The following is a 55684-nucleotide window of genomic DNA, read 5'->3' on the forward strand; positions in this document are numbered from 1 at the left end:
GCGGGCGGCACGGGAACGGGGCCGGTGGGGATCTCGGCGAGGGGCGGACGCGACATGCTCCGATCCTGCCAGGCCGCCCAGCATCGCCGACACGGGTGGTCCCGCACGAGACGGGTTCCCGCGCCACGGTCCGTACCACCCGCCTCGTACGGGACCACCCCTCTCGCGGTGCCGTCGCACGCGTCAGCCCGCCAGGCGCTCGCAGACCTCGAGCAGGCGCCCGCGCAGGACGGCCGAGCGCTCCGCGAACCCGCGCTGGAGCCGCACGTACTCGGCCTTGCCTGCGGGGGTCTCGATCGCGACGGGCGCCTCGCCGTACGACGACACGTCGTAGGGGCTGGCCCGCATGTCGACCCAGCGGATGTCGCGGGCGAGCTCGAACGCGTCGAGCACGAGCCCGCTCGGCACAGCGGGGGACAGCTTGGTCGCCCACTCGTAGAGATCCATGTTGGCGTTGCACACGCAGACACGCCGTTGGAGAGCCGCTCCAGGTCGTCTGACTGGTCGTCGGTGGCGGACGCACAACGATCCCTGAGGACGGTACGGGAGCATGGCGGGATGACGAGCGAGTACTTTCAGCGTGTTCGGTGGATCCACGGCAGCACCGACGACCCTGTGGTGCTGTGGGCGCACGTGGTCCGAGGGTGGGAGGTACGGAAGGTCGACGAGTTCGCCGACGGGAGTCTGACGTGGGCGGACGAGGACCACGAGTCCGAGAGCACCGGCCTCGGGCTGATACCTGTGCCGCTCCCCGCGGAGATCGCGGAGGATCCCCAGTTCGTGGTCACGCTCGTCGAGCAGTCGGAGTTCGAGACCGTCTGGAACTCAGCCCGCGAAGGCTCCGGTGGCAGTTGGATCGGGCCGGGCTGACCGTGAGGCGTGCAGGATCGGAAGCCTCGATCGGTACGCCGTCAGCGACGCCGACCCGTTCGATGCCGCCGAGCTCGCCGTCGAGCGCGTCGAGGGACGGCCTGTCGTGAGCCGATGACTGTCGCGTTCACGGGCGGCCAGGTCCCGGATCATGCGGTGCGGCCCTGCGCAAGGGGTTCTGCTCCAAGCGGCAGGAGGGCGTCACAGACCTCGATGAGACGGGCACGTAGCGAGTTGGAGCGTTCGGCAAAGCCTCGCTGCAACCGGACGTACTCGCGCTTGCCCTCCGGCGTCTCGATGGCGATCGGTTCGAGTCCGTACGTCGACACGTCATAGGGCGAAGCCTGCATGTCGGTGTACCGAATCTCGCGCGCCAGCTCGAACGTATCGAGGAGCAGATCGCCCGGCACAGCGGGGCCGAGCTTCATCGCCCATTTGTAGCAATCCATCGCTGCATGGAGGCAACCTGGCTGCTCGTAGAGCACCTGGGTCTCGCGCGTGAGCGGTTGTGCTTCATCGGTCGCGGTGCCTGCGAGCGGAACCAACACCTCCATGTTGGCGTGCAGGCAGCCCGGTTGTTCGAGCGCGGGCTGCGTCTCCCGGGTCGGTTGCAGCCGGTTGAGGCCCACGGCCTCGGGGGTGAAGAAGCGGAACGCGTCGAAGTGCGAGCAGCGCACGGGGTGCGAGGCCACGACGTCGTCGGTGCCCTGGGCCCCGAGCCGCAGCGGCAGGGGGTGGCGGTGGTCGCGGCCCTGGGCGTGGTCGCGGTAGACCATGGCCCACTCGTGCAGCCCGAAGCACCCGAGGCTCGCCGGCCGGGAGGCCGTGGCCGCGAGCAGGTCGCGGGCATAGCGCACGGTGTCGCCGCGGTCTGCGAGGAACGCGTCGACGTCGAGCGTCACGCCGCCGGTGGTGTCGGTCCGGTACCACCGCCAGGTGGCGCGCTCGGCGAGGAGGGGCGCGGCGCCGTCGGGCGTGCTGCTGTCACCGGAGAGCGTGACGCCCGCGCCCGGGTGCCAGCGCCGGAGCTGGGCGGGGCGGGTGGGGTAGTAGGTGAAGAGGAAGTCCTCGACGGCGTGCTTCTCGCCGCGCGCCTTGCGCTCGCGCCAGCCCGCGGTCAGGGCGTCGGCGCGCTCGGCGTGCGCCGTCGCGAGGGGGAGCCACGCGTCACCGGCGAGGACGTCCGGCCCGACGGCGTCGCGCGGCCCGGGAGGGGGCGTGCGGTGGGGAGCGGGAAGCGTGGGCATGGTTCCAGGGTAGATGTCGGTCGGTGGTGGCCCGTCGTGGCGGCAGGTGCGTGGTTCCGGTGGTTTTCACCCGAAAGTCCTCTCCATGGCATCTCCACACATGGAACACTTGTGCCGGTGTGCGCGCCCGAGCGCGCGCGCCTCCCTCCTCCGCACACTCCGGCGTCGCCGTGCCGTGCACGACAAGAAGACGAGCAGACGAATGACGTACCCCCCTCCCGGACCCGCAGAGCCGACCCCGCCGTCGCTCGGCTATCCCGGAGCACCGCAGCCCTCGCCGTACCAGCAGCCCGGCCAGCCCGCCCAGCCCGGCCAGCCCGGCGCGTGGGGGCCGGAGCAGGGCGGCTACCCGCCGCCCTACGGCGTCGTCCCGCCCAAGAAGTCCAACGTGCTCGCGGTCACGGGCCTCGTGCTCGCGATCGTCGCTCTCGTGCTCTGCCTGATCCCGATCATCAACCTCTTCGCGGCGGTCCTGGCGCTCGCAGGCCTCGTCCTGGGCATCATCGGGCTCGTCAAGGCAGGGGTGCTCGGGAGCGGCAAGGGCATGTCGATCGCCGCGATCGTCATCTCGGTCGTCGCCGGGATCGGTGCGGTGATCTCCCAGGTCGTGTTCGTCGCAGCCCTCGACGAGCTTTCCACGAGCCTCGGGTCGACGAGCATCTCGAGCTCGGCCCCCGAGGAGCCCGCGGGAGCAGAGACGCCCGCGGACACGACGGGCGAGGACGTTCCCGCTGACGGCGCGGCCGGCGACTCCTCGCCGGCCCTCGTCTTCGGTGACGCCGCCGTCTACGAGGACGGCCTCGAGGTCGGTGCCAGCGCCCCGGCCGCGTTCACGCCCAGCGACACGGCGGCGGGCGACGAAGGGTTCACGCAGTTCGTGCGCATCGACCTCACCCTGACGAACGGGACCGCGGAGACGTTCGACCCCACGTTCACGTACGTCACGCTCTCGTCGGGCGGTGTCGAGGGCTCCCAGGTCTTCGACGCGGCGAACCAGATCAGCAGCACCCCGAGCACGCCCCTGCTCCCGGGCCAGTCGCTGACGTTCCCCGTGGTCTTCGGGGTCACGGACCCCGCCGACGTGACCATGGAGGTCAACGTCGGGGCATGGGAGTACGACGCGGTCCTGTTCTCCACGACGAGCTGACGGGCGCAGGTGGCGGGGCCTACGTGCGCGTGGGCCCCGTCGCCGCGTCCTCGGCAGGCGTCGGGTCCGGCTCGGGGGCCTGCTGCCAGGGCCAGCGGCCCGTGATCTCGAGCTCGAGCGAGAAGCTGAGGAACGTCCGGATGAGGACGATCGCGGCGAGCACAGCGACGCTCTCGAGCGTCGGTGTGATCGCGACCGTACGGATGATGTCGGCGGCGACCAGGAGCTCGAGCCCGAGCAGGATCGAGCGACCGAGCCGCCGCCGGAAGAGGCGGTAGACGTTGCCCTCCCGGCGTCGGGTCAGGGACAGGAATGCTGCGTACAGGGCGCCGACCACGATCGCGGCGACCCCCGCCGCGTCGACCACCTTGCCGACGACCTCGATCACCTCGGCGAACGTCATGAGCCGAGCGTAGGACGGAACGGCCGAGCGGGCCGGGCGGGACGAGCGGCCGTCGAGTCAGGCGAGCAGACGCACGTGCCGTGCCGACCTCACGAGGGCCGTGGCAGCGTGAGGATCTCGGCCCCGTCGTGCGTGATCGCGATCGTGTGCTCGCTGTGCGCGGTCCGGCAGCCCGTCGCGCTGCGGAGAGTCCATCCGTCGGCATCGGTGACGAGCTCGGCGGTGTCCTGCATGACCCAGGGTTCCAGGGCGAGCAGCAGCCCTGGCCGCAGCCGGTATCCGCGTCCGGGGCGTCCGGTGTTCGAGACGTGGGGGTCCTGGTGCATGGTCGAGCCGATCCCGTGGCCTCCGAACTCGGTGTTGATCAGGTATCCCGCGTCGCCGAGGACCGTGCCGATGGCGTGGGAGAGGTCGCCGACGCGGGCGCCGGGTCGTGCGGCCGCGATGCCCGCCGCGAGGGCGCGCTCGGTCGCGTCGATCATGGCGACGCTCTCCGGGGGGCGTGTGTCCCCCACGACGAAGCTGAGAGCGGCGTCTGCCGCGACGCCCCCCAGGGAGACGGCGAGGTCGAGCGTCAGCAGGTCGCCGTCGGCGAGCGTGTAGTCGTGCGGACGTCCGTGCAGCACGGCGTCGTTGACGGCCGTGCAGATGTAGTGGCCGAAGGGCCCGCGCCCGAACGACGGGGCGTAGTCGACGTAGCAGGACAGCGCGCCGGCCTGGAGGATCAGCTCCTTCGCCCACCGGTCGATGTCCAGCAGGTTCGTCCCGACGGTGCTGCGGCCCTTGAGCGTGTGCAGGACGTGAGCGACCAGGGCTCCCGTCTCTCGTGCTCGGGACAGCTCGGTGGGGTTCAGTATCTCGATCATTGCGGCGTCTTCCTCGTGTTTCCAATAACTATACCGGCCATGTTATCCCGGTACTAGAATCGGGTCCATGGTCAGGTTGCCGCTCACCCCCGCCGAGGTCGAACGCGGGCAGCGCCTCGGTGCTCTGCTGCGTCGGGCCAGGGGGGAACGCTCGATGCTCGAGGTCGCGCTCGACGCGCGCGTCTCGCCCGAGACCCTCCGGAAGATCGAGACGGGCAGGGTCGCCACCCCTGCCTTCCCGACCGTCGCCGCGATCGCTGACGTCCTGGGCCTCTCCCTCGACGAGGTCTGGGCCGAGGTCACGCGGCCGGAGGGCGACCGTCCCGGGCAACGTGTCGGCCAGGGCGCGCGCGAGCGGCTGGCCTCCTAGGCGGCGAGGGCCCTACTCGGTCGCGTCGAGGAACGCCTGCGCAAGGCGCCGGGGCGCCCGCGCGAGCCATGCGTCCTCGAGGAGCTCCTCGAGCTCGGGGACGGCGACGCGGTCGAGGCGCGCAAGAACGATCGGATAGCCCGCGAAGTGGGCCGTCGTGAAGAAGGTGCTCGGCTCGTCGCCGACGAGCGCGAGCTTCTCGCCCTCGTCGGCGACGTAGAACCCGAGCGGCGCGGTGTCCGGCGCGGAGACGCCCAGCTCGTCCAGGTCCCGACGGCGCAGCGGACGTTCCCAGGCGAAGTTCCGTCCGTGCACGGCCCACTCGCGCGGGCGGTGCTCGGCCGTGTCCGGCAGCACCGCCGCGATCCGCCCGACGTCCTCCCACGTGGCCATGCTTCGACGCTACGCCTCGCGTGCCGTGACCGCTCGCGTCAGAGCGGTGCGGTGTCCACCGTCGTGTCCTTGCCCGTTGCCCCGGGCGCGTAGGTCTCGATGAGGACCGTGAGTGTCTGGTTGATCCGTTCGACCTCACGCAGGACCAGGTCGCGTGCGCGCGCGGGCTCCCCGGCCGTGTCGCCCTCGCTGCTGACGCCCAGGTCCTCCTGGACCGTTGTCGGCACCCGCCCGTCGAGCGCCTCCCGCAGTGCTGAGACGTTCGCGCTCGTGACCCGCCGGAGCGACGCCCAGTCCTCCGTCGACAGGTTGTCCCCGGCCGCGATCATGCGGGTCACGGCCCGAGCCAGGTGACGCGTGTAGTAGGTCAGGGACCACAGCGCCGTGAGCTGGCCCTCGATGCCGCCGACCTCGAAGGCGCCGGGAGTTCGACGCAGCGGAGCCGCCGTGGCGTTGATCTGGCGCACGTCCTGGTTGATCACGAGGAGTCGCTTCTCGACGGCCTTCCGCGAGATCTTGGTGCCGCCCTCGAGCTCCCGGAGGCTGGCGACCATCACGATCTCGATGTCGTGCAGGAGCTTCTTGATGTCCTTGTCGAGCTTGGCCCGGGTGTGCGTGGGGAAGACGAGCCAGGCGACGAGCAGCGCGACGGCCGCGCCGAAGAGGGTCTCCAGGACCCTGATCTCGAGAGCGAGCGTGGTCAGGCGTCCCAGGAACTCGTAGAGCAGGGCGAAGATCATGGTCGTCCAGAAGTTCGACACCGCGGGTGACACCGGGCGGTAGTACGTCGAGGCGAACACGGCGACGGCGAGCAGCGGCACGATCACCGACGGGTCCGAACCGGTGAGGATCGCGACGCCGAAGCCGACCGCCGCACCCACGACCGTTCCCGCGATGCGTTGCGCACCCTTGACGAAGGTCTCACCGTCGCTGCCGCCCAGCACCTGGTAGGCCGCGAGCGTGGCCCAGTACTGGTGGGTCGTGGACACCGCCTCGCCCAGCCCGAGCGCGGCTCCGGTCGCGACCCCGGCCTGGATCGCCCGCTTGGTCACGGGGGACATCGGCTTCCTGCCGTCCGACGGCGAGGCCGGGGCGGGGAGCAGCTCGTCGAGCTCGGCGTCGTCCATCTGGGAGTCGTCGGGGTCGACCGTCGCGAGCGGAGGAGCGTCCGGGTCGAGGCCCGCGACCTCTGCCGTCCGCAGGGCGTCGGCAGCCCGGTAGAGCTCGTTGGTCGACTTGTACAAGAGACGAGCAGCCCGCGGCCAGTCGGGAGGCGGAGGGTCGTTCTGCCACGGCGCGAGGTGGGGGGGCGTGGTGGTCGGTGCCGAGCCGTCGACCGGGCGTGCCGCGATCTCGGCGAGGTGCGCCTGCAGCAGCTCGATCCTCCCGGCCAGGCGGCCGCGCAGCTCGAGAGGGACTGCCGTGCCCGTCACGTTGCGTGCGGCGCTCATGAGGTTGACGGCGGCCAGCTCGGTGTCGAACAGGTGGAGCCGAAGCTCAGCGCTGCGTGCCGGATCGACCCCCGTCGCGTTCTCGTCTCCCGTCAGCTGTCCGGCGAGGAAGGCCGCTCCGCGATGGAGGTCGCGCATGTCGAGCGCTACGCGCTTGCGGATGTCCGGGTCCCACCGGGCCCACGAGACGGCGTCGATCAACGAGTCCATCGCGGTGACGAGGCGGCGCCCGAACCCGTCGACGCCGCTCTGCAGCACCTTGCGCGGGCGTTCGGGGAGCAGGACGTAGTTCAGGACGTAGGCCCACGCGATCCCGAGCAGCGCGGCCGCGATGTACAGCAGGACGTCGGTCAGGTGCAGGCGCAGGATGAGCGCGAAGTAGTAGGCCATGAAGGTGACCTGCCCCAGCGCGGCCCACCGCAGGCCGAACCGCCCGAGCCACACCCCCAGCACTGCGACGGCCACGACCATCACGGCCGTCCATACCGGGGAGTCCGACACGAGGGCACCCAGCGCGACGACCAGGGTGATCGGGAGGATCAGCAGGACGCTGGTGATCTTGCGGCCTCGGAGCGTCTTGTCCACGGAGATGCCCGTGGTGAGCATGGCCACGAACCCGCCGAACATCGCAGGCTGGAGCCCGTCGCGTCCGGTGGCCTCGAAGAGGAGGTACAACGAGAGGACGGCGGCCGCCGCGGCGAGCACGGCCCTCCCCGCCGACCGGAGCCGGGCATACCCGGGGTCGACGAGAGACACGTGCTGGTCGACGAACGTCTCCCAGCGCGCGAGCCGGCTGCGGGTCTCCTTCTCCGCGTGGCTGCCGGGCTCGACGAGCGGCCCCGGGACGTCCTGCTCGAGCGTCTGCAGGGCCAGCGCGTCGTCGCTGTGCAGGATCGAGACCGGCTTGTCGGTCACGATGATCGGCTGGTAGTCCAGGTCACGGCTCACGGCGAACGTGATCTGCTGGGCGCGGTACGCGAACGGCAGCCACTCGGTGTACCGGCGGTAGGCGTCGTCGAGATCGGCGAGCGGCTGGATCGCTGCGAGGTCGGCCATGTCGCGGTCGAGCTGGACGAAGCGCGCGACCCACTCGTCCTGCCGCCCGCGGTGGTGCCCGCTCCGGGCGAGGTCGGCGAACTCCTCGGCGCTCACGACCTCGGGGACCGCGTGGCTCGTCCAGCGCAGCCGCTTCTGCAGGTACTCGCCGAACTCGAGGAACTGGAAGGTCAGGGGGACGAGACCCGGTGTGGCCGTCGCCGGGTGACCGGTCGGCAGTCCCCACCGGAGCGCGCCGAGGGTCCCGCCGAGCATCCGGATCGCGTAGGGGAGGGCGAACTGGTCGCGGCCGCTCTGGAAGTAGTACGCCGCATGGTGCAGCCGCAGGCCGTCGGTGTACGACGAGAACGAGTCCGCGATGCCGTCGACGTGCCCGTCCAGCCCGCTCGGCTCGCCCTGGTGGAAGAAGGGAGCCAGGCTCGCGACCGGGGAACCTGCCCCGCGCTCCGCGCTGAAGAACTGCGCCGAGAGCGCGCGCAGGTCGCGGATCACGTCGTAGACGCCCAGGAGGAACGTCAGGATGAGTGACACGAGGACCACGCCCGTGAGCGTCTCGGCGATGCTCAGGAAGCGCAGCACGTCCGTCTCGGCCGTGAGCGAGGACCCGCCGACGGTCGAGAGCTGGGCCGCGCTGAAGTACATCGCGTTGAAGAAGTCCAGGCTCGCGCCCGTGCCGGACACCGAGAACGCGGTCTTGGTCATCTGGCCGTAGTAGATCAGCCCGAACCCGAGGATCACGCCGAACAGCCAGGCGACGACCGTGACCATGATCTGCAGGCCCGTGACCTGGCGCAGCGCGAGCGGGCGCCACCGCCTCGACATGCGTCGGGTGACGCGGCGCAGCAGACGCCACTGGCCCTCGGCGAGCGGCCCCGCGATGAAACCGGACTCGTCGTAGTTGAGTGCGGTGAGGAACACGTCGAGCAGGGTCAGGGCGAGAATGACGATTCCGAGGACGAGCCACACTGTTTCCACGCGCTCAGGCTATCTTCGGCTCCTCGATCCGGCCTGGTTAAAATGTCGGGCGAACCGGACGGTGGTTTATCTGGTGATTTGTCGTGACGTCCTGTTGCGACAATGTCGCAGGTTGTCGCCAGGAATGCGAGGCGGCGAGGCGCGTGAAAGCGCTGGCCGGAGGGTTGTCGGTGCTCCGGTTGCACTCCTGTGGCGCCCGCGTAGGGTCGAGACATCAGACGCGAGACCGGTTCGTTCCGGCTGCCGGTCGCACTGGCGAAAGGTCGTGCAGGCAATGAATCTCACCCCACGAGAAATGGACAAGCTGTATGTCTACCAGGTCGCGGACCTGGCACGCAGGCGTCGGGAAAGGGGCACCAAGCTCAATCTCAGCGAGGCCCAGGCGCTGATCTCGGAAGCAATTCTCGAAGGAGCCCGCGACGGGAAGTCGGTCGCCGAGTGCATGGAGCTCGGAAAGACGGTCGTGTCGGAGAAGGACTGTCTCCCGGGAGTCCGTGAGCGGCTCGCGCTGCTCCAGGTCGAGGCGACGTTCGTCGACGGCAGCAAGCTCGTCTCCTGTCACGACCCCGTGGCGGCCTGAGGCATGGCGTCGAGGGGGCCGTCGGGGGTGCCGGGACAGACGCGGCTCGTCCTGGTCGGCGGGCACGAGAGCCACGACGGGGCGGACGTGCGGTTCGTGGCGGACGCGCTCCCGGGCGTGACTGTGAGCCCGCCGGGCCGGCCGCTCCACAACACCGTGAGCGTGCTGCTCGCGACGGGCGACGGGCCCGTGGCGGTCCTGCCGATGACGTTCGGCCGGAATCCCACGATGGTCGCCGACACGGCCAAGACGCTCAAGTGGCTGAGCGTGGGGGCCGGGGCAGGGCGTGTCGTCCTGTGCGACGACTTCGGCACGATCGACCACCTGGTCGCCTGGCTGCGCAGGGCCGCGACCGAGACCGCCGAGCGGCGGCCGGGGGCGGCCCTGGTGATCACGGCGACGTCGTCGAACCCGTTCGACGACGCAGAGCTTCACCGGGTCGCGCACCTCGTCCGGACGCACGGCGCCGGGCTCCCGGTAGAGGTCGCGTGCGTCGAGGAGGACGCGGAGGTCGCCGAGGCGGTCCGTCGCGCACGGCTCCTGGGGTCCACCGAGGCCGTCGTCGTCCCCGCAGGCTTCGCACGGACGAGCGCCGCCCCCTGGGGGATCGGCGAGCTCACCCGGGCGACGTTCTACGGGCCGCTGATGTCGGAGCAGGCGATCCTCCAGGTCGTCCGGCAGCGGCTCGCCGCGGCCGAGCACAGCCTGAGCCACGGCCACGACGGGATCGAGACCGGTCTGCTCGCGGACCACGGCCACGGGTACGCCCACTCGCACGCCTTCGAGGAGAGCGGCGAGCACGGCGCGGCGGGTCACCCGCACCCGCACCCCCATCCGCACCCCCATCCGCACCCCCACGGTCACCCGCACGGCGGCGGGGCGCACACCCTCGACACCCACGACACCCACGACACCCACGACACGGTCGAGGCCGCGCCGCGGGACGCCGACCATCTCGAGCCGCCAGCAGTGCACGGCGTCTCCCACGACGAGGTCCTCGCCCGTCGTCACTGAGCGGTCGCCAGGCCGCCACCGATCCATCGAGAAGCACCACGACGCGAAGTCAGCAGCGGAGGGAAGAACGATGCTAGGTAGCCCCAAGTACCACCACACCGACGAGGACATCGAGATCAACGCGGACAGGGAGAAGGTCACCCTCAGGGTGAGCAACACCGGCGACCGCGCCGTGCAGATCGGGTCGCACTTCCACTTCTTCGAGGTGAACCGCGCGCTGCTCTTCGAACGGGAGAAGGCGTACGGGATGCACCTGGACATCCCTGCGGGCACCGGCGTTCGCATCGAGCCCGGGGATACCCGTGACGTCACGCTGACGGCCTACTCCGGTTCACGTCACCTCGTCGGCTTCAACAACCTGGTCGACGGCGGGCTCGACTCGCGTCAGACCCGGATCGACTCGCTCGCGCGCATGACCGAGGGACAGTTCAAGGACGGCAAGCCGACGGCGCGGACCACCGGAGCGGCGAAGAAGGGGAAGAAGTAATGGCCATCATCTCCCGCAAGCAGTACACGGACCTGTTCGGCCCGACCACCGGCGACAAGGTGCACCTCGCGGACTCGAACCTCGTGATCGAGATCGAGAGGGACTACAACGAGGGGCACTACGGCGACGAGGTCGTCTACGGCGGCGGGAAGACCGCACGTGACGGCATGGCAGCCGACCCCGAGGCCACCAGCGCCCAGGGTGCGCTCGACCTCGTCATCACCAACGCCATCATCCTCGACCCGATCCTCGGGGTCGTGAAAGGGGACATCGGCGTCAAGGACGGCAAGATCGCCGGCATCGGCAAGTCGGGCAACCCTCATCTGCAGAGCGGCGTCGACCCGCGGCTCGTGGTCGGTGCCACGACCGAGGTCCTCGCCGGGGAGCACTGCATCGCGACCGCGGGGGCCATTGACTCCCACGTGCACTACATCTCCCCCCAGCAGGCGCAGGCCGCACTGTCGAACGGCATCACGACGCTCTTCGGCGGCGGGACGGGCCCGACCGACGCGACGAACGGCGTCACCACGACGCCCGGGGCATGGCACCTGCACCGCATGATCCAGGCCGCGGAGGAGATGCCCGTCAACATGGGCTTCCACGGCAAGGGCAACGGGTCGTTGCCCGCCGCGCTCGTGGAGCAGATCGAGGCCGGTGCCTCGTCGCTCAAGGTCCACGAGGACTGGGGCGCGACCCCGGCGGTGATCCGGAACGCGCTGACCGTGGCCGACGAGTTCGACATCCAGGTCTCGATCCACACCGACAGCCTCAACGAGGCAGGGTTCGTCGAGGACACGCTCTCGGCGATCGACGGCCGGACGATCCACACGTACCACACCGAGGGGGCGGGAGGCGGGCACGCGCCGGACATCATGAAGGCCGCCGGGTTCCCGAACATCCTGCCCTCGTCGACCAACCCAACCCTGCCGTACACGGTCAACTCCGTCGACGAGCTGCTCGACATGGTCATGGTGTGCCACCACCTGTCCCACGACATCCCCGAGGACGTCGCCTTCGCCGACTCCCGTGTCCGCGCCGAGACGATCTCCGCGGAGACGGTGCTCCACGACGAGGGCGTGCTGTCCATGTTCTCGTCCGACTCCCAGGCCATGGGCCGTATCGGTGAGTCCGTGACGCGGGCCTTCCAGACCGCGCACCACAACAAGGCGGTGCGGGGCCCGTTGCCCGAGGAGACCGGGGACAACGACAACTTCCGCGTGCTGCGCTACCTGGCGAAGGTGACGATCAACCCGGCGATCACGCAGGGTGTCTCCGACTACATCGGGTCGCTCGAGCCCGGCAAGATGGCCGACATCGTGCTGTGGCCCGTCGACTCGTTCGCCGCGAAGCCCAAGGTCGTCGTCAAGGGCGGGCTCATCAACTGGGCCCTCATGGGCGACCCGAACGCGTCGCTGCCCACGCCCCAGCCCGTGTACTACCGGCCCATGTTCGGTGCGTTCGGGCAGGCGCTGCAGGCGACCCGGATCACGTTCATGTCCCAGGCCGCGATCGACAAGGGCGTCCCGGAGCAGCTCGGCCTCAAGAGCCAGGTCCTGCCGGTGCGCCGCTGTCGGGGCATCGGGAAGGAGCACATGGTCCGCAACGACCGCACGCCCGTCATCGAGGTCGATCCCGAGACGTACAAGGTGACGTTCGACGGCAAGCCCGCGCACATCGAGCCGGCCGAGTCCCTGCCCATGACCCAGCTCTTCTTCCTCGCCTGAGGGTGGTCATGCGGGACACGACCAGCGGCAGGGCCGACGTCGGGGCGCTCCTGGTGAGCCTCCAGCTCTCGGACTCCGCCTTCCCGAGCGGCTTCTACACGATGTCGCACGGGTTGGAGGGGTTCAGCCAGGCGCGCCTGGTCGACCGGGGCGACGTCGAGGGGCTGCTGACGGGTCTGCTGCGGCACTCGGTGGGTCCGGGCGACGCGACGGCTCTCGCCCGGGCCCACGACGCGGCGGTGGCCGCCGACTGGGACCAGGTCCAGGAGGTGGACCAGGTGCTGTTCGCCTCGAAGCTCAACGCCGAGATGCGCAAGGCCTCGGTGCGCAGCGGCCACCAGGTCACGGACCTCGCGCGCGAGGCGATCGGTGGCCCGGGGCTCGAGGAGTGGGGCAGGCGGATCACGGCCAAGGAGACCCCGGGGTGCCAGCCCGTCGCCACGGCCGTCGCGTACGCCACGACCGGCGTGGGTGTCGAGCAGGCGGTGGCGTCGGACCTGTTCGCGTTCGCGGTGAGCTTCGTGGGGGCGGCCCTGCGGCTGCGGCTCACGGACCACCGGCACGCGCAGGTGGTGCTCCACGCCGTCGGGCCCGTGATCGCCGACGTGACCGCCGACGCGGTGGCACGCGACCTGTCCGACCTGGGCGGGTGCGTGCCGCTCGCCGACGTGATGTCGGCGCAGCACGAGCGGGCCGAGGCGCGACTGTTCGCGAGCTGAGGGTCCTTGCACGACAGACGTAGCCAGAAGAAGCACGACGAGAGAGACGAGGCAGTCGAATGAGCGAGAACGTCCTGAGGATCGGCATCGGCGGACCGGTGGGTTCGGGCAAGACCGCGCTCACGGAGGCGCTGGTGCCCAAGCTGTTCGCGGCCGGGCGCCAGCCGGCCGTCATCACGAACGACATCTACACGCAGGAGGACGCGCAGCACGTGCGTCGCGAGCTCGCGGGCATCCTCGACCCCGAGCGGGTCGTGGGCGTCGAGACGGGAGCCTGCCCGCACACGGCGGTGCGCGACGACCCGACCATGAACCTCGCGGCGGGCGCGGAGATGCTCGAGAAGTTCCCCGAGGTCGACACGCTGATCTACGAGTCGGGGGGCGACAACCTGACGCTCACCTTCTCGCCGTCGCTCGCGGACGTGTTCATCTTCGTGCTCGACACCTCGGAGGGCGAGAAGATGCCGCGCAAACGAGGCCCGGGCATCACCGAGTCGGACATCCTGGTGATCAACAAGATCGACATCGCGCAGTACGTGCGGACGAACCTGGACACCATGGAGGCGGACGCGCGCCGCGTACGCGACGGCAAGCCCGTCGTGCTCACCAACTCGCTGACGGGCGAGGGGCTCGACGAACTGTACGAGCAGATCTTCGTGCTCTGGAACGGCCGTCGAGACGCTCTCGTCGGATGAGCGCGGAGCTCGTGACGGACGTGCCCGACGCCGCGCCGCTGCGCGTGGTGCCGGGTGAGCCCGAGGGCACGCCCGGCACCACGGAGACGCCTAGGACCGCTGTCGCGCCCGGCACCGACCGGCCGGCGGGCGTGTCGTGGCGGGGGAGCCCGGGCGGCTACGGCGGGTACCGCCTCCAGCCCGCGCACTACGAGCCGGAGCACGTCCCTCCGGAGGTGCTCCGGCACAGCAGCACGCCCGACACCCTGGCAGCGGGCAGCCCGGGCAAGGTCGGCCTCCTGGAGCTCGAGTTCGCCAGGAACGATCGCGGCACCGAGCTGGTCCACCACTACCAGAAGTCGCCGCTGCAGATCATGCGTCCGCTGTACTACGACCCGCTGCGGCCCGACATGCCGTACACGTACCTGATGTCGACGGGGGGCGGCATCCTGCAGGCGGACCGGCTCCGGACCGACCTGCTGTTCGGGCCCGGCAGCTCGGCCCACGTCACGACGTCGGCGCACAGCAAGGTCTACCGGATGGAGCACGACTACGCGGTGGCCCAGACGAACGTCGTCGTCGCTGAGGACGCCTACGTCGAGTACCTGCCCGAGCCCGTGATCCCGTTCGCCGACTCGCGGTTCTACCAGCGCACGTGCGTCACGCTGCACGAGTCGGGCACCCTCGTCGCAGGGGAGACGGTCTTCGCGGGTCGCCTGGCCCGCGACGAGAGGCACCGGTACGCGGTCTTCGCCTCGGACTTCGAGGTGCGCCGCCCGGACGGGCGGATCGTCGCGCTCGACCGCGTCCGCCTCGTCCCCGAGGACGGGCGGACCGGGGGGCTCGCGGTGCTGGGCGACCGGGACGTCCTGGCGATGCTCTACGTCCTCACCCCCCTCGTGCCCCCCACGCAGCTTGCCGACCTGCTGCACTCGGTGCTCGCCGAACGGTTCGAGGAGGACCTCTTCATCGGTGTCAGCGCCCTGCCGGGGGACGCCGGTGTCTGGGTGCGCATCGTGGGCGACGACACGGGCGCCGTCGCGAGCGCCAACACGGTGGCCTGGCGTGCGGTGCACCAGGTCCTCACGGGGATCGAAGCACCGCTGATCCGGAAGAGCTGAGACCCATGGGCGCTCGATCCTCCTACGCCTGGCAGCTGGTCAAGGTCTTCGTGCCGGTCCTGCTGCTCCACGTCGTGGGGTTCGGGGTGTTCTTCGCGTTCGTGGCGCCCGCGCACCTCCAGCTCGGTTCTGCGGTCTTCGGGGTCGGCATCGCCGTCACTGCCTACGTGCTGGGGGTCAAGCACGCGTTCGACGCCGACCACATCGCGGCGATCGACAACACGACCCGCAAGCTCGTCGACCTCAGGAAGCCCGCCGCGGGGGTCGGGCTCTTCTTCTCGCTGGGGCACTCGACGGTCGTCTTCCTCATGGCCGTCCTGCTCGCCGGGGGAGTGAGCTGGGCCGTGGGACTCACGTCCGACGGCAGCGGGGTACGGAACGCCCTGGGCGTCTTCGGCACCGCGATCTCCGGTGGATTCCTGATCCTCATCGGCCTGATCAACGCGGTGTCCTTCGTGGGGATCTGGCGGGTGTGGCGGCGGACCAAGGTCGCGCCGCTCGACGAGGCCGAGCTCGAGAGGCAGCTCGCGAGCCGCGGCCTCGTCAACCGGCTGGTCCAGCCGCTCGTGAGGTCGGTCGACCGTCCGCGCAAGATGTACCTCGTCGGCTTCCTCTTCGGCCTGGGGTTCGACACCGCGAGCGAGATCGCCCTCCTGGTCCTCGCAGGGACGGGTGCGGCGACGGGGCTGCCCTGGTACGCGGTGCTGTGCCTGCCGTTGATCTTCGCCGCGGGCATGAGCCTGTTCGACACCATGGACTCGGCCGTCATGGTCAAGGCCTACTCCTGGGCCACGGTGAACCCGGTCCGCAAGGTCTACTACAGCCTGACCGTCACGGGGATATCGGTCATGGTCGCGGTCGTGATCGGTGGGATCGAGCTCGTGGGCCTCCTCGACGAGAAGCTGGGGCTGCGCGACCCGGTCACCGACTGGGTCGCGGGCATCGAGCTCGAGAACGTCGGCTACGTCGTCGTGGGCACGCTCGTCGTGGCGTGGTTGGCCTCGACCGCCTACTGGAAGCTCGGCCGGGTCGAGGAACGCTGGGGGCGCCCCGCGGCAGCCCGCTCGGGCCCGGGCGGCGAGCACGGTGCGGCCCTGGCACCGGGGACCCCGCCCGCGCTCGGTCCCCCTCCGCTCAGCACCCTTCCGCTCGGCGCGCCGTCGCTCGACCTCTCGCCGCGGGGCGCCGCGCCGTCGGCCGCTCCCGAGGACCGCCTGGTCCTCGACCCCACCCGTCGGACCGATCCAGGAACAGCAAGGGAGATGACATGACAGCGACGAACGCCTCGGCGGCCGCGCCCTCGAGTGCCACGGCGGTGACAGGTGCCTCGCTCGCTCACGGCCTGTCCCAGATCTTCTTCCAGAAGAACGTCTGGACGGGCTTGCTGATCCTCGCGGCGTTCGTGGTCGCGGACTGGCGCATGGCCCTGCTCGTGGTCGTGGGGACGGTCGCCTCGACCGCCGCGGGCTACCTCATGAGGGTCGGTACGGACAACGTCGAGATGGGCATGCAGGGCTTCTGCGGGGCCCTGGTCGGGGCCGCGGTCTATGCGGCGATGGGCGGCGACCAGGCCTGGTCGTACGTGGTCGCCCTGGTCGGTGGCCTCCTGTGCGCACCGGTGACGTGGTTCTTCGTGTGGTTGTTCGGCACCGAGCCGCTCAAGCGTTTCGCGCTGCCCGCGACGACGGCCCCGTTCTGCACGGTCGCCGGGATCATGTACGTCACGACCACGAGCCTGCACGTGTCCTCGGCGGGCACGCACGTGGCCGACGACACCACGACGGCCTTCTTCCGCTCCCTGCTGACGAACGTGTCGGAGGTCGTGCTGGTCAACAGCGTGTGGGCCGGCGCGCTGATCCTGCTGGGCCTGTTCGTCGCGTCGTGGAAGGTGGGTCTCGCGGCGTCGATGGGCAGCGTGGTCGGGAGCCTGTGCGCGCTCGCGTTCGGCGAGAACCTGCAGAACACGGCCAACGGGCTCAACGGCTACTCGGGGGTCCTGACGGCGATCGCGCTCGCGGTCGTGTTCCTGCGCAGCACGACCGCGTCGTGGGTCTACGCGCTCGTCGGCACCATCGCGACGGCCGTGGTCACGATCATCATGCACGACCTGACGAGCGGCCCCGTCTACACCTGGCCGTACATCCTCACGACGTGGGTCTTCCTGATCATCGCGACCTTCGTCCCGGCGCTCAAGCGTCCCTGAGGGCCGAGCTGCCCGTTCGGGCCGGACGCCTCGTGACCTGCCGCGACGGCTCGGTGCGACACCCCGGGACGGCGGGGCGAGCGTTCGCTCATGGCGAACGCGCCCGTCTAGCAGTCTCCCAGGGAGAGTGCTAAGAATCTGTTTGTAGCCACCCGTCGCCGGTCCCCGGGGACGGGGTGTCGGACGGCCTCGAGGGGCGAGGCCGATCACTGAGGAGGTGGTGCCTGATGGCTACGCGTTGGGACCCGTTCCACGAGATGGACCGGCTGATGTCCTCCGTCCTGGCGAACACCCGCGATGCCGCGGTGATGCCGATGGACCTGCTGCGCGAGGACGACCATTATCTGCTCTCCGTGGATCTGCCAGGTGCGGACCCGGGGACAATCGACGTCTCGGTCGAGAACAACACGCTCACCATCCGCGCCGAGCGCACGTCGCGCTCGGGGGAGGCCGACTGGCTGGTCCGCGAGCGCCCGTCGGGCACGTTCGCACGTCAGCTCTCGCTGGGCAGCGGCCTGGCGCTCGACCGGATCGCGGCGAGCTATGCCGACGGCGTCCTCACCTTGACGATCCCGGTGAGTGAGCAGGCCAAGCCCCGGCGGATCGACGTGCAGCACTCGTCGAACCCAGCGCAGATCACGCAGGACTCGCCAACCACTGCGTGACGAGAGTCAGCGGCCGCAACAGAGGGCGGGGCAGTCGCGATCAGGCGAGAGCGGATCGCACACGACGCGCGGGACGCCTTGTGCGGGCGAGCCGCCCACCTGCCACGACCTGGAGCGGTGCGAGCGATCTGGGTTCGCGCGAGACCGCCAATGCCCGACGGCGGCGCTCCCGAGGAGGGGAGCGCCGCCGTCGGGCGTGGTCCGGGGGAGGGCCGACGGCGGCGCCCGCCCGGGGGAGCCCGGCCCACCCGGGGCCGGGTCAGAGCGAGGCGCCCCAACGGTAGCCCACGTAGGCCAGCGCCACGCACACCACGAGGATCCCGATCGAGTAGGCGAACGCCGTCCCGTAACGCTTCTGCCTGACGAGCTGGACGGCCTCGTAGCTCGCGGTGCTGAACGTCGTGTAGCCCCCGAGGAAGCCCGTCCCGATGACGGCGCTGACGTCGGTCGAGGCGATCTTGCTGATGACCAGGCCGGTCAGGACGCCCAGGACGAGCGAGCCCGACATGTTGATGATCGCGGTGGGCCAGGGGAAGGCCGTCTTGACCTTCGAGCGGATCAGTCCGTCGACCACGAAGCGCGTGCCCGCGCCCAGGCCGCCTGCGATCGCGAGGAGGAGGAAGATACCGAGGGTCATCGCGGTGCCCCCTCGCCCGTCGGCTGCTTCTGCGCGTTCACCTTGGTCGCCACCACGATGCCCGCGAACGTCGCGACCGCACCGACGAGCACGGTCGCCAGGACGTAGACGAGGGCGAGGTCGGCGCGGTCCTTGACGAGCAGGACGGCCGTGTCGGTGGCCAGCGAGCTGTAGGTCGTGAAGCCGCCGCAGAAGCCGGTACCGAGGAGCAGCTTGAGCCGGGGGCCACGCGGGTCGCCCGGCAGGCGGCGGGCCACGGCCTCGTAGAGGTAGCCCAGCAGGAACGCCCCGACGATGTTGACGATCGGGATCGCGATCGGCATCTGGTCGATGTCAGGGACCGCGAGCGAGACGCCCTCGCGCCCCGCGGCGCCGAACGCTCCGCCGATCATGACGAGACCGATGGAGGCCCAGCGCAGGTAGCTGGGCCTGGCCGCGGCGGCCATCAGCGCGTCACCCAGGGCAGCGGCGACTCGACGCCGGGGGCCCGTGCAGGGACGACGACCACGGGGCGGTTCTGCCGGTGCGCGAGGTGAACCGCGATCGAGCGGTTGAAGAACTCCTGGACACCGCCGCCGAACCCGCGCTCGTGCGTCCCGACCACGATCATCGCGGCGTCGACCGTCTCGGCGAGGTGGCCCAGGGCGTCGGCCGTGTCCCCGACCAGGAGTCGCGTGCTCCACCGCACCCCGCTCGGGTCGAGCACCGCCGCGAGCCGGGCCGCGAGCGCGGGGTCGAACTCGTCCTCGCGCTCGTCGTGGTAGTCCGGGTCGATCGGGGCCGACGTCACCGCCCCGGCAGAGTCCTCCGCGACCGCGAAGCGGCCCGCGTTCACGTGAGCGCAGATCAGCTCGGCGCCGAACTGTGCTGCGAAGCGGGCCGCGTCGTGGACGACGTGGTCGGGCTGCCCGGGGGACACGCCCAGGACGACGGGTTGCGGGTCGAGCCCTCTGTTCTCTCCCATACGTCGAGCGTAGGACGCAACCAGAGGCTGCGCCCGGCGGTCCGGGTCAGGCCAGGTCCAGGGCAGTCAGGTCAGAACGGGGCGACCTTGCGGGCCGGCGGGAAGATCTCGTCCAGGGCCGCGAGGTCCTCGGTGGTCGGCACCCAGGCCCCGGCCGCGGCGTTCTGGCGGATCTGCTCGGGCCTCGTGGCGCCCGCGATGACGCTCGACACCTGCGGCTGGGCGAGCAGCCACCCGAACGCGACCTCGACCTCGGTCACCCCGCGCTCGCGCGCGAACGTGTGGAGCGCCGTCAGCGCGTGCCAGGGTGCGGACTCGAGGAGGTGCGGCTTGGAGTGGACCAGGCGACCGTCGTCGGGGCCCTTCCCGTCCGCGTACTTGCCCGTGAGCAGGCCGTTCGCGAGCGGGAAGAAGGGCAGCACGCCCAGCCCGTAGGCCTTCGCCGCGGGCAGGACCTCGAGCTCGGCCTCGCGGTCGATCAGGTTGTACTGGTTCTGCGCCGACACGAAGCGGACGGTGCCGCTCAGGCGCGCCTGGTACTCGGCGTCGGCGATCTGCCAGCCCGCACGGTTCGAGTGCCCCACGTAGCGGACCTTGCCCGCGCGGACCAGGTCGTCGAGCGCGGACAGCGTCTCCTCGACCGGGGTGCGCCTGTCCGGGGTGTGGAACTGGTAGAGGTCGATCCAGTCGGTCCCGAGGCGACGCAGCGACGCCTCGACCGCCTTGACGACGTAGCGGCGCGAGCCGCGGGCACGGAAGTCCTCGCCGTTCGCGCCGTGCAGGGGCATGCCGAACTTCGTGGCGACCACGACGTCTTCGCGGCGCGAGCCCAGCGCCTTGCCGAGCAGCTCCTCGCTCAGGCCGGGCCGGGCGCCGTACACGTCCGCGACGTCGAAGAACGTGATGCCGGCGTCGAGCGCGGCGTCGATCAGCGCGCGGGTCCCGTCGAGAGACTCGGTCGCGGTGCGCGGGCGCCCCAGGTTGTTGCAGCCCAGGCCGATCGCGGACACCGCGAGGCCGGACGAACCCAGGCGACGGACCTCGGGGCGGACGGGGGCGGAGGGTGAAGAAGTCGTCATGCGCCCGACTGTACGTCCCCACCCGAGGCGGGTGGCGCCGTCGGGGCGGTGTCTCGCCTGGTGGGCGACGGGTCGTCCGGAGGTGTGGCGGACGGCGTGATCGACGCCGCACGACCCGCGACCCAGCCCACGAACCGTTCGAGCGGACCACGTCCGAACGACCACCGCCACACCGTCGCGAACACCAGGCTCGCCACGACGAGCAGCAGCAGCTCCCCGTTGCCCGTGCCCGTCATGAGCGGGTCCTCCCAGGCCCAGATCGCGACGATCTGCAGGCAGTAGACCGTCAGCGCCATGGACCCCACGGCCGCGAGCGGGGCCAGCACCCGCAGGACGGGGCGCCGAGCGCCCAGCAGTAGGCACAGCCCCAGGACCGCGAGCGCGAACCCGCCCGAGCCCAGTACCTCGAGCGTCGTGTCGGTGTGCGGCCCGGCGAGCCACAGGTAGTCCGACGTCGGCAGCGGAGCCGTCCACGGCAACGGCTCGAGCTGGTAGAGGCCCGACGCGTCCATGGCCCGCTCCTGGATCAGCGCGGCCCGACCGGACCCGGCGAGGACCTGGGTCAGCGTCGTGCCCGTGAACAGCGCGGAGAGCAGGTACGCGCCCAGGGCTAGCCCCGCGCCGAGCCCGAGGAGACGGCGCTGGAGACGCTGCGACGACAGGTCGAGCCGCCCCACCCCGAGCCCCACGAGCACGTACGCCATCCACACGAGCGCCGGGTAGTGGCCCGTGAGGAGGAAGTCCGTGAGGGCCCCCGAGCCGTCGAACGGGGTCGAGAGCTCGGCCCGCAGCAGGACCTCGGGCAACCAGTGCACCAGGACCGGCCCCACGACCGCGATCACGAGCGCCAGCCCGAACAGCCGCCGCGGCGCCCACCGCAGGAACGGCAGCGCGAGCACGAAGTACGCCGCGTAGAAGCCGAGGATCAGGGCCACGGGCGTGCCGAGCAGGTCGAGCAGACCCGCGAGCGCGAGCAGCAGCACGGCCCGCACCAGGATGCGCGTGCGCGCCTGGAGAGCCGGGACGCCCGTCAGGGGGGTGCGGCGCCCCGAGACGAGCGCGAGCGAGACGCCCGCGATCACCGCGAACAGGATCGAGGACCGCCCGTGCACGAGCGAGAGCCAGCCGTCCCCCGTCGAGAAGTCGTCCGACGTCACGCCGACGTGCGCGGCGAACATGCCCAGGATCGCGAGCCCCCGGGCCAGGTCGACGCCGGGCACACGGTCGCCCGCGGGCAGCAGCAGCGCGGCGTGCCGTCGCCAGAACCCACCCGACGACGTCGCAGGGGCAGGGCGGGCAGGGGCGGCCGGGGCGGTGGTCACGCAGCGATTGTCCCGGGTGCACGCGCACCCCGGCCGCACGGCGCGCGCGCCGGGACGAACCGCACCCCGACCCTTCCCCGCCCATGATGTGAGAACGGGGCTGTGGGAAGGGTGGAAGCGTTCTACCGTGCAAGCATGACCCACACCCCCACGCCGGACCAGGACGTCACCGCCGACGCCACGCCCGACGCCCATGCGCCCGACGCCCCCACCGGGGCCCTGGGCAGCACACCCAGCATGGAGTCCGAGTCGTACACCCACGGCCACCACGAGTCCGTCCTCCGCTCGCACCGGTGGCGCACCGCGGAGAACTCCGCAGGCTTCCTCCTGCCGCACCTCCGCAGCGACCACCAGGTCCTCGACGTCGGCTGCGGGCCCGCGACCCTCACGGTCGACCTGGCCCGCCACGTGCCCGGGGGCACAGTGATCGGGGTCGACGCCTCGGCCGCCGTGCTCGAGAGCGCGCGCGAGCTCGCCGCAGGCTCGGGCCTGAGCAACGTCTCGTTCCAGCAGGCCAACGCCTACGAGCTGCCCTTCGCCGACGACACGTTCGACGTCGTGTTCGCGCACCAGCTCCTCCAGCACCTGTCCGACCCCCTCGCCGCGCTGCGCGAGATGAAGCGCGTCGCCAAGCCCGGCGGCATCGTCGCCGTGCGCGACGCCGACTACGCCGCCATGACCTGGTACCCCGAGTCCGCGGGCCTCGCCGAGTGGAACGAGCTCTACCACGAGGTCACGCACGCCTACGGCTACCAGGCCGACGCCGGCCGACGCCTCCTCGCCTGGGTCCAGGAAGCAGGCTTCGACCCCGCCCAGATCGTGCCCTCGGCCGGGGTCTGGTGCTACTCGACCCCCGCCGACCGCGCCTGGTGGGGCGGGCTCTGGGCCGAGCGCTGCATCGCGTCCAACTTCGCCGTCCAGGCCAAGGAGTCGGCGCTCGCGGACGACGTCGCGCTCGAACAGCTCGCGCAGGAGTGGCTGCGCTGGGCCGAGGAGCCCGCCGGCTGGTTCGCCGTCCTCAACGGCGAGGTGCTCGCCCGGGCCTAGTGCCGCCGTCGGGCCGAACGTGAGCCCGGCGCTGCTCGAGACGAGGCCGCGGCCCCCTGCCCAGGGGGCCGCGGCCTCGCGCGTCGGTAGGCTGGTCCCGTGCGCATCGCCAGATTCACCACCGGAGAAGACCCCCGCTACGCCCTCGTGCAGGAGGAGGCGGGCAAGACCTATCTCGCCGTCCTCAACGGCGACCCCCTCTACATGCCCGTCCTGCCGACGGGCGAGCGGATCGAGCTCGGGGACGGCGTCCGCCTCCTCGCACCCGTGATCCCGCGTTCCAAGGTCGTCGCGGTCGGCCGCAACTACGCGGCCCACGCCGCGGAGATGGGCAACGACGTCCCGACGACGCCGCTCATCTTCTTCAAGCCCAACACCTCGGTCGTGGGCCCGGACGACCCCATCGTGCTGCCCGACTTCACCGAGGAGGTCAGCTACGAGGCCGAGCTCGCGGTCGTGATCGGGCGCATCGCCAAGGACGTGCGTCCCGAGGACGCGGCGTCCTACATCCTCGGGTACACCGTGGCCAACGACGTGACCGCCCGTGACGCCCAGCGCACCGACGGCCAGTGGGCCCGCGCCAAGGGCTTCGACTCCGCGTGCCCGCTGGGCCCGTGGATCGACACCGACCTCGACGTCGACGACCTCGCCGTGACCTCGCGCGTCAACGGCGAGACCCGCCAGGACGGGCGCACGCGCGACATGATCTTCGACGTCCCGTACCTGGTGTCCTACATCTCCGAGGCGTTCACGCTGCTGCCCGGCGACGTCATCCTCACGGGCACGCCTGCGGGCGTGGGACGCATCGACGCGGGCGACCGCGTCGAGTGCGAGGTCGAGGGCCTGGGCGTCTTGGCGAACCCGGTCGTCCGCCGGGGCTGACGCCGCCCGGGTCAGCCGCGTTGGGCGGCCTCCAGCAGACGGTCCTCGCACCAGCGCTGCGCGTTCTCGAACGTCGTGAACTCGTGGTCGACGCCCGCGATCAGTCGACGCTCGAACGGGTCGACCACGACCACGTGCACCCCCTGACCCCGCAGGCGTGACACCAGGCCACGCAGGAGCTGGGCCCCGAGCGTCACCACGCGCGACGTGCGGTGCAGGTCGAGGATCAGCCACCGCTCGCCGCTCGGCAGCGGCGAGGGAAGGTCGTCGACCGAGCGCAGGATCGTCTCCGCGGCCGCGAACTCGACCGTGCCCTGCACCGCGCGCACCGAGATCGCGGCGCCCAGCTCCCGCAGCCGCAGGAGCTGGGCGGGCGTCCGGTGCGCGAGGTGGCGCAGACGGTCGGCGCGCGTCGAGCGGTAGAGCGTGGGCACGTCGCGGTCGGGGCGGTGCATGAGGTGCAGGTCGAACTGTCGCGAGATCTCCTGCGCGGCCGCGACCGAGCGCACGCTGTTGCCGCGCGCGTCGAGCGGCGGGCTGAACAGGCCCAGGCCGAACTGGCCCACGCCCACCGAGACCAGGCCGCCCGAGACGCCGCTCTTCGCGGGCAGCCCCGCACGCAGGAGCCATTCGCCCGCGTAGTCGTACATGCCGCTCGTCGCCATGACCGCGAGCACCCACTCGGTCACGACCTCGTCGACCACGCGCTCGCCCGTGACGGGGTTGACGCCGCCGTTCGCGAGCGTCGCCGACATGCGCGCGAGGTCACGGGCCGTGACGAGGACCGAGCACTGGCGGAAGTACGTGTCGAGCGTGCCCTCGACGTCGGCGGTCAGGGCCCCCGTGCTGTGCATGAGGTGGGCGATCGCACGGTTGCGGTCCCCGGTCTCCGACTCGCTCTCGTAGACCCGGCCGTCGACCTCGAGCGGGCGCCCCGCGAACGCGCCGAGCAGGTGCAGGATGCGCGCGAACCGTTCCTCCTCGGAGTCCCCGCGCACGAGCGACGTCGTGACGATCGCGCCCGCGTTGACCATGGGGTTCGGTGGCCGCCCCGTGACGGGGTCGAGGCGGATCGAGCTGAAGCCCTCGCCGCTGGGCTCGGCGCCGACGCTCGCCAGCACCTCGGCGAGCCCCCGGTCCATGAGCGCCAGGGCGAACACGAACGGCTTCGACAAGGACTGGATGGTGAACGGGACGTCGGCGTCGCCCGCGGTGTAGATGCTGCCCGTGACGCCCGCGAGCGCGACGCCGAACAACGAGCGGTCGGCCGTCGCGAGCTCGGGGATGTAGGTCGCGACCGTGCCCTCGTCGAGGTCGCGGAACGCCGCGTGCACCGCGGCGAGGGCGTCCGCGATGAGCTCGCTCGCGCCGGTGCCGCCGATGGCTCGCGTGCTCTTGGTGCCGCCCGTGACTCCTGGGTCGCCGGGGGCCGTGGTCGGGGGCTGCGATAAACCTGCCATACACGCGATTGTGCGCCTCGCGCCGGTCCCGTGCCCGGCGGCCGTCCGGGCCGGCAGCAGGCGGGCAGCGGGCGGGCGCCGGGGGCGGCGCACGGCCCGCCCGACCGAGCGACGATAGGCTGTGGGACGTGATCCCTGCACCTGGTTCCTCGCCCGTCCGCGTCCGCTTCTGCCCCTCGCCCACGGGGACGCCGCACGTCGGCCTCATCCGCACGGCCCTGTTCAACTGGGCCTACGCCCGGCACGTGGGCGGGACGTTCGTCTTCCGCATCGAGGACACGGACGCCGCGCGCGACTCCGAGGAGAGCTACCAGCAGCTCCTCGAGGCGCTGCGCTGGCTCGGCATGGACTGGGACGAGGGCGTCGAGGTCGGTGGCCCGCACGAGCCCTACCGTCAGTCGCAGCGCGGGGACCTCTACCAGGACGTCATCCGCCGGCTCGTCGAGGGCGGGTACGCGTACGAGTCGTTCTCGACGCCCGAGGAGATCGAGGCGCGCAACGTCGCGGCCGGTCGTCCCAAGGCCATGGGCTACGACGGGTTCGACCGCACCCTGACGGACGAGCAGAAGGCCGCGTTCCGCGCCGAGGGCCGCGAGCCCGTGCTGCGCATGCGCATGCCCGACACCGACGTGTCGTTCACGGACCTGGTGCGCGGCGAGATCTCGTTCGGCGCGGGCTCGGTCCCGGACTACGTGATCGTGCGCGGCAACGGCCAGCCCCTGTACACGCTCGTCAACCCGGTCGACGACGCGCTCATGGGCATCACGCACGTGCTGCGCGGCGAGGACCTGCTGTCCTCGACGCCGCGCCAGGTCGTGCTGTACCGCGCGCTGCTTGAGCTGGGCGTCGCGCAGGTCATGCCCGAGTTCGGTCACCTGCCGTACGTCATGGGCGAGGGCAACAAGAAGCTCTCCAAGCGCGACCCCGAGTCCAACCTGTTCCTGCACAAGGAGCGGGGCTTCACGCCCGAGGGCCTGCTGAACTACCTCGCGCTGCTGGGCTGGAGCATCTCCGCGGACAACGACATCTTCACGGTCGAGGAGATGGTCGCGGCGTTCGACGTCGCCGACGTCAACCCGAACCCGGCCCGCTTCGACCTGAAGAAGGCCGAGGCGATCAACGCGACGCACCTGCGCATGCTGGCTCCGGAGGACTTCCGCGACCGCCTGGTCCCGTACCTGCACCAGGGCGGTTTCGTCCCGGCGGACTCGTTCGCGGACCTGTCGGCCGAGCACCAGGCGCTCGTCACGGCGGGTGCCCCGCTCGTGCAGGAGCGCATGGTCCTGCTCGGCGAGGCCAAGGGCATGCTGGGCTTCCTGTTCGTGGCCGACGACGCCGTGCCCGTCGAGGACGAGGCGCGCGCCGCGCTGCGCGAGGAGGCCCCGGCCGTGCTCGACGCCGCGATCCGCGTGCTCGACGCCCTGGACGACTTCTCGACCGACCCGGTCCAGGAGGCCCTCAAGGCTGTCCTGGTCGAGGAGATGGGCATCAAGCCGCGCTTCGCGTTCACGCCGCTGCGCGTGGCCGTGACGGGCCGTCGCGTGTCGCCGCCGCTGTTCGAGTCGATGGAGATCCTCGGCAAGGAGTCGACCCTCGCGCGCCTGCGTGCGCTGCGCGCGTCGCTGTGAGCACCCCTGAGCCCTTCCTGCCCGACGGCGCGGCTCACCCCGGCGGGGGAGCGGCGCCCGGCGGTGCCGTCGACGGCGTGCTGTTCGACGTCGACGACACGCTCGTCGACACGCGCGGCGCGTTCTCGCTCGCGATCGACGCGGTGTGCGCGGTGTACCTGCCGCACCTACCGGTCGAGCGGTACGGCGAGGTCCTGGCGCTGTGGCGCAGCGACCCGCACGGCTGGTACCGGGCGTACACGCGCGGCGAGCTGACGTTCGACGGGCAGCGCATGCTGCGCGCGAACGAGCTCCAGGAGACGTTCGGCGGTGCGGTCCTCGACGAGGACGGCTACGCGGGCTGGAGGTCGGTCTTCTGGTGCACGTTCGAGGAGGGCTGGCGCGCGCACGACGACGCCGCTCCGGTCCTCGAGCGGCTCGCTGCCGCGGGGGTACGGGTGGGCGCCCTGTCGAACGCGGCCGTCGCGCTCCAGACGGACAAGCTGTCCCGTTCGGGGCTGTCCGAGGTGCCCATGCTCGTGGGCGTCGACACCCTGGGCTTCGGCAAGCCGGACCCGCGGGTCTTCGTCGAGGCGTGCGCGCGTCTGGGCACCGACCCGGCCCGTACGGTCTACGTGGGCGACGAGCTCGACGTCGACGCCCGGGCCGCGGCCGCGGCAGGGTTGACGGGCGTGTGGATCGACCGGCCGGGGACCCGGCGCGGCGGTCCGGCCGAGGAGGACCCCGAGGCGGCTCGCGCGGCCGGGGTGCACGTCGTGGCGAGCCTCGACGAGGTCGGGGACCTGGTGCTCGACGGTCGCTGACCGCTCGGTGGTCGGCGAGGTAGAACGTGCCGCATCGAGGTAGTGCGCGGCGCGTCCTACCTCGCGCAGTCCGTTCTACCTCGCGGTCGCGACGGCCGCGATGCGCCGTGCCGCGGCGGGCAGGTCGGTGCCGTCCTTCCACACCATGCGCAGTCGCCGGGACAGGTCCAGGCCGGGGACGTCGACCTGCACGAGCGACCCTCGTGCGAGGTCGTCCGCCACGGTGAGCCGGGACAGCACCGCGACGGCCCCGCCGTACTGCACGGCGGTCTTGAGCGACGCGGTCGACCCCAGGTAGGGCAGGTGGTCGGGCAACCGGGCGCCTGCTGCCACCAGCGACTTCTCGAGCGTCTCGCGCGTGCCCGACCCGCGTTCGCGGACCACGAGGCCGCCGCCCAGGAGCTCGTCGACGGTCGCGGTGCGCCGCCTGCGGGACGCCCACGGGTGCGCGGGGGCGACGACGACGAGCAGCTCGTCGCGGGCGAGGGTGCGGCTGCGCAGCCCGCGCCGCAGGGTGGAGCTCTCGATGAACCCCAGGTCCGCCTCGTCCGCGAGCACGAGGTCCATGACGGTGCGCGAGTTGCGCACGAGCAGCTCGACGTCGGGGGGCGGCGTCCTGGTGCCGGCCCCGCCGGGGTTGCCTGGCGCGCCCGGTCGCCCCAGCGAGGCCGACGGGGCCGACGCCGCGAGCGTCGCGAGCCACCGGGGCGCGAGGTACTCGGCGATCGTGAGGCTGGCCGCGATCCGGATGCGGGCCGAGGGGGCCTCGCGCAGCGCCGCGGCCGAGGTCTCGAACCGGTCCGAGGCCTCGATGACCTCCCGGGCCCAGGTCGCGGTCGCGCGCCCCGTCTCGGTCAGGCGGGCCCCGCGGGTCGAGCGGGTCACGAGCTCGAGGTCCAGGTGCGTCTCGAGCCGCCGCATCCCCGCCGAGGCGCTGGGCTGCGACACCCCCAGCGCTCGTGCGGCCGCGCTGATGGACCCGTGCCGGTCGGTCGCGACGAGCAGCTCGAGCAGGGCCAGCGAGGTGCGTTCACGGCGCGGGGTCGGGGTGCTCGTGGAAGCGAGCCGGTTGGCCTCAGTCATAGCCTCATCCTATGGCTAGGTCGGGAAGTGGGCCTTCTGGCGCGGGGACGGCCGCGGCATGGTGGAAGCATGACCCCCACCAACGACCTCGCAGCCCCCACCCCGGGCGCGACGCGCGCCCCCGACCGACCCGGACCGGGCGCCCCTCCCACGCCGTGGATCCGGCGCGCCGCCCCCGGGCTCGCCTTCTGTGCCGTCGCGACCGTCGTCGCCTACCTGCTCGCGCAGGTGATCCCGCTCTCGCCGCTCGTGCTCTCCCTCCTGGTGGGGGCCGTCGTCGGCTCGCTGCTCGGGAGCCTGCGGCGCGCGGGCGGGGCGAGCGACGCCGTCGGGCAGGGGACGAGCGCCGCACGGTGGGCCACGGCGCTCACCTCTCGCACCCAGGAGGGCACGCGGTGGACCGCGACGCGCGTCCTGCGCGCCGGAGTCGTGCTGCTGGGGCTCCAGCTCTCGCTTCCCGAGGTCCTCGCGCTCGGGTGGCGCGGGCTCGCGGTCGTCGGGATCACGGTCGCCGTGACGTTCAGCGCGACGCTCGCGCTCGGACGTGCCCTGCGCGTGCCGCGCGTGACCTCGCTGCTCGTCGCGACCGGGTTCTCGATCTGCGGTGCCGCCGCCATCTCCGCGATGCAGGGAGTCGTCGGGAGCGGCGACGACGAGGAGTCGCGCCGCGAGGCCGACGACGCCGTGGCGACCGCGCTCGCCCTCGTGACGATCTTCGGGTCGCTCGCGATCTTCGTGCTGCCGTGGCTCGCCGGGCTGCTGGGGCTCGCCGACGACCGCGCCGGGCTGTGGGTCGGTGCGAGCGTCCAGGAGGTCGCGCAGGTCGTGACCGCGGGCGGCGCCGTCTCGGCCGTCGCGCTCGCGACCGCGACCGTGAGCAAGCTGGCCCGCGTCGTGCTCCTCGCCCCGCTCGTGGCCGGGGCCGGGGTGCTGAAGGCTCGGCGCGAGCGCGTGGCACGGCCCGCGGACGTCGAGGTCGCCGCCGGGGCCTCGGTGGCCCCGGCGACCCGTCGGACCCCGCCCGTGCCGCTGTTCGTCGTGGGCTTCCTCGTGGCCGTGCTGGTGCGCAGCACCGGGCTGCTGCCCGCATCCGTCGTCGAGGTGACGACCATGGTCACCACGCTGCTGTTCACCGCCGCGATGTTCGCGATGGGCCTCGGCGTCGACGCCGCGCACCTGGTCCGTACGGGGCGGCGCGCGCTCGTGCTCGGCACAGCGTCGGCCGCGGTCGTGACCGGGACCTCGCTCGTCGCGGTGCTGCTCCTGACGTGACCGTGCTCGTGGGCCCGCCGACGAGCGGGCTCACGAGCCGTGCGGCTACCGGACGCTCGCGTCCCAGCGCCACCGGGTCCGTCGCGGCAGCCCGGGCAGGTCGCTGCGGCCCGTCGCCCACACGAGGGCGTCGTCCGGGGGAAGGTCGAGCGCGACCGACGGCAGGTCGGGGAAGAGCCGGGCGAGCACCCGGGCGCTCAGGCCCTGGGGCAGCGTCGGAGACGTGCCCGTGAGCCCCTGGAAGACGTCCCGGCCGTGGACGAGGATCTCCACGACGCCCATGGCCGCGAACCCCTCGGGGTCCGAGAGCCCGTACGGGTGATAGGCGCGGGCCGTGGGCGGGCGGGCCGAGACCTGGGCGGCGAGCAGCTCGCCCCCCGCGACGATCACCTCGGCCAGGCCCGCCGGGCCCGCCTCGCGCTTGACGTGCGCGATCTCGTCCTCGCCCTTGGGGCCCGCCAGCGGCAGGTAGTCGAGCAGCGGGAGGCCTGCGACCTGGAGCGCGTAGGCCAGCAGGTCGTCGACGACGTGCTCGGCGGTCGCCCAGCACGACCACCGGACCGGGCCCGCCTGCGCGTCGAAGGCGGCGTCGGGGTGTCCGGCGACTCCGTCGGCGAGCCAACGGGAGGCCGTCCGGACGTCGTCGGGCGTGACGGGGCCCGGTGCCAGCGTGGTCGCGACGTCCTCCGGCTGGGCGCTCATGCGCCGACCGCGTCGAGGTCGGTGCCGCGGACGCGGTCCGCGCGCCAGCACTCGGCGCGGTACGGGAGGTCGATCTCGGAGCGGCCGGCGAGGGCAGGGTGCGTGGCCACGAGCCGGTCGACGGCGTCGAGAAGCTTGTCGCGCTCGGCCGGGGGCAGGGTCAGGAGGTGGCTGCGCGTGGACGCGAGCGTGCGGAGCGACGCGGCCGGCAGGCGGTCGTCCCACGAGAACGTCGCGTGCTCGAGCGGCGTGAAGGCTCCGTCGGCCCCGTCGACCACAGGGGTCCTGTGGACCGGCTCGAGCGAGTCGCCCCGATGGATGATCTCGGTGAAGCTCTCGACCCAGTAGACCCTGTGGTCCCGGACGTTCCACACGACCCCCAGGCGGCCTCCGGGGCGCAGGACGCGTGCGATCTCCGGGACCGCCGTCTCGACGTCGAACCAGTGCCACGCCTGCGCGACCAGGACCGCGTCGACGCTCCCGTCCTCGAGCGGGATGCGCTCGGCGGTACCGGGCAGGACATGGGCCCCCGGCACGGCGTCCTGGAGCTCTGCGCGCATGCCCGCGGAGGGCTCGACGGCGGTCACGTGGAGCCCACGCGCCACGAGCCGCTCGGTGAGCTTGCCCGTGCCCGCTGCGAGGTCGAGCACGTGTCGTGCACCTGCGGGGAGCATCCAGTCGATCGCCGCGTCCGGGTAGGACGGCCGGACGGCGCGGTACTCGCCCGCTCCGGCGCCGAACGAGGACGCGCGTTCGGCGTGCGAGGCGCGCAGGGTGTCGGGGGGCGAGGCGTCGTCGGTGCTCATCTCTCCGACGGTGCCACGTGCGGGCGGTGAGGTCCACACCTGGTGCGCGCCGTGTTCCTGGTCGGCGGGCGGCGGAGGCGATTTGGCCGGGCCGGAACTGTCCGGTAGTGTTTTCTCTCGGTGAGGCGCTCACCCGCGGCCCGGGAACGGGACGAGGGCGCGGCGTCGATACCTCCTTGGGGTATGGTGTAATTGGCAACACAACGGTTTCTGGTACCGTCATTCTAGGTTCGAGTCCTGGTACCCCAGCGCAGAGCATGCAGCGCATCGAGTCGGTCAAACCGATACGAAACGTGCAGTAGAGTTCTCAACGGCACGGCGCCCCTCGGGGTGACGAGCTTAGGCCCCCATCGTCTAGCGGCCTAGGACGCCGCCCTCTCACGGCGGTAACACGGGTTCAAATCCCGTTGGGGGTACGTACGAGGCCTGGCCATCGTCAGATGACCGGGCCTCGATGACGCTCTCTCGCTCTTCGGGGTGGGGGAGCGGTCCTGGCCCCCATCGTCTAGCGGCCTAGGACGCCGCCCTCTCACGGCGGTAACACGGGTTCAAATCCCGTTGGGGGTACCAACGCAGAGCTCGATCATCGGAAGATGATCGAGCTCTCGTCGTCTCCGGGGGAGTATCCGGTCAGCGACCCGTCCGACGAGCGTCGGACGAAGATGCTAGTTTCCTGCGATGCTCACCGACGAGACGTGCAGGGTCTGCGGCTGGTCCGACCCGGCCGGCACCGAGGAACACTGGCACGGGGGAGTCCCTCTCCGCGCCCTCTGCGACTGCTGCGGATCCGAGAGCGGCGTGGAGGACGTCTCCTGGCGCACCGCCCTGCGCGCACGCAAGGCCTGGGTCGACGCGGGCGCACGCTGGTTCGCCCCCGAGGCGCGCCCTGCGGACTGGGACCTCGTGGCGCAGCTCCAGCGCGTCAGGTCCCGCCGTCACCTGGACGTGGGCTGAGCCCCTCAGTCTCTCTCCGTGGCGGTCGTCGCCCCCTCGTCGAGGAGCCAGTCGAGCACGTCGCCGGCCGACCACGCGCCGTCGTGCCTCGCCGCGAGCCGTGCAGCCCCGGCGACGTCCGCCCCGAGCGTGACGAGCGGCAGCTCGACGTACCCGTCCGCGCGCGTCTGACCGAGCCCGACGTCGGCCGCGAGCGAGTTGCACAGGCAGAGCCGACCCTGCGTGTCGGCCTCCTGCCCGCCCTTGCGCTCGAACATGTGGGCGGGTTCCGCCGGGCAGCGATAGGTGACCTTGCCGTCGTCCTTCTCGACCGGCGTGCGGAGATAGCCCAGGTCGCACAACCGGGGCCGCGCCGCCGCGACGACCACGTCCGCGAGGGTGCCCGGAAGCTGGGCGACCTTGAACGGGAAGCCCGTCGGCGAGGTGAGCGCCTCGGTACGGACGTCGAGGGCCCCGGCGCGCAGCCGCGCCAGGACGTCCTCGCGCAGGGTCGGATCGAGCCCCGAGTCGGTCGAGAGCGCGAAGAGCGTGCCTACCTGCACGCCGGTCGCCCCGGCCTCGCGCGCGGCAGCCAGGGACTCGGGGGTGCCCTGCGCCCCCGCGAGCCAGAACGGCAGGCCGATCGCGGCGACCTTCGACACGTCGGCCTCGTCGCGCGGGCCGAACACCGGCTGTCCGGCGTCGTCGAGCGTCAGGCGCCCGCGGGGAGGGGCGTTGTGACCGCCCGCGGGCGGCCCTTCGACCACGAAGCCGTCGGGCCGCGTGCGGTCCTCGCGCACCAGGTGCTCCGCCAGGGCGTGCGCGGAGACGACGGCAAGGAACGTCGGCCGCGCGACGGGTGGCAGCGACTCGCCGAGGAGCGTGTCGGGGTCGAGATCGACCGTGTGGTCGCTGCCGCCCACCACCGTGACGGGGAACTGGACCGCCTCGTGCACGGCGAGCCGGTCCAGCAGGTGCGGGATGTCGCGCGGGATACCCGCCCCGGTCACGACGTAGTCGGCCCCGGCGAGCATCGACCCGTACGCGGCCGCGGGCGCAGCCATCTGGATCTTCTCGAGGAAGTTGATGCCCACCCGCCCCTCGTGGCCCTCCTTGGCGAGCCACACCTCGACGAAGCTGCCCAGGATCATGAGCTCTTGCGCGAGACGGGTCTGGCGCAGGCCGAGCCGCGGGACGGGAGCGTAGGGCTGGCCCTCGCCGCGCCCCTCGGGGCGGAAGTAGCGCGTGAGCACCCGGTGGGCGAAGCGGGGCACCGGGAAGGCGTCGAGCGCCCTGCGGACCGCGCCGTCGCGGTCGCCGTTCTGCAGCCTGCGCGCCAGCACCAGGTCCAGCGCGGTGCCGGAGACCAGGCCGAGCTGCCCGGTGCGGGCGACGGCCGAGGCGAGACGCCAGGACGAGACCGCCATCCCCATCCCGCCCTGGATGACACGAGGTAGAGGCGGGAACGACGAGGAGACGGGCAGGGACAGCGTGGTCACAGGTGGACCCTTCTCAGGCCTGGTGCGGGTGGTTACTGCACCGTAGGTTGGCGAGCGCGTCCGCGAACAGGGTCGAAGGGCCCGAAGATCACGGGGGCATGCCGGTTCCCGCGGCGTGGGGCTCACCCGGGTGCGGCTGGGCCGAACAGGGTGCGGCTGGGCCGAGCAGGTGCACCCGGGCCGAGCAGGGTGCGGCCAGGCGCGGCCCGCAGGTCGGCCGGGCGGCGTGTCAGCCCGGCGGCGGCGGGACGGGCGGACCTGCCGTCGACGAGCCCGCGGGGTCCTCGGGGCGCGACCACGGGTCCGTGGCCTGCCACCCGGTCTGCGGGTCCCACGGCGTGACGGGCACGAACCGGCCACGGTCGTCGTGGGAGATCTCCCAGGCCGGACCGTCGGACTCGCCCTCGGTCCCGTCGTCGAGACCGTTGTCGGGCCCACCCGGCCGCTCGCTGGCCTGCTCCTCGGGCCCGTCCGGCCCCGCGGGCCCGTCCGGCCCCGCGGGCCGGTCCGGGGGCGTGGACGTGGACGTGGAGGACGCGGGCGGCGGAGCCATGACCGGCCGGTCCGAACCCGCCAACCGGGGCGAGCTGCCGCGCGGTGCGACGAACAGGTGTCCCTGCCCGCCCGCCTGCACCGAGCGCACGGCGATGGGCTGCGTCGCGGCGGCCGACAGGTCGCCCTCCGGCCCGTCGGTCGTCGGTGCCCAGGCCAACCGGCCGGGGACGGGCGTGGGTGCCTGTGGTGCCATGAACTCGGCCTGGGCGGCGGGTGGGGGAGTCGCGCCACCCAGGGGTGCGCCGCCCTGCGGCTGCTGACCCCACGGCCCGCCGCGCCCGCCGGGGATGAAGATCGTGTCGCACAGCCTGCGGTACGTGACGTCCGGGTTGGCGACCCAGTTGATCCGGCTCATGGCCTGGTCCTGCCCGGCCGACTCGAGGATGAACTGGCCGTAGCCAAGGATCCGCCCGAGGATCGAGCGGTTGTAGCTCATGTCGGTGACCTTGCCGAGGGGCATCATCGCGACCTTGTGGGTCACGAGCCCGAACATCAGGAGCATGCGCTTGTCGGTCGCGACGAACCACTCGTTGCGCCAGTCGAGCACCTTCCACAGCAGGCGGAGCGCGACCAGCACCCACGCCCACCAGAGCAGCAGCGAGCCCTCGCCCACGGCCGGAGCCAGGACGCTGACGAGCCAGGCCGCGAGCAGGAAGGCGGCGAACGTCGTGGCGACGGGCTCGGCGAGCTTGCCCCAGTGGGCACGCGTGGCCAGCACCACGCGCTCGCCGGGCAGGATGTAGCGCCGCAGGTGGCGCGCGCTCAGGCGCGGCGCGGTCTCGTACGCCTGCGAGGGGAGGTCCTGCGCCACCGTGCGCCTACTTCATGAGCGACTGGACGAACTGCCCGAAGCTCTTGAAGGCGCCCAGGATGACGTCCCAGATCGCCTGGACGATGTCCGCTGCGCGGTCGGGGCTCTGGACGACCGCGTACAGCAGGAAGACGATGACGACCCACATCAGGATGGTCTTGGCCTTGCCGGGCATCGTGTGGTCCTCACGTCGTCGATCGGGGCGGTTCTCGGCTCTGCCCGCCATGGTGGAGCGAACAGGCGGAGCGCCGTCGGAGGCGCGCCGCGGCCGAGTCTAGCGTTTCGCCCGAATCGGTCGTGGGTCCCGTGTCCGGACATGGCGGGTCGGGCGCGGCGTCCCGCGAGGGCGACGGGGAGTGGTTGGACGCCGGACGCCGTGAGGGGCGGGCGCCGGATGGCGCCCGCCCCTCACGTCCCGGTGTCGATGGACGGCTACTCTCCCGCGCGGCGCAGGACCTCGGTCAGGCGGTTGGCTGCGGCGACGACCGAGCCCGAGTGCAGGCGGCCGGGCTGGCGCGTGAGGCGTTCGACCGGCCCGGAGATCGAGACGGCGGCGACGATGCGCCCCGACGGCCCGCGGACGGGTGCCGACACCGAGGCGACGCCGAGCTCGCGCTCCGAGACGGACTGGGCCCAGCCGCGCCGGCGGACACCCGAGAGGATGGTGGCCGTGAAGACGGCCTCGCGCAGGCCGCGGTGCAGGCGGTCCGGCTCCTCCCACGCGAGCAGCACCTGAGCGGCGGAGCCCGCACCCATGGTGAGCGTCGCGCCCACGGGGATCGAGTCTCGCAGGCCGACGGGACGCTCGGCCGCGGCGACGCAGATGCGATGATCCCCCTGGCGGCGGTAGAGCTGGGCGCTCTCGCCGGTGTGGTCGCGCAGCGCCGTGAGAACGGGGTTCGCCGCGGCGAGCAGGCGGTCCTCGCCGGCGGCCGTCGCGAGCTCGTTCAGGCGCGGCCCGAGGACGAAACGGCCCTGCATGTCGCGGGCCACCATGCGGTGGTGCTCGAGTGCGACCGCGAGGCGATGGGCCGTCGGACGGGCGAGTCCGGTGGCGGTGACGAGCTGGGCCAAAGTGGCTGGTCCGGACTCCAGAGCGCCCAGAACGGACGCCGCCTTGTCCAGCACGCCGACTCCGCTAGAATTGTCCATAGGTCGATATTGACGTCTCGCACAGTGAGATGCAAGTCAGCGGGTGTCGTGTCGACGAAGGACCAGGAGTTTCCGCCCGGTCCACGACCGAGATGTACCCCCCGATCGTCGCCCACGGCCCCCGCGTGAGCGACCACCGCAGGACACAGGTAGGAGAGAACCAACATGGCCGGCACGCTGGCGGAGAAGGTCTGGGACGCGCACCTGGTGCGACGAGGCACCGACGGGTCGCCCGACCTCCTCTACATCGATCTGCACCTCATCCACGAGGTCACCAGTCCGCAGGCCTTCGAGGGCCTGCGGCTCGCCGGCCGGCAGGTGCGCCGCACCGACCTGACGATCGCGACCGAGGACCACAACACCCCCACGCTCGACATCGACCTGCCGATCGCGGACCTCACGAGCCGCACGCAGATCGACACGCTGCGCAACAACGCCAAGGAGTTCGGCGTGCGCATCCACTCGCTCGGCGACGCCGACCAGGGCATCGTCCACCAGGTCGGGCCCCAGCTCGGTCTGACCATGCCCGGCCTCACGGTCGTGTGCGGCGACTCGCACACCTCCACGCACGGTGCGTTCGGGGCCCTCGCATTCGGCATCGGCACGTCCGAGGTCGAGCACGTGCTCGCGACCCAGACCCTCCCGCTCGCCCCCTTCAAGACCATGGCGATCACGGTCAACGGCGAGCTGCCCCCGGGCGCGACGAGCAAGGACATCATCCTCGCGATCATCGCGAAGATCGGCACGGGTGGCGGGCAGGGCTACGTCCTGGAGTACCGCGGCGAGGCCATCCGCAAGCTGACCATGGAAGCCCGCATGACGGTCTGCAACATGTCGATCGAGGCGGGTGCGCGCGCCGGCATGATCGCTCCCGACGAGACCACGTTCGAGTACCTCAAGGGCCGTCCGCACGCGCCCGAGGGTGCCGACTGGGACGCCGCGGTCGAGTACTGGAAGACGCTCAAGACCGACGACGACGCCACGTTCGACGAGGAGGTCGTCCTCGAGGCGGCCGACCTCGAGCCGTTCATCACCTGGGGCACCAACCCCGGCCAGGGCCTGCCCCTGTCCGCGAACGTCCCCGTCCCCGCGGAGATCGCCGACGAGAACGAGCGAGTCGCCGCCGAGCGCGCGATCGAGTACATGGGCCTGACCCCGGGCGCGCCGCTGCGCGACATCGCGATCGACACGGTCTTCATCGGCTCGTGCACCAACGGCCGCATCGAGGACCTGCGCTCGGTCGCCAAGGTCGTCCAGGGCAAGAAGAAGGCCGACTCGCTGCGCGTGCTCGTCGTGCCCGCCTCGGCGCGCGTCCGCCTCCAGGCCGAGGCCGAGGGGCTCGACCAGATCTTCCTCGACTTCGGAGCCGAGTGGCGCAACGCCGGCTGCTCCATGTGCCTGGGCATGAACCCCGACCAGCTCGCTCCGGGGGAGCGCAGCGCCTCGACGTCCAACCGCAACTTCGAGGGGCGCCAGGGCAAGGGCGGGCGCACCCACCTCGTGTCTCCGCTCGTCGCGGCCGCGACCGCCATCCGCGGGACCCTGTCCTCGCTGGCGGACCTGGACCTGCCCGCCGACGTCGACATCACGTCGTTCGACGGCACCCCGCTCGCGCCGCTCGACCCGCGCGTCCCGCTGCAGGTCTGACACCGGCCCCCTGACGACACTCATCGAGGAAGCAGAAGCATCATGGAGAAGTTCACCACCCACACCGGTGTCGGTGTCCCGCTGCGCCGCAGCAACGTCGACACGGACCAGATCATCCCCGCCGTCTACCTCAAGCGAGTGACGCGCACGGGCTTCGAGGACGCGCTGTTCGCGGCGTGGCGCGGGGACCCCGCGTTCGTCCTGAACCAGCCCGCGTACTCGTCCGGTTCCGTGCTGGTCGCGGGCCCCGACTTCGGTACCGGCTCGTCGCGCGAGCACGCCGTGTGGGCCCTCAAGGACTACGGCTTCAAGGTCGTCCTGGCCTCGCGCTTCGCGGACATCTTCCGCGGGAACTCGGGCAAGCAGGGCCTCGTCGCGGGCATCGTCGCGCAGGAGGACATCGAGCTGCTGTGGAAGGTCCTCGAGACCAAGCCCGGCACCGAGGTCACGGTCGACCTGGTCGAGCGCACCGCCACGGCCGACGACGTCGTGGTCCGCTTCCAGATCGACGACTACACGCGCTGGCGCCTCATGGAGGGCCTCGACGACATCGGCCTGACCCTTCAGCACGAGGCCGACATCACGGCGTTCGAGCAGACGCGCGCGTCGTGGCGGCCCAAGACGCTGCCGGCGAAGCACCTGCCGACGGTCGACATCGAGGCGGCGCGCCCGTCCGCGTGACGCCCGTCTGAGCCCGGCCCGACGGCGCCGCTCCCCTGGGGGGGGAGCGGCGCCGTCGGCGTCTACGGGCGTGGGCGACGTGCGCGCCGGGGCCTTGTCGGCTGTCTCAGGGGCGCGGAGGGCCCTGGCGGATCCTCGCGAGCTGCGACTCCGCCGTGACCTTCGTCGGGTCCCAGCCGGCCTCGATCCACCAGGTCGCACCTGCTGCCTCGAGGGCCCGCGCGTCCTCGGCGGCAGCGTCGAGGTCCGTCGCGAAGTCGCGCTGGACGACGAGCTCGAACGTCCCGGCGCCGGGGTCCCGGTGCTCGGCGACCCAGCCGGCGACCTCGCGCACGTCGTCCGGTGTGAGCGGGTCCAGGCCGCGGTCTCCGCGGAGCTGGACCGTCACGCCGTCCCAGCGCACCGCGCGGCTCATCGACCTCTCGCTCGGGAAGACGCCCACGGGCCACACGGGGATGCGCCCGTTGACGGGCTGGGGTGAGATCGTCATCTCGCCGGTCGAGATGTGCTTCCCGTCGAACGAGAACGTCTCACCGGACCAGGAACGCTCCAGGAAGGCGAGGACGTCGTCGAGCAGCTCGGCCCGCTCACGCAGCGACGTGAGCTGACCGGGGACGGCGCTGAAGCCGGCGTCGTCGAGCACCCCGACCCCTGCGGGCAGGACCAGCCGACCGCCCGACAGGTGGTCGACCGTCAGCGCCTGGCGCGCGAGCTCCCACGGGCGCCTGCGTGGCAGGGCGAACACGAGCGCACCCAGCGTCACCCGCTGCGTCTGGACTGCCGCCGCGGCGAGGATGCCCCACGGGTCGTAACCCTCCATGCCGGGCAGGCTGATGCCGTCCCACGTGAAGTAGCCGTCCCAGCCGTGCTCCTCGGCCTCGCGGGCCATCTGGACCAGCTCTGACGCGGAACCAAAGCTCCCGACGAACCCGAACTGCAAGCCCATGACATCCTCCTGCGACTCGTTGGCGGTCCTCCCACGGTAGGGGCGGCCACCCACACGCGCCGCGAGAACGAGGACGGGCGGGCTCCCGAAGACCGGGAACCCGCCCGCAGCGCCCTGCGAGGGCGTCGATCAGTGGTGCTTGTTCTTGCGCGGGATGAAGTGCACGACCGTCACGACGACCGCACCCACCACGACACCCACGATCGCCGACCCCAGGGTGTCGACGAGCCACACCAGGAACCCGCCGAGGGCCGGCACGCCGTGCACGGCGTCCTCGAGGACGTGCAGGAGGTCGTAGGGCGCGTGCCAGCCCAGGTCGTACGTGCCCTGCAGCAGGATGTGGCCACCGACCCACAGCATCGCGACCGTGCCCACGATCGAGATGACCCCCATGACGCGCGGCATCGCCTTGACCAGGCCGTGGCCGAACGACTTGACCCAACCGGTCTCGCGCCCCGCCAGGTGCAGGCCGATGTCGTCCATCTTCACGATGAGCCCGACGATCCCGTAGACGACCGCCGTGATGAGCAGCGCGACGACGACCAGGATGATCGCGCGGGCCCAGAAGCCCTCCGTCGCGACCTCGTTGAGCGCGATGACCATGATCTCGGCGCTGAGGATGAAGTCGGTGCGCACCGCGCTCGACACGACGCTGTCCTCGTCGACGGCCTTCTTCGCCGCAGCGTCGTCGACGGCCTTGCCGTGCTTGCCCGAGACCATCTCCCAGAGCTTCTCGGCGCCCTCGAACGCGAGATACGTCCCGCCCACCATGAGCAACGGGGTGAGCAGCACGGGGAGGAACTCGCTCAGCAGCAGTGCCGCGGGGAGGATGAACAGGAGCTTGTTGCGCAGCGAGCCCATCGCGATGCGCTTGATCACGGGCAGCTCGCGCTTCGCGGCCAGCCCGGCGACGTACTGGGGAGTGACCGCGGTGTCGTCGATCACGACACCGGTCGCCTTGACGCTCGCCCGCCCCGCAGCGGCGCCGATGTCGTCGACGGACGCGGCCGCCAGCTTGGCGAACGCTGCGATGTCGTCCAGGAGGGCTACGAGTCCAACGGCCATGAGGTCTCCACGAGGCCCGTGTCGCCGCCCACGAGCCCTGAGGTCGGGAATCGACGCGGCTGTAGCGCATCGTAACGACTCCGGCGCCTCGCCGTCGCGGCCCGTCCGCCCGCGGAGGGCGACGTACCCGCTGCCCGACGGCGTCGCCCGGGCGGTACTGGACGTCACCCTCGGCGCTCCTCCGGCGACCTGTGACGCGATCGGTCGCACCGCCGTCGGGCAGACGTCCTAGGCTGGTCCCCATGGCTAACCACTACGACGTCGTCGTCCTCGGCGCGGGCCCCGGCGGCTACGTCGCCGCCATCCGCGCGGCCCAGCTCGGCCAGTCCGTCGCGATCATCGAGGAGAAGTACTGGGGCGGTGTGTGCCTCAACGTCGGGTGCATCCCCTCCAAGGCGCTCCTGCGCAACGCGGAGCTCGCCCACCTGTTCACGCACCAGGCCGACTTCTTCGGCATGTCGGGGGACGTGTCGTTCGACTTCGGCAAGGCGTTCGACCGCAGCCGCGACGTCGCCGACGGCCGCGTCAAGGGCGTGCACTTCCTCATGAAGAAGAACAAGATCACCGAGTACGACGGGCGCGGCACGTTCCGCGACGCGAACACGATCGACGTCGCGCTGTCCTCGGGCCAGACCGAGACCGTGACGTTCGCGAACGTCATCATCGCGACCGGCTCGAAGGTCCGCCTGCTGCCGGGCGTCGAGCTGAGCGACAACGTCGTCACGTACGAGAAGCAGATCCTGACGCGCGAGCTGCCGCGCTCGATCGCGATCGTCGGCGCGGGCGCGATCGGCATGGAGTTCGCCTACGTGCTGAAGAACTACGGCGTCGACGTGACGATCATCGAGTTCCTCGACCGCGCGCTGCCCAACGAGGACATCGAGGTCTCCAAGGAGATCGCCAAGCAGTACAAGAAGCTCGGCGTGAACATCCTGACGTCGACCGCGGTGCAGACCGTCGTTGATGGCGGCTCGTCCGTGACGGTTTCCTACAAGGGCGTCAAGGACGACAAGCCCGGCTCGATCGAGGTCGACAAGGTCCTCATGGCCGTGGGCTTCGCGCCCAACGTCGAGGGCTTCGGGCTCGAGAACACGGGCGTCGCGCTGACCGACCGCGGCGCCATCGCGATCGACGACGTCATGCGCACCAACGTGCCCCACATCTACGCGATCGGTGACGTCACCGCGAAGCTCATGCTCGCGCACGTCGCGGAGGCGCAGGGAGTCGTCGCGTCCGAGACCATCGGCGGCGCCGAGACCATGACGCTCGGCGACTACCGCATGATGCCGCGCGCCACGTTCTGCCAGCCGCAGATCGCGAGCTTCGGCCTCACCGAGCAGCAGGCCCGCGACGAGGGCTACGACGTCAAGGTCTCCAAGTTCCCCTTCACCGCCAACGGCAAGGCGCACGGCCTGGGCGAGCCCACTGGCTTCGTCAAGCTCGTCGCCGACGCCCGCTACGGCGAGCTCCTCGGTGGCCACCTGATCGGCCCCGACGCGTCCGAGCTGCTGCCCGAGCTCACGCTCGCGCAGAAGTGGGACCTCACGGCGTCCGAGCTGGGGCGCAACGTGCACACGCACCCGACGCTGTCGGAGGCCGTGCAGGAGGCTATTCATGGGCTCGCGGGGCACATGATCAACTTCTAACGGCAGGGACAAAGAGGTAGGATCGACCGTCCCGCTCGGAGGCCTTGATCTGCGGTATCGCCGCAGGTCAAGGCCTCTTTCGCTGCCTCAATCATGGCGGACAACCGAGGTTGGCCAGGGACAGAAATGTTCACCCTGGGGGGCGCGGAGGGGGCGCGACGGCGCGTATCGTCGTGATCTCCTTCCGGGGCCGCACGAAGGGCTCGGGGGAGGGGGCTCATGGCGGAGGCGACGACGGCCCAGCGGACGACGGCGGGTCGCCGCGAGGCGTGGGACCGGCTATGCAAGCTCCCGTCGAAGTGGTGGCAGGCGAGGTGCCCGGCTCCCGACGGAAAGCTCCTCTCGGCGCGGACCGAAGGCGACCGCCCGCTGACGTTTCTGACGAAGAGCGACGCGCACGCCTGGCCCAACCGGGTCCACGACTCGATCGCCCGCGGCGTTCGACTCCGGTGAGGAGTTGGTCATCCACGCCATGAAGGCGCGACCGCAGTATCTGGACCTGCTGCCTTGACTCTGGCGCACGACGAGCGTCGAGGCGGGCGGAAGGTCGAGCGCGAGTCGATCAACGATGACGTCGAGTTCGATCGAACTTATCAAGCACGAAAGAAGCCGACAGTGATCAAGAAGCTCTCGGGGTTCGTCGGCCGTTTCCGCGACCTGCTCTGACCGCGTACATGGTCCCCGTCGGCCGGGCTATGAACCGCCGGGGAACGTGAGAATCCCGTCCGCTGGAACCGAGTTCTGGAACTCAGAGCGGAGATCGCGCAGACGCCTACCATCGGCCACCGCCCAGAAGTACCACCCGTTCGTCGCCTTCTGGCGCAAAGCATGCCCGGCGGCCGAGGGCGTCATGAAGCGACGGCCATCGAGCTCGATCGCTCCGTCCGGGGTCAGCGTGGCTTCGCGCCCCTTGAAATCACGGTGGGTGGCGATGAGGTTGTCGCCAGCGCTCAGAAGTCCGGCCTGGAGCAGGTGCTTGAGCTCGACCCAGTCGCCCGCTTTCGTCTGCGGGTCGATGACCTTGCCGTGATGTCCCTCGGGAACCGGCCATACGTGAAGGAACGCGTCGATGAGTTCGGCCGTGCGGGCGTCGATGAGCTCTTCGTCCCAGGGGTGATCCGCAGTTTTGCTGACGACTCGCCCGGTCAGGGTGATCGTGTTGTGGTTCAGCAGTGCTGCGCGCTTTGCCGACCATGGACCGTTGGAAACCTTGGAGTTGAGCGACGTGGTGAGCAGTGTCAGGTTGCCGAGCCGGTGCACGCGCGCCTGACGCGCCTCGTCCTCATCCGGCGTCTCGACGGGCCACGTAGCTCTCCAGGTCCGAGGCAACAGGTGTTCGATGGGATACCCCTTGCGCTCGACTTGGGGCTGGCCGGTCTCGGCGCGGTAGTGGTCCTCGGCCGCTTCGAGGAACATGCGGAGGCGGGATCGGGGAAAGCGGCGATAGACGGCCTCCGTGGTGAGGGTCTGTCGCACCTCTTCGTCGCCGGGCCAGTAGGTACTCGTGGCGTTCAGTCGGGCAAGGTGTCCTGTGACGCGCTCGACGAGATCATCGGCAGGAGTGCCAGCATTCGACGCGATAATGTCGGCGACGATTCGACCGAGATCGCTTCCGGCGAGGCGGAGGAACTGCCGACGAACAACCCAGCTCTCCGTGGCGCGGATGACCCGGTCGATCGTGGTCTGGGTCAGGGGGCGGCCTGGTTCGTGGAGCCAGATAAGTAGAGGTTTGAGGAGTTCGACGCCGGAAGCCTGCATCCGGTAGGTCGCCATCGACGCCGCGTCGAGGCTCCCGCCAGCTTGGGTGGCCGCGTGAGTCCATACCTCGTATTGGTGCGCCTGCTGCTTGATGATCGGTAGCAGGTCGGCCATCTTGTGACCCGATTCCAGTTCGACATACGACTTGAACCGGTTGAACGTGGACTGGGGGCTGACATCCTCGCCGGTGCGCGAGACGAGCCACTGGTTGAGGAACAGCGAACTTCGGCTGACCAGCGTGCGCCCGACGCTCACTTCCTTCATCCAGAACTTCGTCTCGAAAGGCCAGTCCTCGCGGTAGGCGCGCAGGGTGTCACCGCCTTCGGCTTCCAGGCGCTGAAACACGAAGTTCCGGACGAGGTCAGCGGCCGTGAGCGGCGTGCCGCGGGCGTTGAGGGTCTCGAAGATCTCCTGTGAGTTCTCAGTCGCATCCAACTCGATCGACACAAGCTGGAGGCCGTCCAAGAGGACGTCGGTGAGTTCCTTGGCCTTCGGCTCGAAGTCGTTGGACTCTCGGGCCCCGAGCCACCGCTCGATGACTGTCGTGAAGTACCCGTGCGCTGCGGCGATCTGAGATTCGGAGTGCTTCAGATTGACGTGGTCGATCGGAGGCTCGGAGGTCATCACCTCGTCGAACGCCGGTCGATCATTGTTGAGGTGGCGGACCTTGAGCCGCGCCTCATCATCGTCGACGTAGATCTCGTCGTTGTGGGTCAATCGTTCGAGCTGGCCGGAGAGTCGGGGGAGGTCGGCCTGTGCGAGGAGCGCCCCGGCCGCGTCTGCGAGGAGTTGCAACGTCGTCAGGCGTTGCTGCCCGTCGATGACATTCCACGTCGTCAGTCGCTTGCTGTTGGTCGGATGAGCCTGAAGAACGACAGCCCCGAGGAAGTGGGAGGCATTGAGGTGGGGCTCAGCGATCCGCAGTTCGGCGACCCGGCGGATGTCCTTCCAGAGTGGTTCCCACTGATCCTCTTCCTTCCAGACGTAGGGACGCTGGAACAGCGGAATCACGAAGTGCTGCGGCAGGTTGAACAGTTGCAGCGGCGTGCGCTTGAAGGTCTCCACGCGCACATCCTGCCGCATCCGCCGATCCGCATTGGTCATCCAGGATCGGGGAAGGTGCTAGGCGCGCCGTTCCGTGGTGTGCGCACCGAGCCATTCGCTCATCTCTTCGAGCGGCAGGTGGGTGTCGGCGACCTCGATCACGAAGTCCGCCATCTCGATCTGGTCGCCCACGAGCCGGCGCCCGTTCATGGCGCAGAAGACATGCACAAGGATCAGCGAGAGTCGCTTGTTCCCGTCATGCAGCGGATGGAGCCGGTTGGCCGAGTCCATGATCGTGGCGGCCTTGAGGTCGAGGCCCTCGTAGAGCTCGACGTCGTACATGCGCGCCCGGGGCCGCTGACACACCGAGTCCAGCAGCCCGAGGTCTCGCACGTGCCAGGCGTTACGGTCCACGACGGCGATGGCTTCCGTGAGGGTGACGTACCGCGTCACGCGAGCCGTTCCAGGGCCCCGCTCCACGAATCCATGGCGTCGGTGATGTACGCCTGGATGTTCTCGTCAGCGGACTCGTCGAGGAGTCTTTCGAGGGCTTCGCCCTGGGTGACGTGCAACGCCTCGGCGCGCGCCCTGAGCCGGTCCCGCACGGTGACCGGGACTTTGATCGTGGTCATCTCCACGTGTGTCATACCGCGAGTATACCCGCGAGGCGGGTGCAGGGGGAGGGGGCGGGCGCCGCCGTCGGGCACCTGTGGCGGCCGCACCCGGCGGGCGCCCCGGCGTCACCCGATCCCGAACTCCCGCCGCAGCATCTCCCCGACCATCCCGGGCACGTCGACCGCCCCGGGGTGGAGCGCGTCGTAGACCTGGAGCCCTTCCCAGGTGGAGATGACGAGCGCGGCGCGTTCCTCCGGCGAGGCCCCGGCGTCGTCCAGCACGCCACGTGAACGCTGCGTCCGGATCATCCCGCCGATGACCCCGACGAGGACGCGATGCCGCTCCTGCAGCACCGGCCGCGCGGGATGACCAGGCGTCCCGGCCTCGGCCGAGAGGGTCGAGAGGAGCTGCACCAGCCCGGGCGCCTCCCGGTTGCGTTGGGCGGTGCTGACGAACCCGTCGACGAGGTCCTCGGGGCTGAACTCCGAGGGCATCTCGGGCGGCGCGTGCTGCGCGTCGTGCCACTCGATGACGGCCAGGAGCAGCGCGGTCTTGTTGCCGAAGTGGTGCAGGAGGGTCGAGTGGTCGACCCCGGCCTCGCGCGCGATGCCGCGCAGGGAGGCCCCGTAGAACCCCTTCTGGGCGAACGCCTCGGCTGCGCGGGCGACGATCGACTGCTTGGTCGCCCGGCCGGTGGCGTACCCGTCGGGTCGCCCGGTCGTGGCTGCTTGCTGCGTGGTCACGGTGCATCCCCTCCGAGGTCAGAGGCTACCCCTTCTCGTAATTCCACCAACTGGTGGAGGTTGGGCTAGCATGTGGCCGTGCTCACTCCTGACGCCCGACGACGTGCCCGTAGCGAGATGACCCTCACCGAGAAGGCCTCGCTCACCTCAGGCGCGAACTTCTGGAACACCAAGCCGGTCGACCGGCTCGGCGTTCCCTCGATCATGCTCACCGACGGACCGCACGGGCTGCGCAAGCAGGGCGGGGCGGCGGACCACCTCGGTCTCAACGCCAGCCTGCCCGCGACGTGCTTCCCGACCGCGGCCACGCTCGCCAACAGCTGGGACCCGGGCCTCGTGGAGCGGGTGGGCGAGGCGCTCGGCGCCGAGGCCGCCGCCGAGAACGTCAGCGTCCTGCTCGGACCCGGCCTCAACATCAAGCGCAATCCGCTCGCGGGCCGTAACTTCGAGTACTTCTCCGAGGACCCGCTGCTCGCGGGCCGGCTCGCCGCGGCGCAGATCCGCGGCATCCAGTCCCGCGGCGTCGCCGCGAGCGCCAAGCACTTCGCGGTGAACAGCCAGGAGACGCACCGCATGACGATGGACGAGGTCGTCGACGAGCGCGCGCTCCACGAGACCTACCTCGAGGCGTTCCGCATCGCGGTCACCGAGGGCCGGCCCTGGACCGTCATGAGCTCGTACAACAAGGTCAACGGGACCTACGCGAACGAGCACCGCGAGCTCCTGGAGGAGATCCTGCGGGGGCGGTGGGGCTTCGACGGCCTCGTCGTGACCGACTGGGGCGGCAACAACGACCGCGTCGCGGGCCTCGTCGCGGGCAACGCGCTCGAGATGCCGTCGACCGACGGGGCGACCGACGCCGAGGTCGTGAGCGCGGTCGAGGAGGGGCGCCTCGACGAGGCGGTCCTCGACGCCCGCGTCGACGAGCTGCTCACGCTGATCGCGCGCACGGAGCGCACCCGCACGGCCGCGCCCACGCCCGACGGCGCCGCGCTCAGCGGGTCTGCGAGCACGCCCGACGGCGCCGCACCCGTCGACCTCGACGCGCACCACGAGCTCGCGGTCGAGGCCGCACGGCGCTCGGTGGTCCTGCTGCGCAACGCGCGCGGGACGCTGCCGCTCGGGCGCCACTCGGGCCGCGTCGCCGTGATCGGCGACTTCGCGGCCGACCCCCGGTACCAGGGCGCGGGCAGCTCGCTGGTCAACCCGACCCGGGTGGACGTCCCGCTCGACGCGCTGCGCGACAGCGGCCTGGAGATCGTCGGGTACGAGCAGGGCTTCGCCCGCCGCGACGGGGGCCGGGGCGCGTGGGACTCAGCCCCGTCGGTCCGCCGCCGCCGTCGCGCGGTCCGGCTCGCGGAGCGTGCCGACATCGTGCTGCTGTTCCTCGGCCTGGACGAGTCCGCCGAGGCCGAGGGCGTCGACCGGACGCACATGCGGCTCGCCCGCAACCAGCTCGCCCTCACGCGCGAGCTGACGGCGCTCGGGGTCCCGATCGTGGTCGTGCTGGCCGGCGGCGCACCTGTCGAGCTGCCGTTCGCCGAGCACGTCGACGCGATCGTGCACGGTTACCTCGGTGGTCAGGGCGGTGGGAAGGCGATCACCGACGTGCTGACCGGGAAGGTCGACCCGGCCGGACGCCTCGCCGAGACGTACCCGCTGCGCTACACGGACGTGCCGTCGTCGGCGACGTTCGGGCGGACCGAGGCGACGTCCGAGCACCGCGAGAGCATCTACGTCGGCTACCGCTACGCCGATAAAGTCGGCCTGCCGGTCCGCTACCCGTTCGGGCACGGCCTGAGCTACACGACATTCGAGCACAGCGACCTCGTCGCGGACCGCACGAGCGTCCAGGTCACGGTCGCCAACACCGGCGACCGGTCCGGGACCGAGACCGTGCAGGTCTACGTCGAGGCGCCGGACGCCGCCGAGGGCGAGTTCCGCGCGCGGCGCGAGCTCGCCGGGTTCGCGCAGGTCACCCTGGCGCCGGGCGAGAGCGCAAGCGTGAGCGTCGACCTCGCCGAGCACGCGTTCGCCGCCTACGACACGTGCAGCCACGAGTGGCGCACCGTGCCCGGCACCTACACCGTGCGGGTCGGCGCGTCGTCGCGCGACCTGCGGCTGTCCGCCCCCGTCGTGGTGGACGGCGAGCCCTGGCCGCTCTCCACCGGCAGCGCCGACGGCCTGCCGCACTACGTCAGCGGCCAGGTGGACCGCGTCCCTGCCGACGAGTTCGCCGCGCTCCTGGGACGCACGCCCCCGGCGCAGGACTGGCCCGCGGGTCGGCCGCTCACGCGCGCCGACATCATCGCGCAGGCGCGGGGTCGGGGCGGGTTCGGGGGCCTGCTGGTCCGGCTCATCGACGCGAGCGGCCGCCTGCTCATGGCGCTGGGGCGTCCCCACGCGGCGAACAACACCCGTTTCGTCCTCGACCTGCCCTTCCGGTCGGTGTCGCGGATGAGCGCCGGCACGGTCGACGAGGCGATGCTCGACGGCCTGCTGCTGATGGTCAACGGCCGGTTCTGGCGCGGCGTACGCCGCCTGGTCCCGGCATGGCGTGCCCACGCGATGGCCGCGCGGGCTCGGACGAAGGACTGAGAAGGAATGGCGACACGCACAGAGATCAAGCGGGACGCCGTCGCGCGCGCACAGGAGCTGCGCGCGACCAGGCGGGCCCGACGCGCCGAGCTGAAGGCGATGGCGCCGCAGGAGCGCAGGGCGGCCAAGGCTGCCGACAAGCGTGCGGCCCGTCAGGCGCGCAAGGCCGCCACGGCGGAGCGCAAGGAGGCGCGCGCCGGGATGACCCGGGCCGAGCGCCGCGAGGACAAGCGCCGGGCACGCATCGACCGCAAGGTCGAGCACCGTCCGCGCCGCGCGGTCGGCTGGGGAATCACGGCCGTGGCCGTGATCGCGATCGGGGGACTGGTCGCACCGTTCGTGAGCGCGTTCGGTCGCCTCATGACGATCGAGTACGACTCGTCGACGGAGGCGGGCGTGGCCGCCCGCGAGAACGCCGCCCAGGTCTCGGAGGACATCTCCGACGAGGGGATCGTCCTGCTGAAGAACCAGGACGACCTCCTGCCGCTGGCGGACGCCAACCTCAACGTGTTCAGCTTCGCGTCCTTCAACCTCATCCTCGGGGGCGGCGGGTCGGGCGGCAGCAACCAGTCGCAGTCCGTGACGTTCTACGACGCCCTCGCCGAGCAGGGGATCACGGTCAACCCCGAGCTCAAGGCGACCATGGAGGAGGCCGGCGCCAAGACCAGCACGGGCAACAGCAACGGGCTCCTGCAGATCGCGAGCTCGATGCTCAAGCCGACCGAGGGCGAGCCCGCCCCGGACTACCTCACCGACGACGTCATGGCCCAGGCCGCACAGTTCTCCGGCACCGCGCTCGTGGTCATCGGGAACGACGGCGTCGAGGGGTCGGACATGACCCCCGAGCAGCTGCGCCTGACCGACGAGCAGCGCGAGCTGTTCGACCGTGTCACGGCCTCGTTCGACGACGTCGTGGTGGTCGTGAACTCGGGCAACCAGATGGAGCTCGGCTTCCTCGACGAGTACCCGCAGATCAGGTCCGCGGTGTGGATCGGCACGCCGGGTCCGCTCGGCGCCGTCTCGCTCGCCAAGGTCCTGACGGGGGACGTGAACCCGTCCGGCCGCCTGACCGACACCTACGCCTACGACGTGACGAGCGCCCCGGCCGTCGCCAACGTCGGCGACTTCGACTACGCCAACGCCAAGCGTGCCTACCTCGACTACGAGGAGAGCATCTACGTCGGCTACCGCTACTACGAGACCCGCTACGCGGGGGACGAGGCGGGCTACGCGCAGGCCGTGCAGTTCCCGTTCGGCCACGGACTGAGCTACACCACGTTCGCGCACGAGGCCACGGCGCCGCGCGTCGAGGGCGACACGATCAGCGTCGACGTCACGGTGACCAACTCGGGCGAGGTGGCGGGCAAGGACGTCGTGCAGGTGTACTTCTCGGCCCCCTGGACGCCGGGCGGCGTCGAGAAGTCGGCGATCGAGCTCGCGGGCTACGACAAGACCGCGATGCTCCAGCCGGGGGAGTCCGAGACCGTGACCGTCACGTTCGACGTGCGCGACATGGCCTCCTGGGACACCGAGGGCCACGGCGCGTACCTGCTCGAGGCCGGGACCTACCAGGTCTCCGTGCGCACCGACGTCCACACCCCGGTCGCGCAGTTCGACCACGTGGTGGCCGAGGACGTCGTCTACGCCACGGACACCGACACGGGGGCCGAGCTCACCAACCGCTTCGATTACGTCGAGGGCGACCTGACGTACCTCTCGCGCACCGACTGGGAGGGCACGTACCCGCAGGCGCCCGAGGCCGGGGCCATGGCCTCTGACGATCTGCTCGCGCGCATGGACCCGGAGATCGAGCCCGCCGAGGGCCAGACGCCGACGTACGGCGCCGACAACGGTCTCGTCCTGGCCGACCTCGTGGGTCTCGACCACGACGACCCGCAGTGGGAGGAGTTCCTCGACCAGCTCACGCTCGACGAGCAGATCGACCTCTTCGCCAAGGGCGCGTACCGCACGCATGCCGTCGACCGCCTGGGCATCCCTGCCATGGACCTGCTCGACGGGCCCGCCGGGCTGAACTCCCTGTTCAGCTCGCTCGAGGCGGCCGCCTATCCGACCCAGATCGTCGTGGCCTCGACCTGGAACGACGACCTCGCCCGCGCGCTGGGCGAGTCCGTCGGGACCGAGGCGAACGCCTACGGCATCGAGGGCTGGTACGCCCCGGGCATGAACCTGCACCGCACGGCCCTGGGTGGGCGCGACTTCGAGTACTTCTCGGAGGACCCGTACCTGTCGGGCAAGATGTCGGCCGCGATGGTCTCGGGCGCCGAGAGCAAGGGCGTGCTGACCTTCATGAAGCACTTCGCGCTCAACGAGCAGGAGGTCAACGCCCGCACGGGTGTGAACGTCTTCGTCGACGAGCAGGCGCTGCGCGAGCTGTACCTCAAGCCCTTCGAGATCACGGTCAAGGAGGCCGACCCGACCGGCGCCATGAGCTCGTTCATCAACATGGGCGGCGTGTGGGCCGGTGCCAACGAGCAGCTCCTGCAGGACGTGCTCCGCGGCGAGTGGGGCTTCGAGGGCGTCGTCTCGACCGACGCGGTGCTCGGGGCCTGGATGGACCCCGGCCTCGCGGCCCGCTACGGCAACGACCTCATGCTCGCGATGCTCCCGGGCTCCGACAAGGCGACGAAGGCCGCGGTCGACGAGGACCCGGTGGGGGTCGGGAACGCGCTGCGTGACCGCGTCCACACGGTCCTGTACACCACCTTGCAGACGAACCTGTTCGACTGATCCCGGCAGCCCCCTTCAGCGCCCGACGCCGGAGCGCACCTTCCCCGTGAAGGCGCGCTCCGGCGTCGGGCGTCCGTGGTGCGCCACCCGGGACACGGACAATTCCCTCGCCCTGGCCGGGGCGCGGCCGCTAGCCTCCGGGCCATGACGCTCACCGCTCGCCGAGGCCCTCGCCCCACCACGTCGGACGAGGGGCCGCACCGGCAGGTCGACCAGCTCTCTCCCGCCGCGCTCTGGGGCGAGCTCGTGCTCGCAGCGACCGCGATCGACGGGGTCCGGGAGGGCCACAGCTCGGTGTCCCCGGCATCGTCCAGGGCGCTGTTCCTCGACGGCCTCGACCGCACGCCGCACCCCGAGACGTCGCTCGCGACGCCCGACCAGCGTCTCGAACCGGTCCACCTGCACGGCGTGAGGGACACGAGCCTGCACCTGTGCCTGCCGCGCGCGCGGGCCGAGGAGGTCTGCGCGACCGGCTGGGGCGAGCCGCACCAGTACGCGGACCACGCGACCGAGATCATGGTCTACGGACCACGCGACGCCGACGAGCTCGCGGTCGTCCTGGGCCTGGTGCGCGAGAGCCTGGACGTCGCACGGGCCCTCGCGTCGAGGTAGAGGGGCACCCCACCGCCTCGCGGCGCGGTCAGGCGCCGGAGAGCACCGTGACGGACACGAGCGCCACGTCGTCCTCGCGGTGGTGCGGCACGAGCCTGGCGAGCAGGGCGTCGAGGAGGTCGTCGGGGGAGGACCGGACGACGTCCTCGACCACGCCCGGCAGCCGCTCGAGCCCCTCCCGGAGCGGGACGTCGCGCCTCTCGACCAGACCGTCGGTGAAGAGGAGAAGGGTGTCTCCCGGGTGGACGGTGACCGTGTGGTCGGTGCGTCCCGTCCCTGAGCCGACCCCGAGGAGGCGGTCGTTCCTCCGCCGGAGCAGGTCGGTCGAGCCGCCGGCGGTGATCAGTGCGGGAGGCGGATGCCCGGCGGAGGCCCACGTGAGCGTGCGGACGCCGCTGGGCTCTGGGAGCGAGATCCGTGCGGCGGCGACCGTCGCGACGGCCGCGACACCCAGTCCCGCGACCGTGCGCTCGGTCCGGTCGAGGATCTCGGCGGGGGACTCGCCCGTGTCGTAGGCGATGCCGCGCATGACCCCGCGGAGCTGCCCCATGGTCGCGGCGGCCGAGATGTCGTGTCCCACGACGTCCCCGACCACGACGAAAGCGCACCCGCACGACTGCTCGAACGCGTCGTACCAGTCGCCGCCGACGTGCATCTCGCGGGACGCGGGCCGGTACCGGACGTCGACGCGCAGGCCGTCGGGCTGCGCGGGCGCGGTGAGGATCGAGTCCTGGAGCTCGAGCGCGGCGCGGCGTTCGCGGTCGAAGCTCTCCTGGAAGCGCCCGACCGAGGACCCCAGGTGCATCGCGTGGTCGACCACGGCGGCGTCGAGCCCGACCTGCCGGTCCGTCGCCGCCCGCCGGGAGGTCTGCACGATGTCGGTGACGTCCTCCGCGCGGTGCACGAGGGCGGCCACGCGTCCGCTGACGTCGAAGACCGGGATGTTGGTCATGAGCCAGTGACGCTCGACCCATTCGCCGGGCCGTGCCCCCGTGACGTCGATCCGGAGCGGTTCGAGCAGCTCGATCCGTCCGGTGCGCAGGACACGCCGCAACGACGCGACGACGCGGTCGACGCGGTCCTGGTCGGCGGGGGAGAACTCGAAGCCGTCGTTGAGCGGGCGTCCGACGAGGGCCGACGCGGGCAACCCCAGCATGTCGAGGTAGGCGTCGTTGACGTCGAGCACGGTCAGGTCCGGTGCCAGCAGGATCTTCGGGGCAGAGAGCGCCGCGAAGACCGCCCGGTAGTCGGGCGAGGTGCCTGGTGGTCCGTCCGGGTGCCCGTCCGGCGACGCGCTCGCCACCCGTCGTGCGTCGTCCGCCATCGGAAGCCTCTTCCCCTGCGTGTCTCCTCAGCATGGCCGAGTCGTCGAGGTTCCGCAGGAGGGCACCGCGGCGTCAGCTCACGTTGTCGGTGTACTCCACGTCCCTGGTCTCCTTGCTCACGAGCAGCGCCACGAGCGTCAGGACCGACATGGCCGACAGGTAGACTCCGACCAGCACGGGCGAGCCGTCCGCCTGCTCCCACAGCGCGACCGCGATGAACGGCGCGACGGCCGCCCCCAGGATCGACGACAGGTTGTAGGCGATCGCTGAGCCGGTGTACCGGACGTTGGCGGGGAAGAGCTCGGGCAGGATCGCGGCCATGGGGCCGAACGTCAGGCCCATGAGCGTGAAGCCCACGACCAGGAGCGTCATGACGCCCACGGTCCCGCCCGTGAACAGCGGCACGAACAGGGCGCCGAACGCGATGATCGCGACGGTCGTCCAGATCAGGTGCTTGCGGCGCCCGAACCTCTCGGCCATCGGCCCGGAGACGAGCGTGAAGATCCCGAAGAACACGACCCCGACGATGAGCATCACGAGGAAGTCGGTGCGCTCGTAGCCGAGCCCCGGTGCGCCGCCGCTCCCCGCGGGGACCTCGGCGGGCGCGGTGCCGAACGTCAGCGTGAACGTCGTCATGAGGTAGAAGAGCACGTAGGTCGCGAGCATGATGAACGTGCCGAGCACGATCTGGCGCCACGAGGAGCGGAACACCTGCGCCACGGGCAGCTTGGCGACCGCGCCGGTCTCGACGACCTTCTGGAACGAGGGGCTCTCGACCAGGCGCAGCCGGACCCACAGGCCCACGATCACGAGGAGCGCGCTGGCCAGGAACGGCACGCGCCAGCCCCATGCGGAGAACTGCTCGTCGGTCAGCGTCTCGGCCAGGACCAGGAACGTGGTGTTGGCGAGGATGAACCCGATCGGGGCGCCCAGTTGGGGGAACGTGCCCCAGATCGCGCGCTTGCCCGCGGGGGCGTTCTCGGTCGCGAGCAGCGCCGCGCCGCTCCACTCGCCGCCCAGCCCCAGTCCCTGGCAGAAGCGCATCAGGACGAGCAGCGCGGGCGCGAGCACGGACCAGCCGGGGGTCGACGACGGCGGCAGCAGGCCGATGAGGAACGTCGCGACGCCCATGGTCAGGAGCGAGGCGACGAGCGTGCCCTTGCGGCCGATCCGGTCGCCGTAGTGGCCGAACACGATCGACCCGAGGGGCCGCGCGACGAACGCGACGCCGAACACCGCGAACGACGCGAGGAGCTGGGACGTGCTGCCGTCCAGGGCCGAGAAGAACACGGCCGGGAAGACGAGGACCGCGGCGGTCGCGTACGCGTAGAAGTCGTAGAACTCGATCGAGGTGCCGATGAGGCTCGCGAAGATCACGCGCCCCTTGCTGTTGGCGGGGGCGTCCGGGGTGCCGGGCGCCCCGGCAGAGCCGGCATGACCGGCGGCGCCGGAGGGGTCGGCGGTCGAGTGTGCTGCCGTCGTGGTCACGGGAGTGCTCCTGCAGGGTTCGGGGAAGCGTCGAGGAGGTCCCTGGGTATCGAGGGGACCGTACTACCCGGTAACTTCGCGCCCCACGGTAAGGAGGCCGACCGCAGGGCGAGCAGGCCGTCTCGCGATGTGGTCACGTGTCCCGAGGTCGGCTCGGGCCGCCCAGGA

General features: G+C 71.3%; 54 protein-coding genes, 3 tRNA genes and 1 pseudogene (1 of these 58 cut by a window edge). 30 read left to right on the forward strand and 28 right to left on the reverse strand.

The genetic code is table 11. The annotated features are described in order from the left end of the window. Window positions 1-56, reverse strand: partial view of a phosphotransferase gene (locus tag ACZDYF_RS04490; protein ID WP_475053960.1) — the beginning only. It extends 754 nt beyond the left edge of the window; 56 of the gene's 810 nt are visible here — the first part of the coding sequence; the start codon lies at window positions 54-56; the stop codon falls past the left edge of the window. 127 nt (window positions 57-183) lie between these two features. Continuing rightward, window positions 184-456, reverse strand: a pseudogene (locus tag ACZDYF_RS04495) (3-methyladenine DNA glycosylase); the annotation flags it as partial. Window positions 457-558: 102 nt separating this feature from the next. Here ACZDYF_RS04495 and ACZDYF_RS04500 point away from each other — a divergent pair. Beyond that, a complete protein-coding gene (locus ACZDYF_RS04500) occupies window positions 559-870 on the forward strand; it encodes a DUF6881 domain-containing protein (protein ID WP_475053962.1) in 312 nt (103 codons plus the stop codon). Window positions 871-1019: 149 nt separating this feature from the next. Here ACZDYF_RS04500 and ACZDYF_RS04505 read toward each other — a convergent pair whose 3' ends face one another. Continuing rightward, window positions 1020-2117, reverse strand: coding sequence for a 3-methyladenine DNA glycosylase (locus ACZDYF_RS04505; protein WP_475053964.1), 1098 nt, complete (start codon window positions 2115-2117; stop codon window positions 1020-1022). A 202-nt stretch (window positions 2118-2319) separates the two neighbouring features. Here ACZDYF_RS04505 and ACZDYF_RS04510 point away from each other — a divergent pair, with 202 nt between their 5' ends. Beyond that, window positions 2320-3264 (forward strand): DUF4190 domain-containing protein, encoded by a 945-nt coding sequence (locus ACZDYF_RS04510; RefSeq protein ID WP_475053967.1) that lies wholly within the window; start codon window positions 2320-2322, stop codon window positions 3262-3264. Between the two features lie 19 nt (window positions 3265-3283). On the opposite strand, the gene ACZDYF_RS04515 is transcribed toward ACZDYF_RS04510, so the two are convergent. Both ACZDYF_RS04515 and map read right to left on the reverse strand, forming a co-directional pair. Then, window positions 3284-3667 carry a DUF1622 domain-containing protein gene (locus ACZDYF_RS04515; RefSeq protein WP_475053969.1) on the reverse strand — a complete coding sequence of 128 codons (384 nt, stop codon included), beginning with the start codon at window positions 3665-3667 and terminating at the stop codon, window positions 3284-3286. An 89-nt stretch (window positions 3668-3756) separates the two neighbouring features. Then, window positions 3757-4533, reverse strand: a complete 777-nt coding sequence (map, locus tag ACZDYF_RS04520; protein WP_475053970.1) for a type I methionyl aminopeptidase — start codon at window positions 4531-4533, stop codon at window positions 3757-3759. A gap of 67 nt (window positions 4534-4600) precedes the next feature. Here map and ACZDYF_RS04525 point away from each other — a divergent pair, with 67 nt between their 5' ends. Beyond that, window positions 4601-4903 (forward strand): helix-turn-helix transcriptional regulator, encoded by a 303-nt coding sequence (locus tag ACZDYF_RS04525; RefSeq protein WP_475053975.1) that lies wholly within the window; start codon window positions 4601-4603, stop codon window positions 4901-4903. A gap of 12 nt (window positions 4904-4915) precedes the next feature. On the opposite strand, the gene ACZDYF_RS04530 is transcribed toward ACZDYF_RS04525, so the two are convergent. Next, complete coding sequence (locus tag ACZDYF_RS04530) at window positions 4916-5296, reverse strand: MmcQ/YjbR family DNA-binding protein (RefSeq protein ID WP_191789314.1); 381 nt, start codon at window positions 5294-5296, stop codon at window positions 4916-4918. Window positions 5297-5334: 38 nt separating this feature from the next. Then, window positions 5335-8778, reverse strand: coding sequence for an FUSC family protein (locus tag ACZDYF_RS04535; protein WP_475053979.1), 3444 nt, complete (start codon window positions 8776-8778; stop codon window positions 5335-5337). A 274-nt stretch (window positions 8779-9052) separates the two neighbouring features. Between ACZDYF_RS04535 and ACZDYF_RS04540 the strand changes: the two genes are divergently transcribed. The 10 genes from ACZDYF_RS04540 to ACZDYF_RS04585 all read left to right on the forward strand — a co-directional run bounded on the left by ACZDYF_RS04540 (window position 9053) and on the right by ACZDYF_RS04585 (window position 17965). Then, a complete protein-coding gene (locus tag ACZDYF_RS04540) occupies window positions 9053-9358 on the forward strand; it encodes an urease subunit gamma (RefSeq protein WP_387484009.1) in 306 nt (101 codons plus the stop codon). A 27-nt stretch (window positions 9359-9385) separates the two neighbouring features. Next, window positions 9386-10372 carry a sirohydrochlorin chelatase gene (locus tag ACZDYF_RS04545; RefSeq protein WP_475053985.1) on the forward strand — a complete coding sequence of 329 codons (987 nt, stop codon included), beginning with the start codon at window positions 9386-9388 and terminating at the stop codon, window positions 10370-10372. A gap of 70 nt (window positions 10373-10442) precedes the next feature. Further along, window positions 10443-10859 carry an urease subunit beta gene (locus tag ACZDYF_RS04550; protein ID WP_475053988.1) on the forward strand — a complete coding sequence of 139 codons (417 nt, stop codon included), beginning with the start codon at window positions 10443-10445 and terminating at the stop codon, window positions 10857-10859. Then, complete coding sequence (gene ureC, locus ACZDYF_RS04555) at window positions 10859-12583, forward strand: urease subunit alpha (RefSeq protein ID WP_475053992.1); 1725 nt, start codon at window positions 10859-10861, stop codon at window positions 12581-12583. Before ACZDYF_RS04550 ends, ureC begins: the two co-directional genes overlap by 1 nt. Before the next feature lie 8 nt (window positions 12584-12591). Continuing rightward, window positions 12592-13302 (forward strand): urease accessory protein UreF, encoded by a 711-nt coding sequence (locus tag ACZDYF_RS04560; RefSeq protein WP_475053994.1) that lies wholly within the window; start codon window positions 12592-12594, stop codon window positions 13300-13302. 59 nt (window positions 13303-13361) lie between these two features. Further along, on the forward strand, window positions 13362-13997 hold the full coding sequence (gene ureG / locus ACZDYF_RS04565) for an urease accessory protein UreG (protein ID WP_475053998.1): 636 nt from the start codon (window positions 13362-13364) through the stop codon (window positions 13995-13997). Further along, complete coding sequence (locus tag ACZDYF_RS04570) at window positions 13994-15097, forward strand: urease accessory protein UreD (RefSeq protein WP_475054003.1); 1104 nt, start codon at window positions 13994-13996, stop codon at window positions 15095-15097. Before ureG ends, ACZDYF_RS04570 begins: the two co-directional genes overlap by 4 nt. 5 nt (window positions 15098-15102) lie before the next feature. Beyond that, the gene (gene nicT, locus ACZDYF_RS04575) at window positions 15103-16368 is read left to right on the forward strand and encodes a Nickel transporter NicT (RefSeq protein ID WP_475054007.1); all 1266 of its coding nucleotides are present in this window, start codon (window positions 15103-15105) and stop codon (window positions 16366-16368) included. Continuing rightward, entirely contained in the window at window positions 16365-17300 is a 936-nt protein-coding gene (locus tag ACZDYF_RS04580) for an urea transporter (RefSeq protein ID WP_475054010.1), read from the forward strand. The genes nicT and ACZDYF_RS04580 overlap by 4 nt, the downstream gene beginning before the upstream one ends. Window positions 17301-17527: 227 nt before the next feature. Further along, window positions 17528-17965: an Hsp20/alpha crystallin family protein gene (locus ACZDYF_RS04585; RefSeq protein ID WP_475054012.1), complete on the forward strand. Its 438-nt coding sequence runs from the start codon at window positions 17528-17530 to the stop codon at window positions 17963-17965. 259 nt (window positions 17966-18224) lie between these two features. Here ACZDYF_RS04585 and crcB read toward each other — a convergent pair whose 3' ends face one another. The 5 genes from crcB to ACZDYF_RS04610 all read right to left on the reverse strand — a co-directional run bounded on the left by crcB (window position 18225) and on the right by ACZDYF_RS04610 (window position 21967). Beyond that, window positions 18225-18602, reverse strand: coding sequence for a fluoride efflux transporter CrcB (gene crcB, locus ACZDYF_RS04590; RefSeq protein ID WP_475054016.1), 378 nt, complete (start codon window positions 18600-18602; stop codon window positions 18225-18227). Next, on the reverse strand, window positions 18599-19048 hold the full coding sequence (locus ACZDYF_RS04595) for a fluoride efflux transporter FluC (protein ID WP_475054020.1): 450 nt from the start codon (window positions 19046-19048) through the stop codon (window positions 18599-18601). Before ACZDYF_RS04595 ends, crcB begins: the two co-directional genes overlap by 4 nt. Beyond that, window positions 19048-19566: a universal stress protein gene (locus ACZDYF_RS04600; protein ID WP_191789301.1), complete on the reverse strand. Its 519-nt coding sequence runs from the start codon at window positions 19564-19566 to the stop codon at window positions 19048-19050. The genes ACZDYF_RS04595 and ACZDYF_RS04600 overlap by 1 nt, the downstream gene beginning before the upstream one ends. Before the next feature lie 71 nt (window positions 19567-19637). Continuing rightward, on the reverse strand, window positions 19638-20645 hold the full coding sequence (locus ACZDYF_RS04605) for an aldo/keto reductase (protein WP_475054026.1): 1008 nt from the start codon (window positions 20643-20645) through the stop codon (window positions 19638-19640). Then, window positions 20642-21967, reverse strand: coding sequence for a heparan-alpha-glucosaminide N-acetyltransferase domain-containing protein (locus tag ACZDYF_RS04610; RefSeq protein WP_475054028.1), 1326 nt, complete (start codon window positions 21965-21967; stop codon window positions 20642-20644). Before ACZDYF_RS04610 ends, ACZDYF_RS04605 begins: the two co-directional genes overlap by 4 nt. Before the next feature lie 237 nt (window positions 21968-22204). On the opposite strand from ACZDYF_RS04610, the gene ACZDYF_RS04615 reads away from it, so the two are divergent. Together ACZDYF_RS04615 and ACZDYF_RS04620 are read left to right on the forward strand one after the other, a co-directional pair. Then, the gene (locus tag ACZDYF_RS04615) at window positions 22205-23014 is read left to right on the forward strand and encodes a methyltransferase domain-containing protein (RefSeq protein WP_225226688.1); all 810 of its coding nucleotides are present in this window, start codon (window positions 22205-22207) and stop codon (window positions 23012-23014) included. Between the two features lie 99 nt (window positions 23015-23113). Next, complete coding sequence (locus ACZDYF_RS04620) at window positions 23114-23896, forward strand: fumarylacetoacetate hydrolase family protein (protein WP_030150808.1); 783 nt, start codon at window positions 23114-23116, stop codon at window positions 23894-23896. Between the two features lie 11 nt (window positions 23897-23907). Here ACZDYF_RS04620 and glsA read toward each other — a convergent pair whose 3' ends face one another. Next, window positions 23908-25356 carry a glutaminase A gene (gene glsA / locus ACZDYF_RS04625; RefSeq protein WP_475054032.1) on the reverse strand — a complete coding sequence of 483 codons (1449 nt, stop codon included), beginning with the start codon at window positions 25354-25356 and terminating at the stop codon, window positions 23908-23910. Window positions 25357-25484: 128 nt separating this feature from the next. On the opposite strand from glsA, the gene gltX reads away from it, so the two are divergent. Together gltX and ACZDYF_RS04635 are read left to right on the forward strand one after the other, a co-directional pair. Next, window positions 25485-26984, forward strand: a complete 1500-nt coding sequence (gltX, locus tag ACZDYF_RS04630; RefSeq protein WP_475054034.1) for a glutamate--tRNA ligase — start codon at window positions 25485-25487, stop codon at window positions 26982-26984. Beyond that, window positions 26981-27787, forward strand: a complete 807-nt coding sequence (locus tag ACZDYF_RS04635) for an HAD family hydrolase (protein ID WP_475054036.1) — start codon at window positions 26981-26983, stop codon at window positions 27785-27787. The genes gltX and ACZDYF_RS04635 overlap by 4 nt, the downstream gene beginning before the upstream one ends. Before the next feature lie 75 nt (window positions 27788-27862). On the opposite strand, the gene ACZDYF_RS04640 is transcribed toward ACZDYF_RS04635, so the two are convergent. Further along, window positions 27863-28870, reverse strand: coding sequence for a LysR family transcriptional regulator (locus tag ACZDYF_RS04640; protein ID WP_475054039.1), 1008 nt, complete (start codon window positions 28868-28870; stop codon window positions 27863-27865). 69 nt (window positions 28871-28939) lie between these two features. On the opposite strand from ACZDYF_RS04640, the gene ACZDYF_RS04645 reads away from it, so the two are divergent. Continuing rightward, complete coding sequence (locus ACZDYF_RS04645; protein WP_475054042.1) at window positions 28940-30142, forward strand: YeiH family protein; 1203 nt, start codon at window positions 28940-28942, stop codon at window positions 30140-30142. A gap of 45 nt (window positions 30143-30187) precedes the next feature. Here the strand turns inward: ACZDYF_RS04645 and ACZDYF_RS04650 are convergent, their stop codons facing one another. Next, the gene (locus tag ACZDYF_RS04650; protein ID WP_475054046.1) at window positions 30188-30844 is read right to left on the reverse strand and encodes a hypothetical protein; all 657 of its coding nucleotides are present in this window, start codon (window positions 30842-30844) and stop codon (window positions 30188-30190) included. Then, a complete protein-coding gene (locus tag ACZDYF_RS04655; RefSeq protein WP_475054049.1) occupies window positions 30841-31650 on the reverse strand; it encodes a class I SAM-dependent methyltransferase in 810 nt (269 codons plus the stop codon). Before ACZDYF_RS04655 ends, ACZDYF_RS04650 begins: the two co-directional genes overlap by 4 nt. Window positions 31651-31827: 177 nt before the next feature. On the opposite strand from ACZDYF_RS04655, the gene ACZDYF_RS04660 reads away from it, so the two are divergent. The 4 genes from ACZDYF_RS04660 (at window position 31828) to ACZDYF_RS04675 (ending at window position 32604) form a co-directional block, all read left to right on the forward strand. Then, window positions 31828-31899: transfer RNA gene (locus ACZDYF_RS04660), tRNA-Gln, on the forward strand. Window positions 31900-31993: 94 nt separating this feature from the next. Further along, a tRNA-Glu gene (locus ACZDYF_RS04665) sits at window positions 31994-32066 on the forward strand. Between the two features lie 78 nt (window positions 32067-32144). Continuing rightward, window positions 32145-32220 (forward strand) — tRNA-Glu (locus ACZDYF_RS04670). 228 nt (window positions 32221-32448) lie between these two features. Then, a complete protein-coding gene (locus ACZDYF_RS04675) occupies window positions 32449-32604 on the forward strand; it encodes a hypothetical protein (protein ID WP_475054052.1) in 156 nt (51 codons plus the stop codon). A 5-nt stretch (window positions 32605-32609) separates the two neighbouring features. Here ACZDYF_RS04675 and ACZDYF_RS04680 read toward each other — a convergent pair whose 3' ends face one another. The 4 genes from ACZDYF_RS04680 to ACZDYF_RS04695 form a co-directional block, all read right to left on the reverse strand. Beyond that, a complete protein-coding gene (locus ACZDYF_RS04680; RefSeq protein ID WP_475054056.1) occupies window positions 32610-34082 on the reverse strand; it encodes a beta/alpha barrel domain-containing protein in 1473 nt (490 codons plus the stop codon). A gap of 229 nt (window positions 34083-34311) precedes the next feature. Further along, a complete protein-coding gene (locus ACZDYF_RS04685; protein WP_475054059.1) occupies window positions 34312-35448 on the reverse strand; it encodes a PH domain-containing protein in 1137 nt (378 codons plus the stop codon). Window positions 35449-35455: 7 nt separating this feature from the next. Next, window positions 35456-35623 (reverse strand): hypothetical protein, encoded by a 168-nt coding sequence (locus ACZDYF_RS04690; protein ID WP_191789288.1) that lies wholly within the window; start codon window positions 35621-35623, stop codon window positions 35456-35458. A 257-nt stretch (window positions 35624-35880) separates the two neighbouring features. Further along, on the reverse strand, window positions 35881-36600 hold the full coding sequence (locus ACZDYF_RS04695) for an IclR family transcriptional regulator (protein WP_030150819.1): 720 nt from the start codon (window positions 36598-36600) through the stop codon (window positions 35881-35883). A 165-nt stretch (window positions 36601-36765) separates the two neighbouring features. Here ACZDYF_RS04695 and leuC point away from each other — a divergent pair, with 165 nt between their 5' ends. After that, window positions 36766-38247: a 3-isopropylmalate dehydratase large subunit gene (gene leuC, locus ACZDYF_RS04700; RefSeq protein ID WP_056648171.1), complete on the forward strand. Its 1482-nt coding sequence runs from the start codon at window positions 36766-36768 to the stop codon at window positions 38245-38247. Window positions 38248-38289: 42 nt separating this feature from the next. Beyond that, window positions 38290-38928, forward strand: coding sequence for a 3-isopropylmalate dehydratase small subunit (gene leuD, locus ACZDYF_RS04705; RefSeq protein ID WP_191789286.1), 639 nt, complete (start codon window positions 38290-38292; stop codon window positions 38926-38928). A gap of 106 nt (window positions 38929-39034) precedes the next feature. On the opposite strand, the gene ACZDYF_RS04710 is transcribed toward leuD, so the two are convergent. Beyond that, window positions 39035-39874 carry an LLM class flavin-dependent oxidoreductase gene (locus tag ACZDYF_RS04710; protein WP_475054065.1) on the reverse strand — a complete coding sequence of 280 codons (840 nt, stop codon included), beginning with the start codon at window positions 39872-39874 and terminating at the stop codon, window positions 39035-39037. 129 nt (window positions 39875-40003) lie between these two features. Then, window positions 40004-40939, reverse strand: a complete 936-nt coding sequence (locus ACZDYF_RS04715) for a DUF808 domain-containing protein (RefSeq protein ID WP_475054067.1) — start codon at window positions 40937-40939, stop codon at window positions 40004-40006. A gap of 242 nt (window positions 40940-41181) precedes the next feature. On the opposite strand from ACZDYF_RS04715, the gene lpdA reads away from it, so the two are divergent. From lpdA to ACZDYF_RS04730, 3 genes are all read left to right on the forward strand, one after another. Beyond that, window positions 41182-42585, forward strand: coding sequence for a dihydrolipoyl dehydrogenase (gene lpdA / locus ACZDYF_RS04720; protein ID WP_475054070.1), 1404 nt, complete (start codon window positions 41182-41184; stop codon window positions 42583-42585). Window positions 42586-42804: 219 nt separating this feature from the next. Beyond that, window positions 42805-43038 carry a hypothetical protein gene (locus ACZDYF_RS04725; RefSeq protein WP_475054073.1) on the forward strand — a complete coding sequence of 78 codons (234 nt, stop codon included), beginning with the start codon at window positions 42805-42807 and terminating at the stop codon, window positions 43036-43038. A 54-nt stretch (window positions 43039-43092) separates the two neighbouring features. Next, window positions 43093-43251: a hypothetical protein gene (locus ACZDYF_RS04730; protein ID WP_475054076.1), complete on the forward strand. Its 159-nt coding sequence runs from the start codon at window positions 43093-43095 to the stop codon at window positions 43249-43251. A gap of 27 nt (window positions 43252-43278) precedes the next feature. Here the strand turns inward: ACZDYF_RS04730 and ACZDYF_RS04735 are convergent, their stop codons facing one another. From ACZDYF_RS04735 to ACZDYF_RS04750, 4 genes are all read right to left on the reverse strand, one after another. Next, complete coding sequence (locus tag ACZDYF_RS04735) at window positions 43279-45408, reverse strand: GmrSD restriction endonuclease domain-containing protein (RefSeq protein ID WP_475054079.1); 2130 nt, start codon at window positions 45406-45408, stop codon at window positions 43279-43281. Between the two features lie 57 nt (window positions 45409-45465). Further along, window positions 45466-45840 (reverse strand): type II toxin-antitoxin system death-on-curing family toxin, encoded by a 375-nt coding sequence (locus ACZDYF_RS04740; protein WP_475054081.1) that lies wholly within the window; start codon window positions 45838-45840, stop codon window positions 45466-45468. Then, window positions 45837-46034, reverse strand: a complete 198-nt coding sequence (locus tag ACZDYF_RS04745) for a hypothetical protein (RefSeq protein ID WP_475054084.1) — start codon at window positions 46032-46034, stop codon at window positions 45837-45839. The genes ACZDYF_RS04740 and ACZDYF_RS04745 overlap by 4 nt, the downstream gene beginning before the upstream one ends. Window positions 46035-46127: 93 nt before the next feature. Then, window positions 46128-46745 (reverse strand): TetR/AcrR family transcriptional regulator, encoded by a 618-nt coding sequence (locus tag ACZDYF_RS04750; RefSeq protein WP_475054087.1) that lies wholly within the window; start codon window positions 46743-46745, stop codon window positions 46128-46130. 78 nt (window positions 46746-46823) lie between these two features. Here ACZDYF_RS04750 and ACZDYF_RS04755 point away from each other — a divergent pair, with 78 nt between their 5' ends. The 3 genes from ACZDYF_RS04755 (at window position 46824) to ACZDYF_RS04765 (ending at window position 52703) form a co-directional block, all read left to right on the forward strand. Continuing rightward, window positions 46824-49343 (forward strand): glycoside hydrolase family 3 C-terminal domain-containing protein, encoded by a 2520-nt coding sequence (locus ACZDYF_RS04755; RefSeq protein ID WP_475054090.1) that lies wholly within the window; start codon window positions 46824-46826, stop codon window positions 49341-49343. Window positions 49344-49349: 6 nt separating this feature from the next. Further along, a complete protein-coding gene (locus ACZDYF_RS04760) occupies window positions 49350-52091 on the forward strand; it encodes a beta-glucosidase (protein WP_475054093.1) in 2742 nt (913 codons plus the stop codon). A 144-nt stretch (window positions 52092-52235) separates the two neighbouring features. Next, the gene (locus tag ACZDYF_RS04765) at window positions 52236-52703 is read left to right on the forward strand and encodes a luciferase domain-containing protein (RefSeq protein WP_475054096.1); all 468 of its coding nucleotides are present in this window, start codon (window positions 52236-52238) and stop codon (window positions 52701-52703) included. A gap of 28 nt (window positions 52704-52731) precedes the next feature. Here ACZDYF_RS04765 and ACZDYF_RS04770 read toward each other — a convergent pair whose 3' ends face one another. Both ACZDYF_RS04770 and ACZDYF_RS04775 read right to left on the reverse strand, forming a co-directional pair. Next, window positions 52732-54027: a PP2C family protein-serine/threonine phosphatase gene (locus ACZDYF_RS04770; protein ID WP_475054097.1), complete on the reverse strand. Its 1296-nt coding sequence runs from the start codon at window positions 54025-54027 to the stop codon at window positions 52732-52734. 73 nt (window positions 54028-54100) lie between these two features. Beyond that, the gene (locus ACZDYF_RS04775; protein ID WP_475054606.1) at window positions 54101-55405 is read right to left on the reverse strand and encodes an MFS transporter; all 1305 of its coding nucleotides are present in this window, start codon (window positions 55403-55405) and stop codon (window positions 54101-54103) included. Window positions 55406-55684: the final 279 nt, after the last annotated feature.

Source organism: Oerskovia sp. PE-21s (genome assembly GCF_056158145.1).

Bases quoted from the DNA above. Each gene is read 5' to 3' on its own strand.
- ACZDYF_RS04500 (WP_475053962.1), top strand. From the start codon at position 559: ATGACGAGCGAGTACTTTCAGCGTGTTCGGTGGATCCACGGCAGCACC.
- ACZDYF_RS04505 (WP_475053964.1), bottom strand. From the start codon at position 2,117: ATGCCCACGCTTCCCGCTCCCCACCGCACGCCCCCTCCCGGGCCGCGC.
- ACZDYF_RS04510 (WP_475053967.1), top strand. From the start codon at position 2,320: ATGACGTACCCCCCTCCCGGACCCGCAGAGCCGACCCCGCCGTCGCTC.
- ACZDYF_RS04515 (WP_475053969.1), bottom strand. From the start codon at position 3,667: ATGACGTTCGCCGAGGTGATCGAGGTCGTCGGCAAGGTGGTCGACGCG.
- map (WP_475053970.1), bottom strand. From the start codon at position 4,533: ATGATCGAGATACTGAACCCCACCGAGCTGTCCCGAGCACGAGAGACG.
- ACZDYF_RS04525 (WP_475053975.1), top strand. From the start codon at position 4,601: ATGGTCAGGTTGCCGCTCACCCCCGCCGAGGTCGAACGCGGGCAGCGC.
- ACZDYF_RS04530 (WP_191789314.1), bottom strand. From the start codon at position 5,296: ATGGCCACGTGGGAGGACGTCGGGCGGATCGCGGCGGTGCTGCCGGAC.
- ACZDYF_RS04540 (WP_387484009.1), top strand. From the start codon at position 9,053: ATGAATCTCACCCCACGAGAAATGGACAAGCTGTATGTCTACCAGGTC.
- ACZDYF_RS04550 (WP_475053988.1), top strand. From the start codon at position 10,443: ATGCTAGGTAGCCCCAAGTACCACCACACCGACGAGGACATCGAGATC.
- ureC (WP_475053992.1), top strand. From the start codon at position 10,859: ATGGCCATCATCTCCCGCAAGCAGTACACGGACCTGTTCGGCCCGACC.
- ACZDYF_RS04560 (WP_475053994.1), top strand. From the start codon at position 12,592: ATGCGGGACACGACCAGCGGCAGGGCCGACGTCGGGGCGCTCCTGGTG.
- ureG (WP_475053998.1), top strand. From the start codon at position 13,362: ATGAGCGAGAACGTCCTGAGGATCGGCATCGGCGGACCGGTGGGTTCG.
- ACZDYF_RS04570 (WP_475054003.1), top strand. From the start codon at position 13,994: ATGAGCGCGGAGCTCGTGACGGACGTGCCCGACGCCGCGCCGCTGCGC.
- nicT (WP_475054007.1), top strand. From the start codon at position 15,103: ATGGGCGCTCGATCCTCCTACGCCTGGCAGCTGGTCAAGGTCTTCGTG.
- ACZDYF_RS04580 (WP_475054010.1), top strand. From the start codon at position 16,365: ATGACAGCGACGAACGCCTCGGCGGCCGCGCCCTCGAGTGCCACGGCG.
- ACZDYF_RS04585 (WP_475054012.1), top strand. From the start codon at position 17,528: ATGGCTACGCGTTGGGACCCGTTCCACGAGATGGACCGGCTGATGTCC.
- crcB (WP_475054016.1), bottom strand. From the start codon at position 18,602: ATGACCCTCGGTATCTTCCTCCTCCTCGCGATCGCAGGCGGCCTGGGC.
- ACZDYF_RS04595 (WP_475054020.1), bottom strand. From the start codon at position 19,048: ATGGCCGCCGCGGCCAGGCCCAGCTACCTGCGCTGGGCCTCCATCGGT.
- ACZDYF_RS04600 (WP_191789301.1), bottom strand. From the start codon at position 19,566: ATGGGAGAGAACAGAGGGCTCGACCCGCAACCCGTCGTCCTGGGCGTG.
- ACZDYF_RS04605 (WP_475054026.1), bottom strand. From the start codon at position 20,645: ATGACGACTTCTTCACCCTCCGCCCCCGTCCGCCCCGAGGTCCGTCGC.
- ACZDYF_RS04615 (WP_225226688.1), top strand. From the start codon at position 22,205: ATGGAGTCCGAGTCGTACACCCACGGCCACCACGAGTCCGTCCTCCGC.
- glsA (WP_475054032.1), bottom strand. From the start codon at position 25,356: ATGGCAGGTTTATCGCAGCCCCCGACCACGGCCCCCGGCGACCCAGGA.
- ACZDYF_RS04640 (WP_475054039.1), bottom strand. From the start codon at position 28,870: ATGACTGAGGCCAACCGGCTCGCTTCCACGAGCACCCCGACCCCGCGC.
- ACZDYF_RS04645 (WP_475054042.1), top strand. From the start codon at position 28,940: ATGACCCCCACCAACGACCTCGCAGCCCCCACCCCGGGCGCGACGCGC.
- ACZDYF_RS04650 (WP_475054046.1), bottom strand. From the start codon at position 30,844: ATGAGCGCCCAGCCGGAGGACGTCGCGACCACGCTGGCACCGGGCCCC.
- ACZDYF_RS04655 (WP_475054049.1), bottom strand. From the start codon at position 31,650: ATGAGCACCGACGACGCCTCGCCCCCCGACACCCTGCGCGCCTCGCAC.
- ACZDYF_RS04690 (WP_191789288.1), bottom strand. From the start codon at position 35,623: ATGCCCGGCAAGGCCAAGACCATCCTGATGTGGGTCGTCATCGTCTTC.
- ACZDYF_RS04695 (WP_030150819.1), bottom strand. From the start codon at position 36,600: ATGGACAATTCTAGCGGAGTCGGCGTGCTGGACAAGGCGGCGTCCGTT.
- leuC (WP_056648171.1), top strand. From the start codon at position 36,766: ATGGCCGGCACGCTGGCGGAGAAGGTCTGGGACGCGCACCTGGTGCGA.
- leuD (WP_191789286.1), top strand. From the start codon at position 38,290: ATGGAGAAGTTCACCACCCACACCGGTGTCGGTGTCCCGCTGCGCCGC.
- ACZDYF_RS04710 (WP_475054065.1), bottom strand. From the start codon at position 39,874: ATGGGCTTGCAGTTCGGGTTCGTCGGGAGCTTTGGTTCCGCGTCAGAG.
- ACZDYF_RS04715 (WP_475054067.1), bottom strand. From the start codon at position 40,939: ATGGCCGTTGGACTCGTAGCCCTCCTGGACGACATCGCAGCGTTCGCC.
- lpdA (WP_475054070.1), top strand. From the start codon at position 41,182: ATGGCTAACCACTACGACGTCGTCGTCCTCGGCGCGGGCCCCGGCGGC.
- ACZDYF_RS04725 (WP_475054073.1), top strand. From the start codon at position 42,805: ATGGCGGAGGCGACGACGGCCCAGCGGACGACGGCGGGTCGCCGCGAG.
- ACZDYF_RS04745 (WP_475054084.1), bottom strand. From the start codon at position 46,034: ATGACACACGTGGAGATGACCACGATCAAAGTCCCGGTCACCGTGCGG.
- ACZDYF_RS04760 (WP_475054093.1), top strand. From the start codon at position 49,350: ATGGCGACACGCACAGAGATCAAGCGGGACGCCGTCGCGCGCGCACAG.
- ACZDYF_RS04765 (WP_475054096.1), top strand. From the start codon at position 52,236: ATGACGCTCACCGCTCGCCGAGGCCCTCGCCCCACCACGTCGGACGAG.
- ACZDYF_RS04770 (WP_475054097.1), bottom strand. From the start codon at position 54,027: ATGGCGGACGACGCACGACGGGTGGCGAGCGCGTCGCCGGACGGGCAC.